Consider the following 57,671-nt stretch of genomic DNA (forward strand, 5'->3'; position numbering starts at 1 on the left):
CTTGCGAGATATATCACTCATATCGCTCAAAAGTCCTCTTTCGATATTGAAAAATATCTTTCATATCTTTCTTTTTCAAAAGATTTTTTGATAATATGAAGTAATATGGTCTGATTTTGGGTAAGCTTCGCCATTCCGCTATTGCTGACGCCAATACCAGACTGTTTTTGATAATAAACCACCATCTATCTCAAAGACAATTTTTTTATCAGAATATCTCTATTCTGATTTTTTACTCTTCTCTCTGGGATAGTCCTGTGTATATCCAATGTGACAACCAGATCATTGAAACGCGACAAAGCGACGATTTCAATAAATTCCAGTATTTTTCTTTTGTTTGAATCTTTTGATCCTGTTTGATTGATTCATTTTGCATGCCGGAAAATACATCTAAACACTTCTTAAATCTTCTTTTATGCAAAAAAAATCTGCACCGCTTTACTATCTTGTCCTTTGAAACGTTGCAGATCGTGTGGCTGTCGCACTCTCCTTCTGAGAGTCGCCAGTTATCTGAATATGAGACCATCAGAATTGCTTCTTTCGGTGCTGTTTGAACCAGATAATCTGCGATTTTACGCCCGTCCATGATGTCTTTGCCACATTTTTCCGTTTGTTTCTTGCAGATAATGGAAAATAGTAAGTAAACTCATTTCAATAAGAAAATTCTCTGAAATTAGTGCCTACGGTCGTGTATAGTATATATCCCTGTTTGAGGAAAAGCAAGTATTTTTTGAGATTATGGATTTCTTTTGTTTTTATTAAACCAAGATTGTCCAGAAAATAGGGATAAAAAAATCATTGTGCATAAAGTGCATAAGGCAGAAGGGGAATTGTTTCTCCTTCTGCCTTATGAAATGGTTAGAATTACATAATGATGAATAATTGTCTTTATTTCTTGATTTTACTCGATTCCCGTTACGGTGTAATCTTTGTCTTCTACGGTCTTCTTGAGCACGTCATCGCTCACCTCTGCGGTCAGAGTAACCACTGCGGTTCCCTTCTCATGGCTAACTTCTGCGCTTGCTACCTCCGGCAGTGCCTCGAGTGCCTTCTTGACCGTTGCCTCGCAGTGTCCGCACATCATACCCTCAATCTTGATTGTCTTTGTCATGTTCGACTCCTCCTTGTTTGTTTTAGCAGTTGCAGTTCCGTTACCGGACTTGCCTGCCATTTTGTTTTCCATTTCGGATTTCTCCGTCTGGAATTTATGATTCTCCTGCCCGGACACTCCATCCGCACCGGCTGCGACATGCTTACCTGTCGTCTTCCGTTTTTTGTCCCGGCTGGCATCATACATCTTAAACAGGTTCAGTCTCAGCGCATTTGTGACCACGCAGAAACTGGACAGACTCATTGCTGCTGCTCCGAACATCGGATTCAGCTTTATGTGGAACAGCGGATACCAGACACCCGCTGCCAACGGAATGCCGATCACGTTGTAGAAGAATGCCCAGAACAGGTTCTCGTGAATGTTCCGCAGTGTCGCACGGCTCAGACGAATCGCTGCCGGTACATCGCTTAAACGGCTCTTCATCAGCACGACATCGGCTGCGTCGATCGCGATGTCCGTACCTGCTCCGATCGCGATACCGATATCGGCTCTCGTGAGTGCCGGTGCATCGTTGATGCCATCTCCGACCATTGCCACCTTGCCCTGTTCTTTCAGGGAACGGATCACGGCTTCTTTTCCTTCCGGAAGCACGCCTGCGATTACCTGATCCACACCTGCCTGTGCGCCGATCGCCTTTGCGGTGCGCTCATTGTCGCCGGTCAGCATGACAACGCGGATTCCCATATTCTGAAGCTCCTTGACTGCCCGCGGGCTATCTTCCTTGATCACATCTGCAACGGCGATGATACCTGCAAGTTTCTTGTCCTGGCTGAAGAACAGCGGGGTCTTTCCCTGCTCGGAAAGGCGTTCTGCCTGTGCTCTCACGCTCTCAGAAACTTCTACCTGTGTCTCAATAAATTTCAGATTTCCTCCGCAAAGAATGCTTCCATCCTCCGCGATTGCGGTCAGACCATTTCCCGGAAGTGCCTGGAAATCCATCGTCTCACCGGCTTCGATTCCATTTTCCTCTGCCCGTGCAAGAACAGCTTTTGCCAGCGGATGCTCACTCTTCTTCTCAAGCGCACACGCAAGTTTTAAAAGCTCGTTCTCCGACTCTGCGTCGACCGGAATCATATCGGTAACCTTCGGCTCTCCACTTGTGATCGTTCCGGTTTTATCGAGGGCAACGATATCCATCTTGCCGGTCTCTTCCAGAGAGACAGCGGTCTTAAACATGATACCATTCTTTGCGCCCATTCCGTTTCCGACCATGATCGCAACCGGCGTCGCAAGTCCAAGTGCACATGGACAGCTGATAACGAGAACGGAAATTCCTCTCGCAAGTGCAAATCCAAAGCTCTCTCCTGCGAGGATCCATACGATCGTTGTCACAATCGCGATTGTGATAACCGTCGGAACAAAGACTCCGGAAACCTTATCAGCAATCTTTGCAATCGGCGCCTTCGTCGCTGCCGCGTCGCTGACCATCTGAATGATCTGGGAGAGCGTTGTGTCCTCTCCGACGCGCGTCGCCTGACAGCGGATGAAGCCGGACTGGTTGACGGTTGCTGCCGAAACCTTGTCTCCAACGGTCTTATCGACCGGAATACTCTCACCGGTCAGAGCTGACTCGTTGACTGCACTGTTTCCCTCAAGCACAATTCCATCGACCGGAATATTCTCGCCCGGACGAACAACAAATACATCGCCCTTCTGTACCTGATCGATCGACACGCTGACTTCTGCACCATCTCTGACAACAGTCGCCGTCTTCGGTGCGAGCTTCATCAGGCTCTTCAAGGCATCGGTCGTCTTTCCCTTTGAGCGGGCCTCAAGCATCTTTCCAACCGTGATCAGCGTCAGAATCATTGCCGCCGACTCAAAGTAGAACTCATCCATGTACATCATCACGCGGTCCATATCGTTTTTGACCTGAGCATCTGTCATTGCAAACAGTGCGTAGGTGCTGTACACGAAAGCGGCGGTTGAGCCGAGAGCAACCAGCGTATCCATATTCGGAGCGCGGTGTGCAAGACTCTTATATCCACTGATAAAGAACTTCTGGTTGATTACCATGATCGCGATCGCTAAAAGCATCTGGATCAGTCCCATCGCCACATGGTTGCCATTTAAGAAGGATGGAAGTGGCCATCCCCACATCATATGTCCCATTGAGAAATACATCAGGACAACCAAAAATCCAACGGAGTAACACAGACGACGTTTCAGAATTGGAGTCTCATGATCTTTGAGCATCTCCTCTCCCTCAGATGCGCTCATTGCACCTCCACTCTTTTCCCCGCTCTTTGCGCCTTTCTCCGAAGCGCCGTATCCGGCTTCGACAACCGCCGAGATAATCGCAGAACTGTCAGCAGTTCCCTCGACACCCATCGAATTCGTCAACAGGCTGACCGAACAGGAAGTCACTCCCGGCACTTTGGAGACTGCCTTTTCGACTCTCGCACTGCATGCGGCACAGCTCATTCCCGTCACTGTATATTGTTTCACAATCTCTTCGCTCCCTTCCAAAACAGGTCAAATACAAGAATGCAGGGCTTCTGTCTACTTAAATCCACCTGAATTGATCTGAATCGATCTACATCAATCTGCATCCATCTGTATCTGTCTGTTCTCTTACTTGATCTACTTCATCAGCTTTTGGAGAACATGAACGAGCTCATCGATTGTCTCCTCATGTCCCTCCCGGATATCGTCCGCCACACAGGTGCGGATATGGTTTGCAAGAAGAACCTTATTGAAACTGTTCAGCGCCGCATTTGCCGCTGCAACTTGAACAAGAATATCCGGGCAGTACGCATCCTTCTCCACCATTCCCTTAATCCCCCGAATCTGGCCTTCAATCCGGTTTAAGCGATGAATCAAATCCTTGTACTCCTTCTCCGAACGCTCCTTGGTCTTGTGATGGCAACAGCACTTTTTTTCACAAGTTTCTTTGGTCTCTTTCTTTTCTTCCATGTGATACTCCCATTTATCTGATTTCCCACGCAAGCGAGTTATTTCAAGTCAACGCTCGTGGAGCGTATAATTCAGAATGGAAGAGAGTCCTCCTTTCCAATCATATACCCCCTGTGGGTATATTTAATATAGCGCGATCTTCTGATTCTGTCAAGTACCCATTTTCTCAAATAAATCCTAATATTTCTCAATAATTCCCTGTAACGCAGTTTCCCATTCCGTTCAACCCAATGCTTGCAACAACTTATCACGTAATTCTGAGTTATACGAAAAAACTGCCGGAAATCCGACGATGCAGACTGCACGTCTTCTCTCCAGCAGTTTCAGTTTTCCCAAAAAGGAATAAAAGAACTCTCTCTAAACACTACGCCGTAAAATCAAACAACGAGAGCTGGTTGCTCTCCGGCAGATCGCCGAGAAGCCCCATATCCGCCATCAGATCGCAGAGCGTCTTGCTGACCTTCGAGCGGTTTCTGAAATCCTCACGCGACAGGAATGGTCCCTCTGCCGCAGCTTCCACGACACCCTCGGCTGCCTTATCTCCCATTCCGTCGATACTTGCAAGCGACGGCATCAATTTTCCATCAATAATCTGGAAACGGTCTGCCTGCGCACGATAAATGTCAATCGGCATGAATTCAAATCCGCGCGCATACATCTCCTGCACAATTCTCATGTCGCGCAGGGTATCCTGCTCTTTCTTCGAGAGCGAGTCCTGACGCTTGCGGTAGTCAGCGAGGTGGAACTCGAGTTTTTCACGTCCCTGACACATCAGCTCATACGAAAATCCGCTCGCACGGATACTGAAGAATGCCGCATAGTACGCGAGCGGGTAGAACACCTTACAGTACGCCACTCGCCATGCCATCATAACGTAAGCCGCTGCATGCGCCTTAGGGAACATGTATTTGATCTTCAAACACGAATCAATGTACCACTGCGGGACATCGTGGGCGAGCATCGCCTCAATCCACTCACTCTTTAGTCCCTTACCTTTTCGGACAGACTCCATGATCGTGAACGAAAGTCCCTCCTCCATGCCTTTCTGAATCAGGTAGACCATGATATCGTCTCGACAACAGATCGCAGTCTGAATCGTCGCCTGACCGCTCAAAATCAGGTCTTTTGCATTTCCGAGCCATACATCGGTTCCGTGTGCCAGACCTGCGATACGCACCAGATCCGAGAAATACTTCGGCTGGGCATCAATCAACATCTGCATTGCAAAGTCGGTTCCAAACTCCGGAATTCCGAGTGCGCCGAGCTTACATCCACCGAGATCCTCGGGCTTGACACCGAGCGCCGACGTATTCTGAAACAACGACATGACCTCCGGGCTGTCGAGCGGAATGTCGGCAACCGGGTCAAGTCCAGTCAGATCCTGAAGCATACGAATCATCGTCGGATCATCGTGTCCGAGAATATCAAGTTTTAAGAGGTTGTGGTCAATCGAGTGGTAATCGAAGTGTGTCGTCACAGTCTTCGTCGTCATATCGTTTGCCGGTCGCTGTACCGGAGTAAAGGAGTAGATCTCCTCACCGATCGGCAGAACGACAATACCGCCCGGGTGCTGACCGGTCGTCCGTCGAACGCCGACACAGCCCTCAACGATTCGCTCAATCTCACAGTTTCTCTTGTGAACACCACGCTCCTCAAAGTATTTCTTTACGAAGCCGAATGCGGTCTTATCTGCGAGTGTACCGATTGTTCCCGCGCGGAAGGTCTGACCTTTTCCGAAAATAACCTCGGTGTAGTCGTGCGCCTTACTCTGGTACTCACCCGAGAAGTTCAGATCGATATCCGGCTCCTTGTCGCCCTTGAATCCAAGGAAGGTCTCGAACGGAATGTCAAATCCCGCTTTCGTCAGCTGTTTTCCACAGACCGGACAGACGCGGTCGGGCATATCACACCCCGCCATACCCGAGAATTTCTTTACCTCTTCTGAATCAAAATCATAATAATGGCAGTGCATGCAGACGTAATGCGGACTCAGCGAATTTACCTCGGTGATTCCTGCCATCGCTGCGACAAACGATGAGCCAACTGAACCTCGAGAACCTACGAGGTAACCGTCCTCAACGGATTTCCACACAAGTTTCTGCGCGATGATGTACATCACGGCAAATCCATTTGAGATGATCGAGTTTAACTCACGCTCAAGTCGCTCGACAACGATCGTCGGCAGTTCTTCCCCATAAATCTCATGTGCGCGGTCATAGCAGATCTTACGCAGAGTCTCATCGGAATCTGCAATGACCGGCGGACACTTATCCGGGCGCACCGGCGAGATCCGCTCACACATATCCGCGATCATCCGCGTGTTTGTGATCACAACCTCCTCGGCCTTGTCCGGTCCGAGATACTCGAATTCCTTAAGCATCTCCTCGGTCGTCCGCAAGAACAGCGGTGCCTGATCATCGGCATCATTAAATCCCTGACCTGCCATCAGGATTCGGCGGTAAATCTCATCCTCCGGATTCAAAAAATGCACGTCGCAGGTCGCGCAGACCGGCTTGCCAAGTTCCTCGCCCATCTGCACAATTCTCTTATTCAAATCCTCGAGATCCTGCCAGGTTTTCACCGAGCTCTTCTCATCGCGGAGCATGAACGCGTTGTTTCCGAGTGGCTGAATCTCAAGAAAATCATAGAAATCCGCGATTTTCATCAGCTCCGCCTCGGGAAGTCCGCGAAGAAGTGCCTGATAGAGTTCGCCCGCCTCACATGCCGAACCGATGATCAGTCCCTCACGGTACTCGTTGAGCACGCTCTTCGGGATACGCGGTCGCTTCGCAAAGTAATCGATGTGTGACCACGATACAAGGCGGTAGAGATTGATGCGTCCAACCTCATTTTTTGCAATGATGATCACATGGTGAGTCGGCAGTTTTTTGATCATGTCTGCACTCAGCTCACTCATCTCGTTGAGCTGGTTAAGATTCTCGACTCCGCGCGCGCGAAGCATCTCGACAAACTTGACAAAGATCTCCGCAGTTGCCCCGGCATCGTCGACCGCGCGGTGATGATTCTCAAGCGAAACGCCAAGTGCCTTTGCAACCGTATCGAGTTTGAATCGGTTCAGATTTGGCAGAAGGTGGCGCGCCATTGCGACCGTGTCGAGCACCGTCGGATCAAAGGGAAGCCCCTGCTCTTTTGCATTGTGGGCAATGAAGCTCACATCGAACGAGGCATTGTGGGCAACAAGCGCACAGCCCTCACAGAATTTCAGGAAATCCGGCAGAACAACATCGATCTTCGGCGCCGGAAGCACCATCTCATCGTTGATGCTTGTCAACTTCTCGATCTCAAACGGAATCGGCACATCGGGATTGACAAAGGTGCTGAATTTCTCGGTGATCCTGCCGTCCACGACCTTGACTGCGCCGATCTCGATGATCTTGTTCTTTTCCGGTGAAAATCCGGTCGTCTCGATGTCGAAGACAACGTAAGAGCCGAGCAGATTCTGTCCTTTGGAGTTCTCAACGAGCTGTTTCATATCGTCGACGAGATACCCCTCCACCCCATACAGGATCTTGAAATCATCGCCTTTGTCAAGCGCATGGTTCGCCTCGGTGAATGCCTGCACACATCCGTGGTCTGTCACAGCGATCGCCGGCATTCCCCACGATTTTGCGCGCTTTACGATGTCCTTGACATCGCTGACTCCATCCATATCGCTCATCTTCGTGTGGCAGTGAAGCTCCACGCGCTTTAACGGACTGTGATCCATGCGCTTGCTTGTGAAATCCTCGCCCTTCTTGATTCCGCGCACGGAGCCGATTGTGAGTTCTCCGTCGAATTTATCGATTGTCGTCATTCCGCGCAGACGGATAAACGATTTCTCAGCCGTCGCCTTGTTAATCTCCTCGAGCGAATCCGGATCTGCAAAGAGTTTGACTGTGATCGTATCGGTGAAATCGGTCACCTGGAACATCACGATCGTCTTTCCGCTCTTGAGCAGTCGGCTGTCTTTCTTTAAGATTTTTCCGCGAATCGTGACCTCACCGACTTCTCCCTCAATCTTCTCGATCTCGACAAAGTCATCCTCAAAATCACGCCCGTATAGCACGTCCGGATTGTCGGATTTCTTTCGGTAACCGCCTGAACTCCAGTCGCTCTTCTTGAAATTCTCGCGCTTTCCACCGCGCAGATTGCCCGGATGCGCCCCGGCTCCGCCGGACACGGTTCCGTTATCAGAACCAGCAGATGCACTCTTTGCCACACCCTTTGCCAGACTCTCTCCACCAGAAATTCCACCGCCTGCGTTTGCAGTACCTGCCTGCTTCGTGTTACCTGCATTTCCTGTTGTTCCCGCACCAGAAGAATTTGCACCGGAGGACTTTCTTGTCCCGGCTTCTTCTACTCCGGCTCCATCTGTTCCGGTCGCAGATGCGCCATTTGATTCATCCTGACCGTCGCCCGTTCGCGCGCGCAGATTCAACACATCTGCAACCGCCCTCGTCATCCGCAGTGCTTCCTGCTCTGCGAGAAGTTCTCTCTCGATCGAGGCCTTCGCGCGCGTCGCCGGGACATACTCAAACTCAATCTCGACCGGAACCGAGCAACGCTCGTAGAAAACCTTTTCGAGGATTCGCTTGAGTTCTCCTGCCTTATCACGGTTGATCATCGTGTCCTCAACCGTCATATGCAGAAGATCCGGCTCTGGAAATGAGAACTGCGCCTTTCTGAAAATCGAGTACTCCACGATGCTGTAATGCTTGAGTTCGAGAAGCAGGCTGTCGCGGTACGCAGACAGCAGTTTTTCCGGCGTGTACTGCTCAGACAGATGGTATTTCTCAAAAATCCTGATCTGAATCTGCTTGCCGTAAAAGAGCTGGTCTGCAATCCCGCGCTCCAAATCCATGATATTTTTTCGATGGATCAGACGCGGACTCTCGATGTACACGCGAATCAGACGACGGTCTCTCGTCATGGAGACACGGTCTACCTTCACCATCCCCATCAGTTCCTTCATCTGATCCGTCATATGTAATCCGGGAAATACTTCCAGAAATTCTTTCATTGTGCGTCTCATCCATCCTTTCAATCATGTAATCATGTGTTTATTTTGCTTCTTTTGCGTTCTTTGCCTTCTGCTCCTCAGATGCCTTCACAAGCTCTGCGCGCAGTGCCTGCAACAGATCACTTTCCGGAAGCTTCTTCACAACCTCTCCGTGCTTGATCAGCAGACCTTCCTTGATTCCGCCTGCAACGCCGAAATCTGCCTCTCTCGCCTCTCCCGGTCCGTTTACGACACAGCCCATGACGGCAACCTTGAGATTCAAATGATCGAACTCGGTCACCATGTTCTCGACCTTGTTTGCAAGACCGATCAGATCGATCTGAGTGCGTCCGCAGGTCGGGCAGGAGACAACCTCGATTCCGCCCTTGCGCAGTCCGAGTGTCTTTAAAATTCTCTTTGCAGACTTGATCTCCTCAAGCGGGTCTCCGGTCAGAGAAACGCGGATCGTGTCTCCGATTCCCTGGTAGAGAATGATTCCGAGTCCGACTGCGGACTTGATATTTCCGGAGGAGAGCGTTCCCGCCTCGGTGATGCCGACATGGAGCGGATAATGCGTCTTCTTGCTGATCAGCTCATGCGCGCGCACGCACATCATAACATCAGAGGACTTGATGCTGATAACGAGATTGTCGTATCCGAGGCGCTCAATCATTGCAACCTTGTCAAGTGCGCTCTCAACGATTCCCTCTGCGGTCACTCCGCCGTACTTCTCAATCAAATTTTTCTCGAGGGAACCGCTGTTGACACCGACACGGATCGGAACTCCGTACTTTTTCGCGGTGTCCACAACTGCCTTCACGCGCTCCTCCGAGCCGATATTGCCCGGATTGATGCGGATCTTGTCTGCCCCGCTCTCAATCGCTGCAATCGCAAGGCGATAATCAAAATGAATGTCTGCGACAAGCGGAATGTGAATCTGTTTCTTGATCCTGCTGATCGCTCCCGCTGCCTCCATTGTCGGAACTGCGACACGAATGATGTCGCATCCCGCCTTCTCAAGTGCGAGAATCTGAGCGACCGTCGCCTCAACATCCTCGGTCTTCGTGTTGCACATCGACTGGATCAGAATCGGATTGTCTCCGCCGATCACGCGATTTCCAATATGAATTTCTTTTGTCTTCATTCGCTCTGCCATCGTCTGTTTTTACCTCCCCGTTTTTCTTTTCCATGTTTTCTCTTTAACATTTTTTCAACATTTACTTTTAACGTTTTTTCGTCACTGTTCAGTACCTTCACAGTTACGTTTTTTCTAAGTATTTTCGTCACTGCAATGACTCGTTTCTCCCAGTCATCCTTTTACTTATCCTGCAAGATAAAAACACTTATCGGATAATCAGCTTGCTGATATCGTTGAAGAGCACGAGTACCATCAGTGCCATCAGAACCATCATTCCTGCCATATGAACCGCATTCTCAATCTTTGGGTCGGTCGGCTTTCTGCGCACAAGTTCAATCAGCAAAAACAACAGTCTTCCGCCATCAAGCGCCGGAATCGGAAGCAGGTTCATGATTCCAAGGCTCGAGCTCAAGAAAAGCACCCAGTTCGAGAGCACGAGAATCACTGCCTTTGTTCCGACCTCGCGTCCTTCCTGCACGGTCTCACCGACCATCCCGACAATACCGACCGGTCCACTGATCGCCTCATCAACCTTGACCTGACGGTGCACAAGCATCCGAATGCTGTCAAATGTCGAGACAACGCAGTATCTCACCTCATACACACTGTCGCTGATCAGCTCTCCGATTCCATGCACCTTCTCATACCCGCGAAACTGCACGCCGATCAGATAAGTCTGGTACTCCTGACTGTAAGCCGGAGTCAGCGTCACACTGCGCTTTTCAAATGCGCCCTTTGTCTCCCAGGTTCCATCTGCCGGTCGCTCATAGTGAATCACCATCTGCTCGCCCGGGTGCGAAAACGTATAAAGCTGTACATCACGGTACGCATAGATTTTTCTGCCGTTGATCTTTGTGATCCGGTCGCCTGCCTGAATCCCTGCCTCCTGAGCCGGAGAACCCTCAGTGACTCCATAAAGAACCGGCGCATCATGACCGACTGCCCCGACAATCACGATCGCAAACAGAAATGCGAGAATGAAGTTAAAAACCGGTCCCGCTGCAATCACGAGAATCCGCGCAAATACCGGCTTATTTCCAAATGCATTCGGGTCCGGATGCTCGACATCGCTGTCTTCCCCGACCATCATGCACGAACCACCAAACGGAAGCAGTTTCAGCGAATACACGGTCGTCTCCGATTCCGGCGCAAGCGCATCCGCCTCGGGGCGCGCAAGCAATTTTACCTTGTACGTTCCATTTGTTTTTACCAGACTGACAAGACGGGGACCCATGCCGATGGAAAATTCCACGACACCGATCCCGTTGAGTTTTGCCAGCAGGAAATGACCGAATTCATGTACCAGTACGATAAAGCCAAAAAGCAATATCGCCGCCACAATATTCAGCAATTTACCACCTGCTTTCTAAATATTTATTCTATTTTTCTAAATCATTTTTCTAAAAATATATTCCAGTTACATATTAAACTGCATCATCTGCAAGAATTCATACGTCTCGCGCTCTGCCTCAAGAATCTGCTCGACATCCGGGTTCTCTATCGTGTGATGATGCTCCATCGCCGACTCGATCATCTCAACGATCGCAAGATACGGAATCTCTCTCTTCAAGAACTTGCCAACTGCATACTCATTTGCCGCATTGTAGACCGTCGGCAGGGAACCACTGCGACGTCCTGCCTCATACGCGAGCTTCAGACCGCAAAACACTTCCATGTCCGGTGCCTCAAAGGTAATTTTACCCATTTTTGCAAAATCCAGACGATCTCCCGGAAGAAATCTTCTCTGCGGATAGTAGAGTGCATACTGGATCGGGAGCTTCATATCCGGTGTGCCAAGCTGGGCAATCACTGCTCCATCCTCGTACTCCACCATCGAGTGAATCACGCTCTGAGGCTGTACGACAACCTGCACCTGATCCATCTCGACATCAAAGAGCCAGTGTGCCTCCATGACCTCAAGTCCCTTGTTGACCATCGTCGACGAATCGATTGTGATCTTTCGTCCCATTGTCCAGTTCGGATGCTTGAGCGCATCCTCAACCTGAACGCCTGCAAGCTGATCCTTCGTCCATCCGCGGAACGGACCGCCGGAAGCCGTCAGCAGAATCTTGTGGATCTTATTTCCTTTTTCACCGTTTAAGCTCTGGAAAATTGCGCTGTGTTCACTGTCAACCGGAAGAATCTTCACACCAAGCTCCTTTGCGAGTGGCATGATCAGATGACCTGCGGTCACAAGCGTCTCCTTGTTTGCAAGCGCAATATCCTTTCCTGCCTTCATAGCAGCGATTGTCGGACGAATTCCGATCATACCGACAACAGCGGTCACCACGATCTCGGCATCCGGCTGGGTCGCCGTCTCCATCAGTCCATCCATTCCGGAGACAATCTTCACATCAAGATCTGCAACTGCGGTGCGCAGTTCCCTTGCCTTCTGCTCATCCCAGACACAGGCAAGCACCGGATGAAATTTCCGGATCTGCTTTTCGAGAAGCACAATGTTGCTTCCCGCTGCAAGTGCCGTCACCTCAATATCTCCGTTCTGCTCCACTACTTCCAGGGTCTGCGTACCGATCGAACCGGTCGAGCCCAGAATTGCAATCTTCTTCATGGTTCTTCTCCTTTTTCCGTTTCTTCCGTTACCTTTGTTACTTTCGTTACTTTCTTTGATTGTTACTTTTATTCTTGTCCTGTTATTTTTGTCCTGTTACTTTAAAAACGTCAGCGCAAAGTAAATTGCCGGTGCGGTGAACAGCATACTGTCAAAGCGATCCAGAATGCCACCGTGACCTGGAATCAGGTTGCCGTAATCTTTAATGTTGTGGTTGCGCTTGATTGCCGACGCCGCAAGATCTCCGATCTGGGAAATCATTCCCGCAATCGCACATGCAATCGCACATGTGATCTGAGGATTTGCGAGCTCCTGCATATGTGTTCCAAAAATGCTTCCGTAAATAAATCCGAGAAGTCCAGCTCCGACAATTCCGCCGATTCCGCCCTCAATCGTCTTCTTCGGACTCAGCACCGGCGTCATCTTATGTTTTCCGATCAGCATGCCGACGCAGTAAGCGCTCGTATCGCATCCCCATGAGCTGAAAAAGACAAGCCAGACGAGGTAGGCACCATCCGGCATCACACGCACCAGATAGAGATAGGACAGCATCACCGGCACATAAAACAGTCCAAAGAATGCCACCGTGATCTCCTCTGTCTTATACTTCGGAAATGTGAATACATAAATGCTCATCAGCACCATCAGCGTGATAATCGCAAGCAAGGTCACATACTGCTGACCGTTTTCCAGCCAGACCATCCCATAATATGCCAGAGCAGAGACAAATCCGACTGCTCCGAGCACATTTTTCTCGATCTTCATCACCCGATACAGCTCAAACAGACCGATCAGGGAGATCAGCGCCGTCGTCGCGTACAAAAGGATTCCTCCCTGTCCGACGATCAGAATTGCAAGAATGACAAGAACAATACCGCTTATCAGTCTCTTCGTAAACATCGTAAAATTTCCTCCGTTTATGTCCTGTTATGTCCTGTCTGCGCGTGCCTTACGCCTGCTTGACTCCGCCAAATCTGCGGTCACGCTTATTATATGCCTCAATCGCCTTCACAAGCTCTGCGCGGTCAAAATCCGGCCACAGACAGTCTGTGATATAGATCTCGGAGTAGGCAAGTTGCCAGAGCAGATAGTTGGACAGACGCAGTTCTCCGCTCGTGCGGATTAAGAGATCCGGGTCCGGCATACCTGCAGTATCGAGATAAGACGCAACCGTGCTCTCCGTGATCGTCTGCGGGTCGAGATTTCCAAGTCTGCAAGCCTCTCCCATTCGTCTCACTGCGCGGGTGATCTCATCGCGTCCGCCGTAGTTGACGGCAATGACAAACGTCAGACCGGTGTTGTCCTTCGTCTCCTCCTCAAGGCGGTTGATTCCGTCGATGATATCCTGTGCGAAACGACTGCGCTCTCCGATCATCCTGACACGTACATTGTTTGCCTTTGCGGTCTTTAAAAGGCGCACCATGTAGAAGCGGAACAACTGCATCAGAGCTCCGACTTCCTCGCTCGAGCGCTTCCAGTTCTCAGTCGAGAATCCATACACTGTCAGATACTCAACACCCATGCGCGCTGCGATCTCAACGGTCTTCTCAACCGTCACACAGCCTTCCTTGTGTCCCATCGAACGCGGAAGTCCTCTCTTCTTTGCCCAACGTCCATTTCCATCCAGAATGATCGCGATATGTTTTGGAACAACGAGTCCCTGCAAATCATTTTCCATAATCTTTTATCCTCCCTAATCAGACATCCCAACGGTCAAAACTTATCCTCATTGAGATTTTCATATGCTTTTTTATATATGCTTTTTCATATATGTTTTCACATACATTTTATATCCTTATATACGACTTATATACGATTGTAAAAATACAGGACAGGAATTTCCCCCTGTCCTGCTAGAATACATATGGATCTGTCTTTGCAAAATACGCAATTTAATAATCAGTCTTTTGCATTAAACAGTCATGATCTCCTTGGTCTTTGCATCGATTGCTGCATCGATCTTCACGATCATCTTGTCGGTCATCTTCTGGATCTTTTCTTCTGCGGTCTTCTGCTCGTCCTCAGAGATCTCTCCAGCCTTCTCCATCTTCTTGAATGCCTCGTTTGCATCACGGCGGATGTTACGAACTGCTACCTTTGTCGCATCGCCCTTCTTCTTGACATCCTTTGCAAGATCTTTACGGCGCTCCTCAGTCAGCTCCGGGAATACCAGACGGATCACCTGACCATCGTTCGTCGGGTTGATACCCAGATCAGAGGTCAGAATTGCCTTCTCGATTGCCTTTAACAGGGACTTCTCCCACGGCTGAATCACGATCATACGAGCTTCCGGAACGCTTAAGTTACCAACCTGCTGAATCGGGGTCGGAGTTCCGTAATAATCCACCTTAATCTTGTCTAAAACATGCGGGTTCGCACGGCCTGCACGGATAGATGAATACTCCTCCTGAAGTACCTCCAGGGACTTTTCCATCTTTCCCTCGTAAATCTTTAACTGATCCTGCATAACATCCTCCTGTTAGTTAGTCTACGGTCACAATCGTACCGTTAATTTTTCCCTGCATCGCATTTGCAATGCTGTCTTTCTCATTCAAATCAAATACTGCCATCGGCATCCTGTGCTCCATGCACATGATGGATGCGGTCAGATCCACAACTGCAAGTTTCTGATCGATCACATCCTGAATGCGGATGGTGTCATAACGCTTTGCATTCGGGTTTACAGCCGGATCGCTGTCATATACGCCATCGATCGACTTTGCAAGAAGAATGCAATCTGCATCCATCTCAACCGCACGCAGAGTGATTCCGGTATCGGTAGAGAAATACGGATGTCCCGTACCGCCTGCAAAGAATACAACACGTCCTTCCTCAAAGAACTGGTTTGCTAAATCCTTTGAGAACTGCTTCGTCATCGTTCCGCAGACAAACGGAGTCAGAATCTCGGTCTTCATTCCGGTATTGCGGAAAATCTCAGACACATAGATGCAGTTCATGATCGTGGCAAGCATACCGATCTGATCTGCATGCGTGCGCTCGATTGCATCGCTCGTGCGTCCTCTCCAGAAGTTTCCACCTCCGATCACGATGCCGACCTGAACACCCGCCTCAACAGAAATCTTAACCTGTCTTGCAACTTCCTTTACCGTATCTTCATCAAACCCGGTTTTCTTCGGGCCTGCAAGCGCTTCACCGCTCAATTTCAAAAATACACGTTTCATATCCATGAAAAATTCTCTCCTTCCGGCCACCCATATTCGTAGTGATTATATCACATCCGACAGATTTTGAAAAGAGAAAAAAACGTCCCTGTCTTCGGATGAAAGACAGACCGAAGCACACGCCCCCCTGCCGGAAATTTTCTCCATTTTTTCTTCGATCCATTCGGAAAAATCATAGAGCGCGCAATTCTCATGTTCTCCACTCCGCCGTACACGCCCGACCGTACATTCCGGACATTTTCTGCTCTCTATCGATGTTTTCTCAGTCTGAGTATCACTTTCCCACATCTCCTGTATATTCTTTTGAAACGGGAGCTGCGCCTCTCTTCTCTGCGGAAGCAGAATGCGAAACGAGTCGAGCGGAATCGTCAATCCCGTCCCCGTCATCTTCACATAGCTCTCCTTCATGGTCCAGAACCGTGTAAACATCCGGTCTCTCTGCACTCCCTCCGGACACGAAAAGATCTCCTGACATTCCTCCTCACAAAAAAAGCGTCTTGAAACCCCGGCGACCGCTTTGCGAACTTCCTCGACATCACAGCCACACGGTCGGTCAGAAGTAACTGCCATCACCAGATTGATCGAATGCGAGAGATTAAAAAAAAGCTCCGGGCACGACAAAAGCACCGGTTTTCCATGTTCAGAAACACCAATTTCTTCCGTCTTCTCCCTCCGCCCAAATCGCATAAGCGCATGATCAAGCAACAGCCCCGCACAGAGCGAACGCTCCTGATCTTCCATTCTGCGAAAACGATTTGCCTTCTCAATTCGCTGTCCCGACAGCCGTCCCTCTATCCTGGCAAACATCTCCATCTTTTCCTGCTCGTCTTCCGGAAAATCCAACCTCATCAAATCTACATATGTGCTCATGATCCCGCCTTTTTCCCGATACCTGAAAATTAATAAAATATCGTATAACTTCAGAAGGGATTGTCTCCACTCCTGAAAAAGTTTGTGATAATCCTACCTATCGAGGAGGGTGGGACATTCACTCTGAGTTATACCTTGATGGAACTCCGAAAGGCGAGAAAGTGACTGCAAACCCGTGTGAAGCGTCAGTGCTTAGACCGTGTATTTTACGGTCTTATGCACTGCTACGCTGAACCCGGAGCGAGAGCGCGTTTGCAGGACTTTACTCGCCGTCGGAGTTCTCCACAACCGCAAAAATGCCCTCATCCGGCATTTTCGCCAAATGAGAGCATCTTGCAAATATTTCTACCGGTTTACCCACTTCTGCTTTGCTTTTGCAACTTCCAGAATCATGTCAACCGCACCATCCACTCCAAGTGCCGTACTGCTCAGGCAGAGATCATAGCTCTTCGCATCGCCCCAGCGCTTGCTCGAATAGTAATTATAGTAACTTGAACGCTTCTTATCCGTCTTCACCATGATGTCCTTTGCTTTGGCATCATCCACCTTATACAGATCCTTCAGACGGGCAATTCTCTCCTCATCCGATGCCGTGATAAAGACAGACAGCGTATTCGGATAATCTGCAAGTGCATAATCCGCACACCGTCCAACAATAACGCAGGACTCCTGATCTGCAAGCTTCTTGATCGTATCAAACTGAGCAAGAAAGATCTTGTGATTTAAAGGCATATCCATATATGCAGAAGAATTATATCCCATCGAATAGGTATCCATCACAAGCGAATACAGAAAGCTACTCGTCGGCTTCTCATCATGAGACTCGAACAATTCCTGGCAAAGTCCGCTGTTCTTCGCTGCCTGTGCCAACAATTCCTTATCGTAGCACTTGACCCCCATCTTTTCTGCCAGTTTCATTCCGATATCCTTACCACCGCTTCCGCACTGTCTGCCTATTGTGATAACAAGATTTCCCTTCATAATGTTTCGCTCCTTTCTGTCTTCGTGCGCGTCCGCCGATCACAGAAATGAATGTTGAGACACGCCTAAATCTTTCTAACCCTATTATAACTCAAAATTTCAGAAAAGTACATAAACATTATTCAAAAAAAAGTATATTTTAGAAACTATTGTTACAATTCTCAATCCTGTTCCAATTTTTTCAAAAGTGTCTCAAAATATTCCGGGAGAGGAGCCTGAAATTCCATATATTCCCCGGTTGTCGGATGAATGATCCCAAGCACACCGGCATGAAGCGTCTGCCCCTGTAAACCAGAAAACGGACATTTTGCCGGTCCGTACACATGATCTCCGAGGAGCGGATGTCCGATGCTTGCCATATGCACGCGGATCTGGTGCGTCCGCCCGGTCTCAAGCTGACACTCAATGTAAGTAAAACGGCGGAAACGGCGCAGAACCCGGTAATGCGTGACCGCATCTTTTCCATTCTTCTCATTGATGCTCATCTTTTTGCGGTCTGTCGGATGGCGACCGATCGGAGCATGAACCGTCCCCTCATCCTCTTTCACAACACCGTGAACAATCGCATAGTACTTCCTCGTGATCGAGTGCACTTTGAGCTGTTCGGCAATCGCGTTGTGCGCCTGATCGTTTTTACAGACAATCAAAACTCCAGTCGTGTCCATATCGATGCGGTGAACGATTCCCGGTCGCATAACTCCGTTGATTCCCGAGAGATCTCCCCGACAGTGCGCCATCAGTCCGTTGACAAGGGTCCCTGTCGCATGCCCCGCTGCCGGATGCACAACCATGCCCTTCGGTTTGTTGATCAGAATGATGTCCTTATCCTCATAGAGAATGTCAAGATCCATCTCCTCCGGAACAATCTCCGGCTCAACCGCCTCCGGAATATCAAGCTGAATCTTGTCACCCTCTGCGACCTTGTAACTGCTCTTGACAGGGCGATCATTGACCGTCACGCCCCCGTCCTTTAAGAGTTTCTGGAGATGAGCGCGCGACATTTCCGCAACCTGCTCGCTTAAATAGCGGTCAATTCGGGATCCTGCTCCCTCTTCCACACAAAATTCCCGAATCAATGCTTCGCCTCCTTCTTTTTCAGAGAGAAGACCTCGAGATCGCTGTCCTTATAATAAAATCCAAACAAGACAAGAAGAAATGCCGTAGCAGTCGTCACATAGATGTCTGCGACATTGAAAATCGGGAAATCAATCAGGCTGAAATACAGAAAATCTACAACGTATCCGAGGGAAATTCGATCTGCCATATTTCCGATTGCACCTGCCGTGATAAAGATCAGACAGATTTTGAGCGCATGGTAGCGCGCATTCTTCCAACTCGGCATCCGATACATCATAAATCCCGCCGTCATTAAAACTGCGAGTGCAATCACAAAGAAAAATCCCTGACGCCCCTGCAAAATTCCAAATGCAGCGCCCCGGTTTTCCGAGTAGAGAAGCTCAAAGACTCCGTCCACGAGTACGCGCGGAGCCTTTCCCTTCAGTGAAATCGTTGCAGCCAGCTTCGTGTACTGGTCAAACCAGAGAAGAAGGATCGATCCGATTCCCCAGACTGCCAGATTGCCAAACCTATCTTTCATGCGTTCCTCCTGCAAGCCATTCCAGTGCCTCTTCCATCTCTGCCTCGGTCACGGTGCGGTCGATATACGCCTCACCGACCTGACGCAGAAGAACAAACTTGATGGCACCGGCTTCCATCTTTTTATCATTTTTTGTTGCCTGAATCACTTCTTTCGGATCCAGACCATAGCCGGAAGTCGAAACCGGCAGATCAAAGGTTGCAAATGCCTTTCTCATCTGATCCACCTCAGCATCCGTAATCATTCCGCGCTTTGCAGAGATATGGGCAGCGGCAAGACAGCCGAGGGCAACGCACTGACCATGAGCCAGCTTGAAGTTCATCAGTTTCTCAATCGCATGACCGAGCGTGTGACCAAAGTTCAAGAGTGCTCTCTCGCCCTGCTCCGTCGGGTCTTTCTCCACGACATCTCTCTTGATTTGACAGCTGACAAGAATCAACTGTTCACAGACTTTCAGATCCCGCTCTCTGATTGCATCTGCATGCTCACAGATCCACTGATAGTAGTCGCGGTTCTTGATCAGACCGTGCTTGACAATCTCACCCATTCCCGACGCAAACTGCTCTGCGGACAGCGTCAGGAGGCTTGAGGTGCTTGCATAGACAAGCGACGGCATATGGAACGCGCCGACCATGTTCTTGTAGCTGTCAAAATCAACTCCTGTCTTTCCTCCGATGCTTGAATCCACCTGAGACAGAAGGGTCGTCGGAACCTGGATGAAACGGATTCCGCGCAGATAAGTTGCCCCTGCAAATCCGCAGAGATCACCGACGACACCACCGCCAAGTGCGACGAGAACATCCTTTCTGTCGAAATGCTTCTGAATCAGGAACTCGTACAGAGTGCGAACCGTGTCCAGATTTTTATTTTTCTCTCCTGCCGGAAAGATAAATGTCTCCACTTTCTTACAGCACTTAGAAATCTGCTCCTTTACCTCCTCAAGGTAGAGCGGTGCCACATTACTGTCCGTCACAATACAGATTTTCCGTTTTCCGGTATCCAGAGCCGGAATTTCCTCATCCAGTCTCTCATAGGAGGACTCCACCACAATATCATAAATCCAATTGCCATCTCTGCGCACATTCAATCTTTCTGCCATCGTATGTTCTCCTTTTCCTGTTTTTTCGTTTCTCCTGCTTCCTGTTTCCAAGCCCGTTTTCTGCCCTGCCATAATTGCTCTCAACTCTCAAAATTCAAGAATTCAAGAATCTTTGCAGTTAAACCCTGTTAAAAGAAAAGCAAACAATCTTCCGAAAAATCGCTGGAAAATTGTCTGCTCTATGTATCTTTTCTTCCCAGAACGATGTCCGTTCCGTATTGATTTTTTCCACAGATTTTTCTGCGGATTTCCTGTTGACCTGCTATTGATTTACAGATGAATATTCATGCCGGAAACTTCCAGACCGCCATTGTTGAGCATCTCCTGAAAATCACCGGAAAGTTCTACGGTCTCCGGTGTTGCAATGAAGATATAGCTGGAGATCTTCTGAAGATTTCCATTCATGGAGTAAGTGGAACCAGAGATGAAATCGATAATTCTCTGTGCGGTTTCTGTGTGGATTCCCTCCATATTCAGAACAACTGCCTTACCAGCAAGCAGATAGTCACAAGTCTCACGCGCATCATCAAAAGAAGTTGGCTTGATTAACGATACTTCCATCGTCTTCTGCTTCATCGGAACAACCTTCGGGGAGCGGGAGAACAGGCTTCTGCGTCCCTCCTCGATATCGTCATCGTCATCATCTCGCTGTGAAAAACGGCTCTTTCTTGAGGAACGATCTCTATCCTCCACCTCATAATCGTCTTCCGTGTCGAACAGGTCCGTATCGTCTATATCTCCATCGTTCATCCGGAAGGTATCCATTACCTTACTCAAAATACTCATAATTCTCTCTCCAATCCTCATCATCTGGCACCAAAGATTCCCGTACCGACTCTAATCATGGTTGCACCCTCCTCAACGGCAACCTCATAGTCACCGGTCATTCCCATGGAAAGTACACTCATGCTAACATTATCAACGTTTTTCTTTTTAATGTCAACAGATAATTCATATAATTTTTTAAAAACAGGGCGATTTTCTTCCGGATGTTCCACATTTGGCGCTATTGTCATCAGACCGCAAATTTTTAAGTGCTTCATCTGGCTGATTGCAAGGACAGCTTCCTCCACTTCTTCCGGCGCAAATCCGAACTTGCTCTCCTCTTTTGCGACATTGACCTCAAGCAGAATCTTCACCTCGCGTTCTTCCTTCTGCGCCTCTTTCTCGATATACTCTGCCAGACGCACGGAGTCAACCGAATGAATCATCTCAATGTGCGGGAGAACCTGACGGATTTTATTGTGCTGAAGATGACCGATCATGTGGAAACGGGTATCCTCTGGCATCTGTGGTGCTTTCTGTACAATCTCCTGTACCTTATTCTCTCCAAAATCACGGGCTCCTGCCTCATACGCCTCGTGAAGATCCTCGATCGGCTTCGTCTTGCTCACTGCAATCAGCGTCACATTCTTCGGATCTCTGCCACTGCGCGCACAGGCAAGATCGATTTTTTCTCTGACTTTTCTGTACTGTTCCTGAATCATCTTTTTTCCTCCTGTATCTTCTGTATTTCCTATATTTCCTGTATTCACATAATCTCTTATGATCTCTCAAAACCTCTCAGATCGATTCTCCATACGAGCAACGATGCATTTACTGATAAATCAGCTCTCCCTCATAGACAGAATTTGCATCAAGTACAATGTGATCAAACACGGCGAGTCCGTAATTGGTTCCCTTCTTCACCGTATAATACTCATCATTTGATTTTAAAATCTCAATCTGCTTGAAGACTGCATATCCCTTGTTGATGTTATAGACGCCCTGAAGAGATGCCGTCTGACCGATCTGGTATCGCTCCTGAGAATTCGGCTTGTCGATATAATCGCCTCCCTTGAGCGGGGCCTTGTCCCCCATCTCAATATAATCATATTCACCATCCGAATAATATATGGTAACAGGAACAAATTCCAATGAAGTTCCTGACTCCGAGTACACTTCTCTCATAAAGCCAATATCTCCATTGTCTCCACCCTTTGCCAGATAATCCTCCGGAACGAGATAGAAATTCTTCTCGGTGACTGCGGTCACAGGAATCTTGAGTCCGTCCATTCTCTCGGTATCCACTTCAAAGTCCACATATCGCTCTCCGACGAACTGCACCATATACTGATGGAAATCCAGTTTTCCGTACTGTGCGCCGTCCGTTCCGGTGAACATCGAAAAATCACCGTCTGTGTCGAGATCATACGTCGGAAATGTCACATGAAGACTTGTCTTGTCGCTGTACTCGGCAACTGCATCTTCCTTCAGCGGAAAGATCAGACTCCAGTCGTCCGAAGTCACCAGCTTGTAAACCGGTGTGGACTGCTCAATCAGATCACCCGATTTCGGAATGGATTTTGTATACTTCGTGCGGTCAAACGAATCTGCACTCACCTGATCCGCCGTGAGTCCCTCCATCCCGTCGATCGCATACGATACCACACCGGACAGCGGTGCTCTCACCTGCTGGAACGTGATTCCGGTCTGCTCCAACATCGCATCAAGATTTCCGAGTGCATTGAAATTCACATACTCGAGGACGGATGCCTCCAAGGTGTAGCGCAGATCATAGACATCCGAAAATCTCTGGTCGCTGTATCCGATAGAAAACGAGGATAACTGACGCTTGATGTCAGAGAGATTCTCGCTCGTGAGCGTCACATTTGCATCCGGGTTCTCCTCCATAAACTTTGCAAGACTTCCGGTCTCATCGATCGAGTAGATTCTCGTTCCCACACCGGCACGTTTTCCCTCGCGAATGTAATAGTTGATGTATCCGCTTCGATCCGTCGACTCGACCTGCTCATTTCGCAAAATCAATCCTGTATACTGGGTATCATTGACGATATTTCCCTCAACGACCTCATAAAACTGAATCTTGTCTTTTCTTACATACTTGTAAACACTGAATATCAGATAAATGAAGATAATTGCAAAAATAATCATTCCCACATTAAAATTAATCGGGCGATGATACCTCACAATTTTCGAATTTTTTGATTTTTTCTTTTTTGCCAAAACGATTTCCTCCTGCGCCTGATTCGGCTCCAATTCATTATAAGAGTTTCCTATAAAAAGTTCAAGCCGTTTTTCCATCTCGTCGTTATGGCCTTATTTCTTCTCATCCAACAACACCTTAATAAGCCAGAAAAACACCATCGTCATCGTTTATTGATTGAACGTCAGCAAACCGGATTAAACTCCCTACACATTTGTCAAACACTCTGAGTTGTAACGATAAAGCCCTCCACCATGAGTTTCTACTCACAGTGAAGGGCTTTCTAAACCGGTCTTTGTAACCGCTCAAATCAAATTACTTAAACTTTATGTATTACAGTGAGATGATGACATCTTTCTGTGCGCTCTCCGGCATATCAGCTGCGTCCATCGATACGCTGAGAACAAAGTTTACCGCATACTTATCACTGATTGTTTCCAAGGTTGTGATGGTGTCAGCGATGTCCTCTCCCTCAAGAGATGCCAGCTTTAAGAAGCTGTCAAGGAACATCGTCTCAATGTCATGATCCTGAGAAATGATTCCGCACAGGAAACCGATGAATCCCTGACTACCACTCAGCGGATACTCATTCACATTGATCAGACGGATCTTGTTGCTTAATTCGTACATATGCTTGGAGCTCTTGTCCAGATAAACGATCGAACCGGTTGCTTCCTTTACTCCCTGATTCGCCATGTCTAACAGATGCTTGGTCTTTCCTTTTCCCTTTTTACCTGCGATAATCTGCACCATAGTAATCTCCTCCTTGAGCTTATTGAATTTGTATAAAATTCTTTTTATATTGACTCAATTATAGTACAAATCACAAAATTTTTCAACGGCTATTTAACAATTTTCTGAATAATATTTGTCATATTTCCATATAGTTCCGGTCTGTTTGATGCTTTCATGACAACAGAGATATAATCCTGATTCTGATCATCCTCACAGCCGAGAATCAGACAATAACCTGCCGCCTGCGTCGTACCGGTCTTTCCGCCGAGCACCGTCACTCCATCCGGAGTCTCACGCTTTCCGGTCAGATACTGGTTACTGCTCTCCCATTTCTGACTCTTTGCGACTCCGTTCGCGTCCTTATACTCCGCAGTATACTCCGTCGTCCCGATAATCTTGCGAAATTCCGGGTACTTGAGACACTCATTGAAGATCAGATACAGATCGTAAGCCGTCGTATAATGCTCCGGATCTGTCAGTCCATGAGGATTGACAAAGTGAGTATCCGTTGCACCGAGCTTCCACGCTGTCTCATTCATCTTATCTGCAAACGCCTCAACACTGCCTGCTTCATAGACCGCAATCGCACTTGCCGCATCGTTTCCAGATGGAAGCATCAGACCGTACAGAAGCTGTTCGAGCGTCAACGTCTCCCCCGGATTGATGTGACAGAGCGAAGCTCCCGCCTCCGTGATCACGGTCTCCTTTCCGACGGTGATCTCCTTTTGCAGATCCCCGTCCTGAAGCGCAATCAGCGCTGTCATAATCTTTGTAATGCTTGCCGGATTCATGCGCTCAAACGGATTTTTCTGAAAAAGCACCTGCTTGTCCTTCACAGAAAACAGCGTTGCCGCCTCTGCATTGACCCCGGAATCCGAAGAAGGTTCCGATCCCGTGACCACGCAGAGATCACTGGCAAACGCAGATGCGCGTTCTCCGGAGGAAGAAGACTCTTCCAGAAAACTCTCCATGCGCCCATTTTCATATAAAGTCTCTGTCTGCCCGCCCTTTCCACATGCAACCAGCGTCAGGCACATGCAGGACAGAGCTGTCGACAGAAACACTCTCCTCTTTTTCAAACCAGTCACCTCTAGCCTCTAGCGGTAAATCTCACGCCATTCCAGATCACCACGATCAAGCGCCTTTACTAAAAGCTCTGCGGTCGCCAGATTCGTTGCAAGCGGAATGTTGTAAATATCGCACAGACGGACAACATCGTTCACATCCGGCTCGTGAGACTTCGGAGTCAGCGGATCTCTCAGATAGATCATCATATCCATCTCATTGTGCTCAATCTGGGCAGCAAGCTGCTGCTGTCCGCCGAGATGACCTGCCAGATACTTGTGAACGTTGAGATTCGTCACTTCTTCCACCAGACGACCGGTTGTTCCCGTCGCATACAATTCATGTTTGCTTAAAATTCCCCGATAGGCAATGCAGAAATTCTGCATCAGTTTCTTTTTTGAGTCATGTGCAATCAGACCGATATTCATAAGAACATACCTCCTTTAATACCTCTCATAATTATTATTTCGTCTTTGCAGTCCCACATTCATCACAATGCCGACTCCAAAATACAGACTCAGCAGAGAGCTGACTCCCGAACTGATGAATGGAAGTGGTAAACCGGTATTCGGAAGAATTCCGGTTGCCACTGCAATGTTGGCAAAACTCTGAAATGCAAACAACGTCGCAAGTCCAACACAGACAAGCCTTCCGGCTAAATCTTTCGCCCGCGCCGCCATCATCAGACACTCATAAACAATCAATGCCATCAGGATGATCACAACAACGGAACCGATAAATCCAAGTTCCTCTCCCACAACCGCAAAGATGAAATCCGTCTCCTCCTCAGAGAGGAAGTTTCCGTTCTTTACCGAAGAGAGCGTCGTCGTATTCAAACCCTTTCCCCAAAACATGCCGGAGCCGATCGCCATGATCGAGTTGTTCTGCTGGAGATTCGCTTCCGCATATCCGGATTTATCAAAGAATGCCAGAATTCGGCGCACCTGATAATCCGCCAGAAATGGTACAGCTCCCAGCTTCAACAAGTAGACAAACAGACCTCCGCACGGCAGAACAACTGCCAGTGCCCCGAAAATCCATTTGAAACTCAGCCCCGCCACAAACAACATGCTCAGGAAAATCACCAATGTCACGAGTGACGTACTAAGATTAGGCTGACTGAAAATCAGGAAGAAAGCAACAAAGAAAAGCCCTCCCCCGATCAACAGTGTAACAAACTGATTGATTTTGTCCTGATACTTGTCAAAGTACCAGGCAAAAAATACAATCAGACCAATCTTTACAAACTCAGCCGGCTGGATCTGACCGATCAGTGGTACGCGAATCCATCTGGTCGCAATACCCTTGCTGACACCAAATACCAGCACGGCACCCAGCATCAGAACACAACCTCCATATACAACAGGCGCCGTGGAAAGGACCCGGTGATAATCCACCAGCGACAGCCCGATCACAACGGCAAACCCAATGACAATTCCCATCACCTGCTTTCCTACCACAGCCATATCCTGGTTGGAAGCACTTCTGAGAACAAAGACACCAATAATATTAAGAAGTAATACATAAAGGAATAAACGAAAATTGTAATTCCTAAAATGATAGTCCAGTAACATTCTTTAATTCCTCTTGTCTGTAAACTTGCGGATCGGAAATGAGGTAAATAACACTTCTTCTTCCTTTTCTCTTTTCAGCCGAATCTCCACCCGGCTGCCGTCAATCTCCGCATATCGAGAAAGCACATCCTCCATATCCTCCCGGATCTGATCAAGAAGACCAAGGCTTAGACCCGCCTGATCCGAAACCAAAAGAAGTTTCAAACGGCTTCTGGCAATCTCACCAGAATTGCTCCTGCCCCAAAAACAGAATCCCTGTCTCATCCTCGGTTTCCCTCCTTTACGCATTCTGTCATGCCCGTTTCAGAAAACCGGAAATCCGAACCAGAATTCCCTTATGAGGATCAAGATCCATTAACGGAATCGTTTCCCCCGTGATCCGTTTGCAGATATTTAGGTAGGCTTGACCCGCCAGAGACGTAGTATCCACAAGGGGTTCTCCCTGGTTTGCCGACACCACAACATCCTCATCATCCGGCACCGCACCGATAACCGGCACCGCAAGAATATCCGATACATCCTCAACCGACATCATATCCCCTCTGCGCACCATGTCCATCCGGATTCGATTGACAATCAGATCCGTCCGACGCATCTGTGCGACCTCGAGAAGACCGATGATCCGGTCTGCATCACGGATTGCGGAAACCTCAGGTGTCGTGACGACAAGCGCCCGATCTGCCCCTGCGATTGCATTCTGAAATCCCTGTTCGATCCCCGCCGGACAATCAAGAAGAATATAGTCAAACTCTCCTTTCAAGTCCTCCACGAGCTTTTTCATCTGCCCGGGATTCACGGAAGTCTTGTCCCTCGTCTGTGCCGATGGCAACAGATAGAGATTGGGATATCTTTTGTCTCTTATCAGGGCCTGTTTCATTCGGCAGTTGCCTTCCACCACATCGACCAGATTGTAGATAATCCGGTTTTCAAGTCCCATCACCACATCAAGGTTTCTCAGACCGATATCGGTATCGATCAGAACTACGCTGTAACCAAGAAGTGCCAGACCTGTTCCGATGTTTGCTGTGGTCGTCGTCTTGCCGACCCCGCCTTTTCCAGAAGTAATCACCATGACTTCACTCATAGAAATGCCTCCTGAAAAATATATTCGCCATTATTTATTTTACATTAAAAGTGAAAATTTTTCCAGTATCTATTTCAAATTTAGCAGACTTAATCCCGATTTTTTTATTGGTTTCGTACAAATACTACAATTTTCCACAAATGCCAGCATTGGACCGCGACCGATTTTTCTGCCCCGATCTCCGTAATGGCAGGAAACCTCCCCGATTTTGAGCTGGAGAGGCGCCATCTCCATCGCGACAATCATCGCATTCTCATTCCCGGAAACACCGGCACAGACACTTCCCCGAAGCTGTCCGAGCACGACAACGTTTCCTTTTGCGGACACCCGCGCACCATGGCGGACATCCCCGATGATCACAATGCTCGCCTCGGACTCAAGCGATTCCCCTCGATTCAAATCTCCGCGGTAGAACTGCCCCGTCTGGGAGGACAGCTCCATCAGCTTCTCATTGAGCGCCTTCTCGCATCTTGCCATCCGCTCGGCATCCTGGTCGAGCAGGCAGAGCACCTCAACCCCGGAGTGCTCTGTGATCGCATTGACAATCCGAAGCTCCTCCGAGGCACTCAGTGTCCTTCCCTGCAAAATCAGGGCAATCTGAATATTGCCCCAGAAGCGGGCACTCTTCTCGAATTTTTCTGCGACAGCTCTCTCCAGCTCCGAAAATGAACAGTCCGGATCGAGATTTACCACCATTCCAGCCTTACTGCTCTTGATGACAACTCTGTTTTTCACAACCTGCTCCCCCGCTTTCTTTTCGATTTTCCGAAAAATACTCGCTCTCTTCTCTTTTTTTTAATCTCTGGTTTCTAGTCTTTCATTTCTAATCTTTAGTCTCCGATCTTGACGTTCGAGACCGCAAGAGCACCGGTGTTGAGGATCTGGTCAAGCGTCGTATATCCATAGTAGAATTTGTAGACATTCTTTGCAACGCTCGCCGCATTCGATGAGGAATATCCATATGGGATATTGACGGTCACTGCAATCTCCGGATTCGTGTACGGTCCGTAAGAGATAAAGAATGCATGGTTTCCTCGGGAGTGTGTCTCCTGCGCGGTACCGGTCTTTCCGGCGATCTCCACCGGAAGATCACGGAAGATCTGCTTTGCGGAACCGTCGGAAACCACGGCACGCATTCCCTGCTGAACCGCATTCCAGGTGCTGTCTGCGACCTCAACATGACCGGTCACCTTTGGCTCATACGTCTTCGTCGTATTTCCCTCATAGTCGGTCACATGGTCAAGAAGCGTCAGATCAAAGACGGTTCCGCGGTTCGCAATCGCAGTCACATAGCGCGACAGCTGAACATTTGTGTAGGAATTCGTGCCCTGTCCCATCGCAGAACGCTCCGGGTCTTCGGTCGTAAGCTCCGGCTGTGCCTCAGAAATCTCAATTCCGGACGGTCGGTCAAGACCAAACATCGTTGCATACTTGCGGAGCGTATTCAGACCGCGCTCAGTCGAGTAATTCCCACTTGCATCGGTCGAGAGGCGATGCGCAACCTCAGCAAAAAAGTAGTTACAGGAATTCTGGATTCCTCCGACAACGTTGAGCGGACCATGTCCGCCTCCACCGACCCAGCACTTGATCGGCGGGGAAACCTCACCGTACTCGCCCGTGCAGACAATCGTGTCATAGAGATTAATCACTCCCTCCTCAAGTCCTGCAACTGCGGTGATCGGCTTAAACGTCGAACCCGGCGCCTTCTTCGCCTGTGTCGCATTGTTGTAGAGCGGAAGCGAGAGATCCTCATTCAACTGGTTAAAGTACGCCGCATCCACGCTTCCGGAAAGACGGTTGTTGTCGTAGCTCGGGTAGGTCACAAGTGCACGCACCTGACCGGTCTTGATGTCGGTAATCACGACACCACCCGTACATGGGTCAAGCGCAAGCTGTGCCGGTGTCAGCTGAATGTTTCGGATCTTCTCGCGGATGAATGTGTAGGTGTATCCGCTTCCATTTGCCTGAAGAAGCTGAACCTGCTGAGCATCATACGGCAGAACACCCTGATCATAGAGTGCGATGCAGAGCTGTTTGCCCGTGATCACATCCCCATTGATCAGATAACGGAAAATCTGCTTGGCAAACTTCGTGTCATCCTGAAGCTGATTCATCACATAATCGACAAGGACAGAATAAATGTCGTCCGCACTCGAGTACTTGCTCTTCACATCAAGACGCGTCGTGTCGATCCAGTTATCTGAGATTCCCGCATAGATGTAATCGCGAAGGCTGATCGTATCATCCTTCCATCCGAGATACGCCGCACTGTTCTGATCGATCTTGTTTTTCTGGATGATTCCGACCGTCGATCCGGACAGATAGTTGTAAATGTAGACCATGTACGCCATCATGTCCTTCGGCAGATCCTTCATCGCCGTCGGGTGATCGCTCATCAGCTCGTAACGGATGCGCTCAAGCACCTGCTGTCTCGATACCATGAATGTGTTGTAAATCTGTTTCTCCGTCACCGATGCATCGTCCTGCGCCATATGGCTTAACGACAACACATTGTTGTTGATCAGCTGATAGTAGGCATCCTTGACCGGAATCTGGATCTTCGACGAGTCGGTCTTCTCAGTGATCTCCACATCGTGATCGACGAGACGGTCGGCAACGATTCCCGCAAGCTGTTTCTCGATAAGATGATAGATACCGATCTGAAGATCACGGTCGATCGTCAGATAAACGTCATTTCCGGTCGTCGGCTGAGTCTCAGAGACAACCTGCATGATGTTTCCCATGTTGTTGACGATGAGGTTTCGGCTTCCCTTTTTTCCCTGAAGTTCAGACTCCATCGAAGCCTCAATGCCGGTTCGTCCGACGACATCGCTCGCCTCGTAATCCGGATTCTCCTTCTGAAGCTGGTCAAGCTGATCCTCCTGCACCTTTCCGGTGTATCCGATGATCGGCGCAAAGTAAATGCTGTCGTTGTAACGGCGGATCGTCGACTCCTCGATTCCGACTCCCTGAAGCTCATCCTCATGCTCCATGATGTCCGCGACGGTCTTGTCATCGACGTATGCCGTGATCGTACTCGGCTCATAGCGCTTGTAGAACACAAGAGCCATCGTATAGCGGATGTTGACGATCTGAAGTTTCTCCCAGTCATTCAAGACAAGTGGATTGCCATTCTCATCCTTCATCTCATTGAGCTTGTAGGCTTCTGCCTTTCGCTCAACTGCTTCCCTCGCCGTGATCGCAGACGGATACTTGCCGGAGGAATCCGTCAGATCGTTGACTGACTTCACACCGTAGTAATCTCTAAGGAAGCGCAGTCTCGCCGACTCCGAGTTCGTCGTGTAGGTGAACTCTCCGTCCGCATCCATGCCGATCTCCAGCTTTCCCTGCACATTACAGCCGTGCTTCTCAAGAATCTTCACCAATCGATAGAGCATTGCATTCATCGAAGCGCTGTCCTTATACACACCCGTGTTCTGGATCGTCACGGAGTACGCCGCCTCATTGTAGGCAAGCAGATTGCCGTTTCGATCGTAGATATTTCCTCGCGTTCCCGGTGTCTTCACCGTTCGCTCTGTAAGCTGAACATAATCATCCAGAAATTCCTGCCCCCGCACAATCTGAAGGTCAAACAGCTTGACAATCAGAGTCACAAACATCACCGTAAAGACCACTGCCAGGGCAAACACCCTCGAAGTCAGAATCTTTTTGGCGGTCTCCCGTATTACTTCCAAAAAATCCTTCAGCACGTTTTATCCGTCTCTCCTATTCCTATTCCGATCTTCCATCTCGCGCAGACGCCTGTCTGTAAACAGGAAGAACCGGTAAATCAAAAGCGTGGTCACCACCGTAAAAATCATCTCGGGGATCACAATTTCCTTTACATAGTACAGAATGTCAAGCCGGTTTCGGATCAGAAACCGCAGGACATAGATATAGAGATTATAGACGACCTCGTTGACCAGACTCAAAATCAGCGGGAGCGTGATATAATCCTCATAATAGTATTTCGTACAGATTCCGTTAAAGTAGCCGATGTTCACAAACAGCAAGGTGTAAAATCCGAACGGACCACTGTAAAACAGATCCAGAAGGATTCCTGCGACGAGTCCGTAATACATGCCCGCTGACTTTCCGTGAACAAAGCCAAACGAGAACGTCAGAATCAGTAGCAGATTCGGAGTCGCAGAGAGAAACGGAATCAGCGGAAACACGCAGTTCTGAATCGTGAATGCCACCACCAAGAGCAGTACATTAATCAGAATTCTTCTCATTCTTCCTCTTCTTCCTCTCTATTCTTCCCCGCTCTGCGAAGTCTGGGGCTCTGTCGAAGTCTCCAATCCAGCTCCTGCTTCTGCCCCGTTTTCCGTTTCAGTTTCGGCTCCGGTTCCCATCTGCGATCCAGTTTCCGATCCAGCACTGGTTTCCGATCCAGATTCTAATCCGGTTTCAGCTCCGGTCGTGGAATCCGGATTGCCCGGAATGTCAGATGCTCCTGCACCTCCCTGCTCTGTCTGATCTGCCTTGAGCGTCGTGATCACGAGAACTTCCTGAAGGCTGTCAAAATGAGCCACCGGAACGAGGTATCCCGACTTTGTGAGACGCGTCGGATCGGTTGTGATGTCGGTCGCATAGCCGATCAGAATGCCCGGAAGATATTTGGAACTGATGTTTGAGGTTACAATCCGGTCTCCGTCCTTGACATCCCCATCTTTGCTGATGTTTGTGATCCGAAGACGTCCCTCACCAAACAGCGTCAGATCGCCGGACACGATACAGGTATCGCCCGACTGCTGTGCCATTCCGCTGACACGGCTCACATCATCGATGATTGAGCGAACTGTCGCATAGTGAGCGCCAACATCGGTGACGATTCCGACAAGACCGCCTCCCGCCATGACGTTTGCATCCACTTGAACGCCGTCTGCCGAGCCCTTGTTGATTCGAAATACCTGGAACCAGTCTCCCGAATCCTTCGCGATCACGCGCGCGCCAATCTTCTGGTACTGCATATAATCCTGATCGAGCTGATAGAGCTGGCGCAGACGATTTAACTCAAACTGCTCCGACTGTAAGCGACTGTTCTCCTCCACCAGAGTGTCAATCTGCTCCTGCATCGCCTGCTTCTCCTCCATCGCACCCGCAAGGCTTGCATAGTTGCTGATCCCGTTATAGAGGGAGGTTCCCGCCCGGTTGACTCCTGACTGAATCGGACTTAAAAAATATCCGATTCCATTTCGCAGAGGATTTAAAAATCCATCTTTAAATGACGTAATTCCGATCAGAAGCATACAGAATACTGACAATCCAATTAAAATGTACTTGCTTCGTTTTGATTCCATTTACAAAAATCCCCGTTCTTTTAAACTGATGTAGGTACTGTCCCCGATGATGATGTGATCCTGAAGACGAATCCCGATAAGCTCTGAGGCTTCGCGCATCCGCTGTGTCAACTGTATGTCCTCTTTGCTCGGCTGTGGATCTCCGCTCGGGTGATTGTGCACAAGAATCAGGCTGACGGCCTGAAATCGAAGTGCCTCAATCAGAACTTCCCTCGGCGTCGCAAGAGAGGCATTGACCGTTCCACGGCTGATCGTTACATCTCCAGTGAGCACCTGTTTCGTGTTAAACATCAGCACACGAAACTCCTCCCGTTCAAGATGACGCATATCCTCCTGACAGTACTGTGCGACAAGATTAGGCGCATCAAGTCTGAGTGGTTCTTCTGCAATCTTCCTATTCCAGATCCGCCTTGAGAATTCTCCGATACACAGAAGCTGAATCCCCTTGACCTGTCCAATTCCCTTGATCGACATCAACTCTGCCAGAGAAAGGTGCAAAAGCCCTAAAATACCCTCCTTCGGGTAATTTAAGGCCAGTACCTTTTGAGCCAGCTCGAGAGAACTCTCGTTTCTCGAACCGGTTCGGATAATAATCGACAGAAGCTGTGCATCACTCAAACAGGCGGGACCCTCTCTTAAACAGCGCTCATAGGGCTGTGCATCCCGTGGCAGTTCCTTCATCTTTACGTGACTCATCTTTCCTCCTCACATGACTCTCCAGGTACGAAGTTTGGAAATGATGATTCTCTATTATCATAATACGCAGGCAATACGGTGTCAATTTACAAAATTCGTAACTGTTCCGTATCTTCACAGTCACGAGCAAAAATCCATTGAAAATTCTTACTTCAGACTTGCAAGACCTGCCTCGACAACCTTCTGTAAGGATTTCATGATACCGAATTTTGCGTGATACCAGGTCAGACCACCCTGGAAGTATACCGCATACGGAGGTTTGATCGGACCATCTGCGGAGAGCTCAATCGAAGCGCCCTGTACAAACGCACCCGCTGCCATGATGACCGGTGCATCGTATCCCGGCATATCCCACGGCTCCGGAGATACAAAGCTGTCAACCGGCGCTGCGGCCTGAATTCCCTGACAGAACGCAATGACTCCCTCCGGAGTTCCAAACGTCACTGCCTGAATGATGTCGTGACGGGACTCCGTGCCATTCGGCACAACCGGGAATCCGAGCTTCTCATATACATTTGCCGCAAAGATCGCACCCTTAAGCGCACCTGCGACAACTGTCGGTGCAAGGAAAAGACCCTGATAGAATGACTGATTCAGTCCAAGACTTGCTCCAACCTCTTTTCCAAGTCCCGGTGCAGACAGACGATAGGAAGCGCGATCGACGCAGTCCTTGCGTCCCACAATGTAACCGCCGATCGGCGCAAGTCCGCCACCCGGATTCTTGATCAGGGAACCAACGATCATATCCGCTCCGACATCGGTCGGCTCGATCCGCTCCACAAACTCACCATAGCAGTTGTCGACCATGCAGATCACATCCGGCTTAATCTTCTTTACAAACGCAATCAGCTCGCCGATCTTTGCAACGGAGAGCGTCGGACGAGTCTGGTATCCCTTAGATCTCTGAATCGTCACGAGCTTTGTCTTCTCGTTAATTGCCTTCTCGATTGCCGGATAGTCAAAAGAGCCATCCTCAAGCAGATCTACCTGACGGTAAACAACACCATACTCCTTGAGGGAGCCGACGGACTCACGGATTCCGATTACCTCCTCAAGCGTATCGTATGGCTTTCCAACCGGAGAAAGGAGCTCATCGCCCGGACGCAGGTTTCCGGACAGTGCCACATGAAGCGCATGGGTTCCGCTGATCAACTGCGGGCGCACAAGAGCACTCTCTCCGTGAAACGCCTTTGCGTACACTTCCTCAAGCGTGTCACGTCCGAGGTCATTGTATCCATATCCGGTCGTTGCAGCAAAGTGAATATCGCTCACACGCGCATCCTGCATCGCCTTCAGCACCTTCATCTGATTGTACTCTGCGGTCTCATCGATCTCCTCAAAACGTTCCTTTAAATCCTTCTCAATCTTCTCTCCAAAAGCAATGACTTCCGGGCTCAGTCCCATCTGAGCGTACATTTCTTCCAGTTTCATCGTTTCTCCTTCTTCTTTATCCAAATTTTATCCATTTTTATACATAGCAAAGACACCCTCCACGAAATGATGGACCTCGGGTGTCTATTGCGGATAGTATACCGCATCTCAAAAAAATTTGCAAGGATAATAAAAAGAACCCGTGTTTTGCGCGGATTCTTTTCCTGATTTTTTACTCTCAATTTTCCCTTCGTAATGGCGAAACTATAAAAAACTATGATGGTTATGATTCTGTCCAGCTCTGACTTCTTCCAGGATGTGATTCAAAACTTTCTCGCGGTCCATGCCAAACTCCTCAAGATTCAGCCATCTCACATCCCGCTCCCGCTTAAACCACGTCAGCTGACGCTTCGCAAAATGGCGGGTTTCTCGCTTGATGATATAAATTGCCTCCTCAAGCGTCGTCTTTCCATCAAGATAGTCAAGAATCTCTTTATAGCCGAGTCCCTGCATCGCGACCATATTTCGCGTACATCCCATGTTTTTGAGTTTCTGCACTTCCTCGACAAGTCCCTGCTCAACCATCTGATCAACGCGCAGGTCAATTCTCTCATAGAGAAGTTTGCGGTCGCAGTTGAGCACATAGTAATAAAAATCGTATGGAGAGGACTTCTCCCGCTCTCTCTGATTATGCTCGGAGATCGGCTCACCGGTCTGGCGGTAATACTCGATCGCGCGAATCACACGCTTTCTGTTGTTTGCGTGAATCGCCTTGGCAGATGCCGGATCAACCTCAGCAAGCATCTGGTGGAGCACCTCATTTCCCTGCTCCTCGCCGATACACTCAAGCTCTTTTCGGATCGAATCATCGCCCTCATTCTCCGTAAAATCAATGTCATAGACGAGAGATTGAATATAAAATCCTGTTCCACCGACGACAATCGGAATATGACCGCGATCTGCGATCTCCTTCATCGCCTGCTTCGCCATGCTCTGAAACCGCGTGACATTGAATTCCTCTGACGGCTCAAGCACATCGATCAGATGATGCGTCACCCCGTCCATCTCCTCCGGCGTGACCTTTGCCGAACCGATATCCATATGGCGGTAAACCTGCATCGAATCCGCACTGATGATCTCTCCGTTCAATGCTTTTGCAAGCCGAATTGAGAGATTTGTCTTTCCAACAGCGGTCGGACCGGTCAAAATAATCAACGGCTGTTTTTTCTGCATAATCTTATCTTCCCCTCTCATCCCGATCAGTTAATTTGTTATACGATTCTCTTAAACTTCTTTTCCAGCTCATAACGACTCATCGAGATGATCGTCGGTCGGCCATGCGGGCAGGCATACGGATTCTCAAGATCTAAAAGCAGGTCAATCAGGTGATCTGCCTCAGCAAAACTCATCTGATGATTTCCCTTGACCGCTGCCTTGCACGACATCGACGCGACTTTCTCGTAAATCATATCGGCGTTCTTCTCCTCGTCGGAGTCCTCGGAAAGTCCGTCAATCATCTCCAAGAGAAGTTCTTTCTTTGCGATCGAGAACAGATTGTCCGGCACTCCACGAACTGCATACTCACGCCCACCGAAATGCTCAATCTCAAATCCAATGTCAGTGAAGTATTTCATATGCGCCTCAAGCATCAGCGCCTCCTGACTGCCAAGCGTCAAAATGATCGGCGGACTCACCATCTGGCTTGTATACTCGCGCGTTTTCAGGCTCGCCATCGTCTTCTCATAGAGCACTTTCTCATGTGCCGCATGCTGGTCGATGATGTAGAGCTGATCCTGAAACTCCACAAGCCAGTAAGTGTCAAAGAGCTGTCCAATCAGTTTGTGATGATTTCTCGATTTTGCTTCAAGAAGTTTTCCGTCAAACAACTCGATCTGCTCTGCCCGTTCATTCTGTCTACTTAAGTCTGTCTGCTCCGCTTGGGTTATGCAAATTTCAGATTTCTCGCTCTGATTCTCATTTGCCAAATCCTGAGCCGTCAAATTTTGAGCTCTGTCATCCTGCATAAATGCCCCAGACATTCTGGTTTCTTCCTGATCTCCTGCACTCAATCGTGCAGGAATCTGATCTGGCGAAATCACATTCTCAGAAATGCCCGTTCTCTCAATTGGAGAAAGCCCCGCCTCCGCTCTCAGATTGTTTTCCAGATACCAATTTTTTGCCTGCTCCGGCGATTCCCTTACAAGAATTTCCGTGAGTCGCTGATCGACGCAGATCGCCGGTTGATTTGTAGGTTGATCTGACGACTGCCCAGAATCTTCTGATTGTCCTTTGATTTCTGATCCCAGATTTTCCAGTTTCATAATTTCCGGATTCAAAGAATTTATGCGATAAGAGCCTATTTCTTCGCGAAGCTGTCCCATCTGTTCTGCTTGATCTCTCTGAGACATCTGATCTCGACCAATCGGATTCTGATCCATTTGATCCATAGGGTCTGCCTGACTGCCAAGACGGTCTCTTCGCCCCATTCGAAGCTGAGGTTTCTGGCTTCCACGGTCAAGCACAAGCTCGGTGACCGACTGCATCTTATCTGCATATGGACTATCGGATGAAGGAATCACGCGCTCGCTTTTGTCTGTCCTGTCTGACTCCCGCGCTTCTTTCACTGGCACTCCCGCCTGCATTCTCGATGAAACACCAGACGATGCTTCCCATTGCGTTTCAAATTGCGCCTTCGGCTGTTTTTCTTCTAAGATCACCTCTGGAATCAGTTCCCGGTGCATCAGCGCATCGGAGATCGCATCGCGAACTGCACGGAAAATCATCTCACCATCCTGAAAACGCAGTTCCATCTTCGTCGGATGCACATTGACATCGAGAAGCTCCGGCTCAATCGAGATGTGAAGAAGCGTGAACGGATACTTGTGTTGCATCATGAATGGGCGGTATGCCTCCTCGATCGCCTTTCCGATGATGTTGCTCTTGATATAGCGCCCGTTGATAAAGTAATTCTCAAAATTTCGGTTGCTCCGCGCAATCACAGGTTTTCCGGCAAATCCTTTGATCGAAATCACATCCCGTGAGCTTTCAATCTCAAGCAGATTTGAGGTAATCTCCCTGCCGTAAATCGTGTAAATAATGTCCTTGAGGTTATGGTTTCCTGATGTGTGCAGCCTGTTCTGATGGTTCTGGATCAGGCGAATCGAGATCTCAGGATGAGAAAGTGCAATCTTCTCGACGAGATCCACGATATGCGCGCCCTCCGTCGCCGGAGTCTTCAAAAATTTCCGGCGCACGGGTGTGTTGTAGAACAGATTTCGTACAAGAAACGTCGTTCCGTCGGGCGCGCCGACTTCCTGAACCTCTCCGCCTTCCCCGCCAGCGATCTCATACCGGCTCGCACTCATGCTTCCCTGCGTCTTCGTGACGATCTCGACCTGAGCGACCGCTGCAATGCTCGAGAGCGCCTCTCCGCGAAATCCCAAAGAACCGATCGTAAACAGATCTTCGACTGACTGAATCTTGCTTGTAGAATGGCGCAAAAATGCCGTTGGAATCTGCTCTTTCGGAATTCCGCATCCATTGTCCGTAACGCGGATAAACGAGATTCCTCCATCGCGGATCTCCACGGTAACCGCACTCGCTTTCGCGTCAATCGCATTTTCAAGAAGTTCCTTCACGACCGAGGCCGGGCGCTCAATCACCTCTCCTGCGGCAATCTGATTGATCGTGCTCTGATCAAGCACATGAATCTCCGGCATTCCTGCTTCTCCTTTCTGTTCGGTATATCTCACTTATAAACTACTTTCCGGCGCTGTCACCGCTCCAGCGGTTCTTAAGCCGTGTCTGAAGTCGATAAAGCGTGTTGAGCGCGTCGATCGGCGTCATCATACCAAGATCCATCGTCTTGAGTTCTTCGATGATATCATCCTCTCTGACTGTGTCAAACAGCGTCAGCTGGCTCATCTCCACATCGTCCGGCTTTGGAACCGGCTTGTGAGAGGAGGAAGTCGCACTGTTCTGTGCAATCTCCTTCGCACGCGTCGCAAGGTCGGCATTGCTGAGCTCCTCGACGAGCTCTTTTGCGCGGTTGAGCACGGAATCCGGCACGCCCGCAAGTTTTGCAACCTGAATTCCGTAGCTCTTGTCCGCTCCGCCCTTCACAATCTTTCTTAAGAAAACGATGTCATCACCCTGCTCCTTGACTGCGATGCAGTAGTTGTTGACTCCGCTCATGATGCCCTCAAGCTCAGTCAGCTCATGATAGTGCGTCGCAAACAGTGTTTTCGCTCCAAGTAACTTTGTGTTGCTGATGTGCTCAACAACTGCCCACGCGATGCTGAGTCCGTCAAATGTGCTCGTTCCGCGTCCGATTTCATCTAAAATCAGAAGACTGTTTCGCGTCGCATTTCTTAAAATATTTGCGACCTCCGTCATTTCAACCATGAACGTACTCTGTCCGCTTGCAAGGTCATCTGACGCACCGACACGCGTGAAGATTCGGTCACAGATTCCGATGTTTGCCTGATCTGCCGGCACGAAGCTTCCGATCTGCGCCATCAGCACGATCAGCGCAGTCTGGCGCATGTACGTCGATTTTCCCGCCATATTCGGTCCGGTGATAATCGAAATCCGGTTCTTTCCATTGTCCAGGCAGGTGTCATTTGCGACAAAGAGATCATCTCTCATCATCTTCTCGACAACCGGATGGCGACCGCCCTTGATCTGGATCGTTCCCCGCTCATTGATCGACGGTTTTACATAGTTGTTGCGCGTTGCGACCGTCGAGAGCGACGCATAGACATCGATCTCCGCGATTGCGCGCGCCGTCTGCTGAATCCGCACAACCTGAGCGCCAACCGCATCGCGCACCTGGCAGAACAGATCATACTCGAGCGAGAACAGCTTGTCCTCCGCACCGAGGATCACACTCTCGAGATCCTTGAGCTTATCTGTCGTGTAGCGCTCTGCATTTGTCAGTGTCTGCTTGCGGATAAAGTAATCTGGCACGAGATCTTTAAATGAGTTTGTCACCTCAAAATAATAGCCGAACACGCGGTTGTACTTGACTTTTAAGCTCTTGATTCCGGTATTCTCACGCTCCTGCGCCTCAAGCTCGGCAAGCCACGTCTTGCCCTCGGTCTTTGCCTGACGCAGACGGTCTGCCTCCTCGGAAAATCCCTCTCGGATGATTCCACCCTCGCGCACCGTGATCGGCGGTTCCTCGACAATCGCACGGCTGATCAGATCTTTGAGATCCTCAAGACCGTCAAGCTGTCCTTCAAGTACCTTAAGATTCTCACTCGTGAACTCTTTCAAGAGTGTCTTGATATACGGTACCATCTCGATCGAACCGCAGAATGCGAGCAGATCACGCGGATTCGCACTCTTGTAACTGATTCGGGAAATCAGGCGCTCGAGATCATAGATCGGATTTAAGTACTCGCCAAGCTCCTCTCTGCTGATATAATTGAGATTGAGTTCCTCGATCGCCTGCTGACGTTTCAGAATGTCCTCTCTGTTGATCAGTGGCTGTTCAATCCAGTTTCTAAGGAGTCTAGCTCCCATCGCAGTGCGTGTCTTGTCAAGCACCCAGAGCAGGCTTCCTCTCTTCTGCTTTTCGCGCATCGTTTCGAGAAGTTCGAGATTTCGTCTCGTCGATGAGTCAAGAATCATGAAATTTCCGCTTGCGTAGGACACGATCGTCGTCAGATGATCAAGCGTATTTTTCTGCGTCTCATAGAGATACTGGAGAACAGCACCCGATGCAATCACGCCACAGTCATAATCCCCGAGTCCAAGCCCCTCCAGGCCTGCCACCTTGAAATGCTCTCTTAAAATCCTTCTGCAATTCTCATCCTGAAAGAAATGTGCATCAAGCGTCGAAACCGTGAAGTGATAGCGATTTTTCATGTCGTCGAGGCTGATCCCGGACATCACGAATGCGTCGTTGCAGATGATCTCCGCCGGAGCAAACTTGTGAATCTCGTCAAAAAGGGAGCGCTCCGAGGATACCTCTGTCACCAGAAAATCTCCGGTCGTGATATCCGCGACGGACACTCCCATCTTGTCATCGAGATAGACGATTCCCATCAGGTAATTGTTCTTCGTCTCATCGAGCGCCTGCGCGCTGGTGATCGTTCCGGGCGTTACCACCCGGATGACCTCACGCTTCACAAGTCCTTTCGCCAGCTTCGGATCTTCCATCTGCTCCGCGATTGCGACCTTATATCCCTTCTGGACCAGTCTGCTCAGATAAGAATCCACTGCATGATACGGAACTCCGCACATCGGTGCCCGCTCTTCAAGTCCACATTCCTTTCCCGTCAGAGTGATCTCGAGCTCCCTTGATGCGGTCAGCGCATCGTCAAAAAACATCTCATAGAAATCACCCAACCGATAAAACAGGATGCAGTCCGGATACTGTTTCTTCGTCTCCATATAGTGCTGCATCATTGGTGATAAACCAGCCATGTCTCAAAAACTCCTTATCTTATCTCATCGTTCCCATGTAGTAAAAACCCTTCGACTCTTCCAGATAAACGTCCACAATCTTACCGATCAGACTCTCATCTCCCGGGAAATGTACCACGGTATTGTTTGAAAGACGTCCGGTCACATAGCCCTCCTGATGGTCATCCATGACCTCAGCAAGCACTTTCTGAACCGTGTGAACATCGCGACCGCAGACCTCAGCGGAAATCGCCTGTACTTCCTTTAAGAGACGGTCAAAACGGACTTTTACCACGTCCTCCGGAACCTGCTCCATCGCTGCGGCCGGGGTTCCACGGCGCACGGAATAGATGAATGTAAACGCACTGTCAAAACGCACACGACGCACAACGTCAAGCGTCTCCTCGAAATCCTCCTCGGTCTCGCCCGGGAAGCCGACAATAATATCAGTCGTTAAGGAGATCTGTGGCATTGCCTCACGGATTCTCTCGACCAGACTTAAATAGTCTTCCTTCGTGTAACGGCGGTTCATCGCCTTTAAGATGCGACTGCTTCCGGACTGAAGCGGAAGGTGAAGATGCGCACAGACCTTATCGCACTCCTTCATCGCCTGAATCAGCTCATCGGACAGATCCTTCGGATGAGAAGTCATAAAGCGGATGCGCTCAAGTCCCTCGATCTCATTGACACGGCGAAGAAGCTCGGCAAACGTCACCGGATTTTTCAGGTTCTTTCCGTAGGAGTTGACGTTCTGACCGAGAAGCATGACCTCGACAACGCCATCTGCAACGAGACGGCGGATCTCTGCGAGAATCTCCTCCGGCTCACGGCTTCTCTCACGTCCACGCACATACGGAACGATGCAGTAACTGCAAAAGTTGTTACAGCCAAACATGATGTTGACTCCGGACTTGAACGGATATTTGCGCTCCACCGGAAGATCCTCGACGATCTCCTCCGCTTCCTTCTGAATGTCAACGACCATCTTTTTTCCGGTCAGACGATTGTACATGGTCTCTGCGAGTTTATAGATGTTGTGAGTTCCAAAAATGAGATCCACGAATGGATAGCTCTTCTTGATCTTCTCGACAACCGCAGACTCCTGCATCATACAGCCACACAGACCGATCAGCATCGACGGATTCTTTTTCTTGATTGAGCCGAGCTGTCCAAGACGACCATAAACTTTCTGGTTTGCATTGTCGCGAACCGTGCAGGTGTTGTAAAGCACCAGATCGGACTTCTCGCTGTCGGACTCTTCAAATCCCATCTTCTCCAAAATTCCGAGAAGTTTCTCAGAATCTCTCGCATTCATCTGGCATCCAAACGTATTGATGCAACAGGTCAGCGGGCGACCGAGAGATTTGGAACGTTCACTGACAAGCTCTGCACATTTCTCGGTGAAATACTGCTGTCTTGCCGGCTCCTTCTCCGGAATTTCCAAAACTTCCTGTGATCTATTCAAATGATCCATTCTCATTACTCCATTTTTCTCTTAATTTCTCTTTTCTTAAACTTATCTGAGTTTTACAGGCATCAGGAAAATATTATAGCACAACTAAAAAATTATTTACAACTAAAACTTTCTCAAATCCCGAAAATTGCTTTGATAATAGAGAAAAAAGCAGGACAGATTTCTCTGCCCTGCTAATCTTGCTTGCTATAACGCTAAGTCTTGTTAGATCTCTTAGATGCTAAATCTTTTTCGACCGTTATCAGTTCTAACTATTCCGATTAGATATTCAGAAGATCGCTGAATTCCTTGAGTGCTCCGTCGGTCTCGTGAGCGAGTACGCGCTTTGCAAGTACCTTTCCAAGCTGTACACCCTCCTGATCGAAGCTGTTGATATTCCATAAGAAGCCCTGGAACATGATCTTGTTCTCAAAGTGTGCGAGGAGTGCACCGATTGTTCTCGGGGTTACCTCATCGCCGATGATGATGCTGGACGGACGTGCGCCCTCAAAATTCTTGTTGCGGTTCTCATCAGACTTACCGCAGGCAAATGCCACGATCTGAGCTGCAACGTTCGCGCAGAGCTTCTGCTGGCTCGTGCTTCCCTGAATCACAACATCGTTCTTCAGCTGGCTGTTCTTGAAGCCGACAAACTGAAGCGGAACGATGTCAGTTCCCTGATGCAGAAGCTGGTAGAAGGAGTGCTGACCGTTCGTTCCAGGCTCACCAAAGATGATCGGTCCGGTCGGGTAGCTCACGCGCTCACCAAAACGGTTGACGCACTTACCGTTGGACTCCATATCCAACTGCTGAAGATGTGCCGGGAAACGGCTTAAAGCCTGAGAATACGGCAGAACTGCGGTGCACGGATAGCCCAGTACGTTGCGCTCGTAAACGCCGATCATTGCATCGAGCATCTCCGGGTTCTCTCGCAGGTTCTTCTTTGCGGAGAGCTTGTCCTCCTCTGCTGCGCCCTCAAGGAACTGTGCAAATACCTCCGGACCGAATGCCAGAGACAGGACAGCGCCACCTACTGCGGAGCTTGAAGAATAACGACCACCGATGTAGTCATCCATGAAGAAGGCTGCGAGATAGTCATCGCTCTTTGCCAGAGGAGAAGTCTCACTCGTAACTGCGATCATATGCTTGGATGCATCAAGACCTGCGTTCTTTAAAGCATCCTTTACGAAGGACTCGTTTGTCAGAGTCTCAAGCGTTGTGCCGGACTTGGAAACAAGAACAAACAGGGAGTGTGCGACATCGATCGAATTCAGCACTGCGGATGCATCATCCGGATCTACATTGCTGATGAACTTTGCCTCCATCTTGAATGCGCCGTTCTTCTTTGCCCAGTTCTCTAAAGCCAGATAGATTGCGCGCGGGCCAAGGTCACTTCCGCCAATACCGATCTGTACAACTGTCGTGAATTTCTCTCCGTCTGCGTTCACGATCTCACCTGCATGGACTTTATTTGCGAACTCTGCAATGCGGTTCTGCTGTTCTACATAGAACTTGCGCTTGTCCACTCCGTCTGCAACAACCGGATCTCCGAGCTGTCCGCGGGTCAGCTGGTGAAGAACGAGACGCTTCTCACCGGTATTGACTACCTCGCCGTTGTAGAGAGCCTCAAACTTCTCTGCAAGCTGTGCCTCCTCGGCCAGCTTCTCCATTGCAGTCAGAACCTCTTCATCAACCTGCTTTGCCGCATAATTGTAAACAAATCCCTCTGCCATCGGAACACTGTACTTCTTCACACGCTCTGCGCCATTCTCACCGGTCATCGCCTCAATCAGATTCACGCGCTCTGTCTTTGCGAGATCCTCAAAGGAAGTAAGGGTATCCAAGTTTTTCCATGCAACCATAATATACTCCTCCTGCTATTGTTCGTTTTCGCAACCACGTTGCTTTTTTGATCAATTCTGATCGTTAAAATAGCTACTATTGATTATACTATGAAATTTCAGAAAATACAAGAAAAAGGAGCAGAATCTTTCTGCGATTCTGCCCCTCTTCTTTAAATTCTCTTATGTTTCACGAAAATCTGACCATCTTGTCAAATAATCGACTTGCTTACTTCTGCTGAGCAAAGCTGTAATTTGCAGTCTCTGCCGGGCCAGCATGCTTATGCTGAGACAGCGGCATAACGTGCATGTTTCCACGCTGCTCGTTCTCTGCCCAGTAGATATCGTCTGCCATCTTTGCTTCCGGATTGAAGGTAACACCCTCGAAGATGTGCTTTACGAACTCCTTGTAGCCGACACGGTCGATCAGGTGACCACCATGCAGGTACTCCGGCTTGTAATCCAGAGCCCATGCAGAGAATTTCTGCCAGTTTGCAAACATGCCAAGGATAACATCCTCAGTTACCCAGTTTAAGAACAGCTTACCGGAACGCGGGTTCTGCTTACCGGTACGTCCACCAAGGGTAACGCGGTACAGGTGCGGTCCTCTGCTCCAAGCTCCGGTCGGGCAGGCGATAGAACACTCACCACAACCTACGCAACAGCAGGTATCCTTGTCGATCTTGCCGTTCTTGTTCAGGCTCAGAACGCCGGTTGCATGATGCTGACAAGCCTCTACACAAGCGCCGCAGCCGATACAACGATCGATGTCGTAGATCTGCTTGTTGATACCCATGATACCGAAATCGTTGAAGTTTGCCTTTACACAGTCGTTCGGGCATCCTGCAACTGCAACTTTGATGTGGTAGTGAGACGGGAAGATCAGCTTCTCGATCTTTCTTGCCAGCTCTGCGGTGTTTGCATTACCCTTGATGCAGTGTGCATTACCAACACATGCCATGATGTTTCTTGCACCGATGGTCGGATAACCGCTCTCAACATCATACTCAGCCGGCTGACCAGCGATCGTATTCATGTCTACGCCACAGCTCTCCACATCAATATCATGAATGTAACCCTTGATATACTTGTTTACTGCCTCGATATTCTCGTACTTGATTCCCGGAATATCAAAGGTCTGTCTGGTTCCGAAATGGAAGGTTCCATTTCCCCATTTCTCACAAATCTCCTGTACCATTGTCAGATGCTTTGCAGCAAGAGCAGCACCCGGAACACGCAGCTGAAGCATGAACTCACCCGGTACTTTAGACTGACGGAAACAGTTGAGACGCACTTTCTTAATATCAATATCCTGATTCATAATCCTTGCCCCTTTCCTTAGTCAATCAGATTCTTAGCCTGTGTATAGTTGAATACCGGGCCATCCAGGCAGACATACACTTCGTCGATACGGCAGTGTCCGCACTTACCTACTGCGCAGGACATCTTTCTCTCGAAGGATACCCAGATCTTCTCTTCCTTAGCACCACACTTTACAGCCTCCAGACCGGTGAACTTCATCATTGGCGGCGGTCCTACGATTACCATCTCGTAATCCTCTCCAAACTCCTTTAACGGAACCTTGGAAACGAACTCGGTAACGAAACCGGTGTTCCAGCCATCCTTGTGGTCACGATCCAGCGTGTAGTAAGTCGTGAAGCGCTCTTTCCATCTCTCAAGATCCTCTTTGAAGATGATGCCTTCCTCGTTCTTAAATCCGCTGATTAAGGTTACGCTCTTCACGTAATCCGGGTTCTCATAAAACATGTTCAGCATGCTCTTTACCGGAGCCAGACCGGTACCACCGGTGATGACTACGACATGCTTGCCCTTATACTGCTCAATCGGCCATCCGTGTCCGTACGGTCCACGCAGGAACAGATGATCTCCTGGCTGCATCTCAAAAATCTCATCCGTTACTTTACCTACAGAACGAATGGTAAACTCCATCCAGCCCTCACCATAGGAGCTGACAGAAATCGGAGCCTCACCTACCTTCGGGATGGAAAGCTGTAAAAACTGTCCCGGATTCGGTTTGATATCCGTAGCAACACGGAAGGTATACTCATGAACGCTCTCACGCTTAATGCTGATGATTTCACATGCTACCGGCTTGATAATGTTATTCATTCTTCTCCACCTCTCTCTCACGCCTTGTCAGACTCAGCTACGATCTCATCGATCGCCTTGCTCATCTTGTTGACAGTTGCTACGATGGAGATCAGTTCCGGACAACGCTCCATGCATCGACCGCAACCTACGCACATATCATAATCTTTGAAACGTGCCTTGTAGTCGTGGAATTTGTGGAGTACTTTGTAACGCATACGATCACCGGCAGTGTTGCGGAAGCTCATGCCACCAGCCATATCGGTAAAGCCCTTGATCTGGCAGGAAGCAGAAGTACGCTTTCTCTCACCAACACGACCATTCTCGTTGTAGATGATATCCGTTGTGGTAAAGCAGGTACAGGTGCTACATGCAATCGTACAAGCTCCGCAGGAGATACAACGCTTGTTATACTCGTTCCACATCGGATGCTGTTTTAACTTGGTCAGGACATCCTTGTTCGGGATCTCCGGAACGGTTACTTTCAGAACATTCTCTTTTACATAATCCGGCGTAAAGTCTGCCTTCTCGTCATTCTCGAAGCATCCTGCAAAATCCTGATCCTTCACGTCAACCAGAAGTCCATCCTCACCGAAGCGAACTGCCAGGGAGTAGTCCTCTGCCTTGTTGGTTCCCATGCTTACGCAGAAGCAGGTATCCCAGCTCTCAGCACACTCCATCATGACAATCTTAACCTTCTCGTTCATGCGCTTGTAGTACATGTCCTCGAAGTTACCGTTGCTTAAATAGATGCGCTCCTGATGATGCTGTGCGTGAATATCACACGGACGCATGAAGATCAGCAGTTTCTTATTGGTTGCCTTGCTCTCGATGAACTCGTCCTCAGTGAAGTAGAACAGAGACTCGGTGATCGGGGTCAGAACCTCTTTTGCCGGGAAGTCAGATTTCTTCTTGTACTCAACTTCCTCAATCGTGTTGATCTTAGCATACTTTACCAGATCGGTGTCAGAATATCTGCCCTTGCCTACGAATCGCTTCGGTGCCCAGATTTCATACTCGTTCTGAAGCTCTGCCAGGATCTTGTTGGCTTCTTCAAAGCTCACTTTGTATCCCATGAAAACAACTCCTCCTTTGTTTTATGCATCCCCGGATTTCCACCGGAAACGCATGAGTTTGCGCCTTTATATGGTTTCCGCCTGCCTCACAATTTCGCCCTGCTGAGAACAGGCAGAAACCTTTTCCGCAATATTGGCTAGCTATATAATTATACTACATTTAAAAGGTAATTTCTACACCTGTATCATATTTTTTATCATCTACGGTGACAGTTACCTTATAAGTGCCCTCAATTCCCTCTGCGCTGATCGGAACCTCAACAGCTCTCGGATCATGCTCAAGAAAGGTTCCTACGCACATTGCAAGGAACGGTCTCTTCGTCGTCGGAACGAAGTAATGACGATTCGGAGCGCCATTCTCGCCCTCAAGGTTGAGCATAACAAGCATGCCCTTCTCAAAACTTGCCTTAAATACAAGACGATCCTCTTCCTTTGCGATCTTTGTCTTGTACTGATCCGGAATCATGCCGGACGGCTCTGCCGGAGCTTCGGTTAAGAACTCCTCGGTCACACCGAGAGTACCAAGGATCTCGCCCTCGCCAAAGCTAACCCGATCCATCTCATCGTAGAGTTTGAGCTTCTCTGCGCGATAGTAGTTTGCCGGCAGATGCATCTCGTACATAACCTCATCATCCTTGATCTCAACAGTGATCGAGCTGAGCTCTACGGTTCCATTGTCGATGCCCTCCGTCTTTGCAGCACCCGGAACGTTCATCCACTCGCCATTCTCCTTGCCGATACCGCCAGAATGAACCATGTAGTGCCCCGGCTCGTAGTACTCGCAGTTGCAGATGTAGGTGGAGAAGAACTCTGCGCCTCTCTCCTTACCATACTGCCATACCTGCTCGATTGTCATATTCTCAGTATCGATGTGGTAGATGACACCGCGTGAGAAGTTGTCCTTCGCTGCGCGGTAGTTTTCTTTTTCTTTCGATCTCCAGTGACCGTTATCAAAGCACATCACATCGCCGTTTGGCAGAATCATGCAGGCATGCTGTTCATACTGCCAGTCGAAGTCTCCGTCTCCGATCGGCTTGAAGAAGTACTTCTGCATCTCCTCCGGCCAGCCGGTCGGATCACCGATGATCCAGTTGAGCTTTCCGGTCTCGAAATCGCGGTTGATGATGATATCCTGGTGACGACCGGAGAACGTCAGAGAATTCGTCTTCTTGTCGTACCAAACTGCATTGTTATGGAACCAGTCGTGACCGTCCTGGCTTCCGGAACCGCCAACCGGATATACCGGAAGAACGTCCTGATGATCCCATTTCTTTAAGATCTCACCCGTCTTTCTGTCTACAAGAACGCAGACATCCTCAACGGTACCGCGCGGAAGATCCTGAGTCAGAATCAGCAGATCGCCGTTCTCCATCTCCCACTCGTCATGGTGATAACCACCCGGAACACGGTACTCCTTGTAGATCTTACCGATCATGCCCATCTCATACACACCTGTCGTATGGTATGGCGGAGCAACCAGGCGATCGGTACCAACGAAGAGACGACCATTTTTTGCACGCTTTAAGTCAAATGCAAGGTTCAGCGTGTTGTACCAACGGGCATCTCCTGCATAGTCATAAGCTGCGGTGCATGCCGGGGAGGTCGGGCTTACGAACACCACATTGTCCTCCATGTACTCCGGCGTTGTCTTAATATAGGTTGGCTTCCAGACTTTCTTCGGTGCCGGCTCGGTCTGAATCTTGATCTCTGCCTTCTCGCCGGTGCTTAACTCAATGATCACGGTATTCTCATAATCTGCATACAGACCGTACACCGGAATTACCATCTTCTTGGAATCGGATGCCGGACGATACATCATATCGCCTGCGCTCTCCTTTCCCTTTACGGTTACCTTTGCAAATGCCGGCTTCTCGTTCTCAAACATCACAAGTGCAGTCAGCGGAGCGATCAGATACGGGTTTAACTTCACATACGGATTCGCAATCGTGTGCTTCTCCTGTGCATACTCGTTTAAGAACTCCTGCTCTGCCTTGTACTGACGCTTGATGATATGTTCTACATTTCTAAAATCGACTCCCATAAGTTTCTCCTATATGACTGTCAAGTTTTGCACCCGGGCTTGACAGTCTGCCTATCCGGGCCTTTCTTCTCCTAAAATTCAAACCCTGAAGCTTATGAATCGTTTATGAATCTTAGCAATGAATCTTGATGCCGGTCTCATACTTCTGATCGTCGATGATGATGCGCAGATCGTAATCGCCCTCTAAGCCTGCCTTGTTGATGTTCGTTCTCGTGTTACGATCATCGGAATCAAGGAAGGTTCCACAGCACATTGCAAGGAACGGAACTGCGGTTGTTGAGATGAAGTAACGATGGATCTCCTCGCCCTTCTCAAGCTGAAGGATAACGAGCTGTCCCTTCTCGAAACGGGAGAAGAAGGTGAAACGATCGATCTCGTCTTCTACTCTTGCGCTGCAGGACTCCGGAAGCATTGCACCCTGGCTGTCTGCCGGAACTTCAGTATCCATCTCAAGGGTAACACCCATCTGACCGAGGATCTGACCCTTGCCAAGCTCAAGATTAATGCCATTGCTGTAAAGTTTCAGCTTCTCACCGCGGTAATAGTTGCCCGGAACATGAAGCTCAAGCATCTTCTTGTTGTCGCAGATCTCAACGGTGATCGACTCAAGATGTCCGCCCTGGCTCGAAGCGAATGCGCCGAGTGCCTCAGACGGGTTGCCATCCTTATCGTAAGCGATACCACCGGAATGAACCATGTAGTGTCCCTCGTTGTAGTACTCTACGTTACAGATGTACGGGGAGAAGAACTCTGCTCCGCGATCCTTACCGTACTGCCATACCTGCTCGATCGTCATATCCTTCGTGTTGATGCGATAACGAACACCTCTGGAGTAGCTGTTGTCTGCACTCAGGAACTGCTCTCTCTCAACTGCCTTGTGACCATAGTGATGGTTATCGAAGCACATCACATCGCCGTTCGGAGTAATCACGTTAGCGTGCTGTTCATACTGCCACTCAAAGTTGTTGCCGATCGGCTTGAAGAAGTACTTGTCCACCATCTCCTGCGGCCAGCCTGCCGGATCACCGATGATCCAGTTCAAATCGCCGGTCTCAAAATCGATGTTGACCATTGCGTCAACATGACGACCGGAGAAGGTCAGGGAGTTCGTATTCTTGTCATACCAAACAGCGTTGTTGTGGAACCAGTCATGATCAGACCAGCTTCCGGAATGGCTCACGGTCTCCGGATTCAGGAACTTCTTGTAATCCCAGGTCTTTAAGATTGCACCGGTGTTGCGATCTACGAGAACGCACATATCCTCAACAGTGTTTCTTCTCAGATCATCGGTCAGAACTAAGAGGTTGCCATCTTCCATCTCGAACTCATCGTGATGATAGCCGCCCGGCAGACGGAACTCCTTGTAGATCTTACCACACGGGCTGATCTCGTACAGACCGGACATGTAGTACGGCATCTGAATAACGCGGTTCGTACCCATGATCAGATTGCCATTTTTCAGTCTCTTTACGTCGAATACGCACGGGATATTCATATGCCATCTTGCATCGCCTGCATAGTCAAAACCAACTGCCAGATCCTCACCTGCCGGAGATACCAGAATAATGTTGTCCTGTAAATACTCCGGAGTCGTATCCATCGAGAAAATAACTTTCTTGCCGTCAAATACATCCGGAACATCAATCGTGACAACGTTCGTCTCTCCGCGGTATGCACGGATCTCAACCTTGTTCTGATACTCAGAGTACAGACCAACAACCGGAAGCACATGCTTCTTTGCCTTCGGGAAGGTGTGGCTGATGTTTCCCTGTACCGTCTTTCCGAGAACGGTCAGAGTCACTGCGGTCTCCTCCTCAGTCTCAAAGCAGATGACTGCGGAAAGCGGGTTTACGAGGTAAGCGTTGTAGACAACAAGCGGATTGGCGATTGTATAATTGCCCTCCTCAAATCTCTTAAGCATCTGTGCCTCTGCCTCTGCCTGGCGGTTGATCAGGTGATCCTGAAAGGAATAATTTACTGACATAAGTTTCTCCTCCTGTCGGGACAGATCCATAACCCCTTAGGATCTGCCCCTTCTTTCTGTTTTGTTTTTTGCTTTTTTATGTTTTATAATCTGTTTTATAATCCATTCAGATTATAATATAATAACTACAAATTACTTGCTGATTACTGATGATCCTTCACGAGCTTGATGATAACCGGCTTCTGCTGAAGACCCTGTAAACGTCCAACCTCTGCGCCATCTTTTAACAGAACGAGAGTCGGATAGCCGGTTACCCCATACTCAGCAGTCAGATCCTTGTTCTGGTCAAAATCCACTTTCAGGATGGTCAGATCATCGCCAAACTCCTTCTCAACATCCTTCAGTACGAAAGAGAGCATCTTGCACGGTCCGCAGGTGGTAGAAAAGAAATCTGCCAGTACCAGACCCTGTCCTGCTAACTCTTTAAATTCTGCGCTGTTTACTTCTTTAATCATTGGTTGATTCCTCCGTATTCGTTGTACTTATTATTCGTTTGTTTGATTGCGGATCTGTGTGAGCAATTACTTTCTCAAGTTCTGCACATAATGAGCAGCTTCCTGTGCGGCAATTGCACCGTCGGAACATGCGGTGATTACCTGACGAAGGTTCTTCGTCACGCAGTCTCCTGCACCGAAGATTCCCTCTACCGGGGTATGCATGCGATCATCAACGGTCACATAACCCATCTGGTTCAGAACACCGAGATCCTTTGCAAACTCTGTCGTCGGAGTCAAACCGATGTACTCAAACACACCGTCACATGCAACCGTGTTCTCCTCGCCGGTCTTTGTGGACTTGAAATGAACACCGGTCAGCTTCGTATCTCCGGTAAACTCAAGAATATCCTGATACGGATAAATCTTTACATTTTCCATTGCACGGAGCTTGTCACATGCGATCGGATCTGCGGTCAGATCAAACATCGTCACGATTGTCAGGCTCTTTACGATACCTGCAAGGAAGATCGACTCCTCAACTGCGGAGTTTCCACCACCAATTACAACAACGTCGCGATCGCGGTACTGAGCGCCATCACAGATTGCGCACCAGCTGATGCCATTTCCGCGGAAATTGTCCTCCCCCTGGACATGGAGACATCTCGGACGTGTTCCGGTTGCAAGAATGATCGTGCTTCCGGTGAACTCTTTGCCGTCCTCCTCGCAGATTACCTTCTTCTCTGCGCCGTCGTTCTGAATTTCCTTGACAGTCGCATAATCGAAAGTGATTGACGGGAACTCCTGAGTCTGCTCAAACATCTTGTATGCCAGCTCTGCTCCGTTGATAAAACCGGTTCCCGGATAGTTCTGAATCTCATTTGTATTGATAATCTGACCACCCGGTGCCAGCTTGTCAAGCAGAAGCACGGTCATGTCTGCTCTCGCTGCATAGATTGCAGCAGTCATTCCAGCAGGACCTGCTCCCACGATAATCACATCATACTGTGCCATAATTCCTTCTCCTTAACTAACTTCTGTTCATTCTTACTAATTCTGATAATTCCAATTCTTATCTTACAAGCAATTAGAATAAAATCTCTCAACTCTTTAAATTACTTATACCTATTACCTATCCCCTGTCATTCCAATGTTTTATGATTTTCACAGACAGATGAGTGTCACTTTTTGGAGTTGTTGTCTCTGCGTCTTTGCCATCGTTTTTATCTACACATATCTACACGTTTTCACACATTACATTCTGTATATTCTGTATCATACATATCCTGTGTCATGTCTCTGCTTTGCGGTATCGCCTCCCGCTTGGCAGTGGAATTACATCAGCATGCTTGCTAACGGAACACCAACGACCATCACAAGGATGAACTCGATCAGAACGATCGGCAGAGTGTACTGATATACATACTTCGTCTCAATCCATTCCTTGTTACTGTGCAGGATTGCTGCAAACGGAGATGCTGCCGGAGTAACTGCTGCGGACATCAATACAAACAGAATCAGCAGGGTTACGATCGGTCTCGGATCTGCTCCGGACTGTGCACAGTAGGTTACGAGAACCGGCTGAAGGATCATACCGATTACAAGGCTGTTACACAGGTTTGTCAGAACTCCTGCAACCAAAAGGATCAGGATTGTAAATATGGTTGAAGACATTCCGTTGAAGATCGGGGAGAGCACATAGCTTAAAAATGCGCTGACACCGGTGGACTCGTTCGTCAGAACGTTACCAAGCATGATTGCTGCAACGATGATGAAGTATGCACCCCAGTTTAAGTTGCCTGCAAGTACCTTCGGGATCTCTACTGCTGCCTTGCCGTCAATACGGATTGCTGCCAGAACTGCTACAACAAAGAGCGCAAGTCCGTAGCTGTTGCTGGACAAAAACTTCATGCCCGGCAGAGACGGAAGCAGGGACGGAAGCATCATACCAAGAACGAGAAGAACGAATGCTGTGGACAGAACTTTCTGACGCAGATCCATCGGCGGAAGCGGATGCTTGTTCAGCTCTTCTACATCGTAATCTTTTAACTTCGATGCATCCGGACGAATCACAAATTTCGCATAGAGAACGGTTGCGGTGATAATCGTGATTCCAAGAACGATTGCAACGATCAGGTAAGAAGCGTTGTTTACAGAAATCGGACCACCCGGCATGCTCTCTGTGATACTCTGGAAGTTTGCTAACAGAGCAAGACCATTCTGCATGTACGGTGCCATCGGGAAACCAACGAGTGCAGAAGTAATTACGAGTGTCAGCATAACTCTCGGGAATGCATCGCCTTTCTTATAACCGATCTCATCAAAGATATCGTACAGAACCGGCCAGAACAGGAAGATTGCGGTGAAGCAGTTGATGAATCCTGCAATCAGATAAGAACCGATGCAGATGACGAATGCCATCATCCATGGCTTACCGTTTGCAAACTTTCTTGTCAGGAAGAAACGTCCGATGTAAAGAGTTACTTTGTAGTAAACAAGTGCTCCTGCTGCTACCATCAGGAAGAAACTCTGACGGGCAACCGGAGATCCGAATGCGGACTGAAGCACTGCATTCATCGGTGCATAGTCAGAAAAACCGACCATCGCAATCGCAAACAAACTGCTCCAGAGTGGATCTACAAATGTCCACAGATACAAGGTTCCAAGGAAAATGCCTACAACCTGCATACCAACTGGTGTAATCTCCGGCAGATTAAGCGGTAAATACCGGAAAAGCACCATGATTGCAACTCCAATTATGGAGTGAACAATCGTCATCGTGTCTTTGTTTTTTGAATTTGCCATGTGTCAAACCCCTCCTACACTTTTGTTAATTAATTAACACATGAGGCAAAACGCAACAACTCCTATAAAATGCGACCCTCACTTTTAGCTAATACTACCATTTTTTTCTTGTTAAAGCTATAACACACGTTATATCTGATAATATTTTTCAGTAGTTTTATTTTTAAAACTATGTTACAATTAGTTTGGAGGTATAAGAACTATGAAAGAAAATTTCAGAAAACTGCTCCGCTCAAGGGGAACCAAAATCCATCTTGACAAGCAGGTCTGTTTAAATATCAGCATGGATTCACCTGGGGCTGACTGCTGTTATTTACTTGAAGACGGAATCTGTGCACTGACAGGCGTGACAAGCAACGGGGAAGAGACCGTTTACCTGTACTTCTACCCTCCTCGCATTGTCGGATTCAATCAGCTCTTAATGACTCACGGAACTTCTCATCCCGTTGAGTTTTCGATTATTACAAAGACAAAATGTACACTTTACCGCATCAGCTTCTCTGCCTTTCAGGATCTGATGCAACACAATCCCGCATTCAACACCTTTCTGATTCAGACACTCTCTGACAATTATTATGAAGTTCTTGTTCATTTTCATCAGAGACTCGACGAGTCGGCTGTAACGGGCTTAAGCCGTCTGCTTCTCAACGTCGCAAAGGAGAAGGATGGCATCCTGACCGTTCCGAAATTCTTTACCTATGCGGAGCTGGCGCGCTATCTCGGAACGCACCCGGTGACGGTATCGCGCATCATGGCAAAGATGAAACAGCGCGGTTATCTGTCCAAGAACAGCAACGGGATTCTGATTGAAAATGTGGAAGCACTGCGCCAAATTGTCCATGGAAATGGGGAGCTTTGTCTAAATTATTAAAAACTTAACAATCGTTATGGATTTTTTTATCATTTTGTACTATAATCTGATTTAAATGGGTAGGATTACATTAATCATTTTAGAGGAGGATCTTTCTTATGATGGGACAAGCTACTAAAATTCAGGCAAAGGACAACCCAAAGGTTGCTCTGCGTGTGACAAAAGGTCATTTTTCTTCCGACCGTTTCCATATCAATTATTATATTGATATGTCTTCTCTGAAGATGCGCCAGTCTGAGGCAGAGGCTGTTGCAAAGGCAATGGTAAAGAAGTATGTAAACCGTGTTGGTCTTTCCAAATCTTTCGGAATCAGCGATGAGGTTCTTCAGTATTCGAAGGCTTTCGCCACGAAGAAGACGATCGATACGATCATCTGCATGGACGGATGTGAGGTAATCGGTGCTTACGTTGCACAGCAGCTCTCCGAGATGGGATTCAACACCACCAACATGCACAAGACCAGCTACATCATCACTCCGGAGTTCGATTCTACCGGTCAGATGGTTGTCCGTGAGAACATCATTCCGATGTTGAAGGACAAGCACGTTCTGGTTGTTCTTGCAAGTGCAATGTCTGGTCATACGATCATGAAGAGCATCCGTTGCATCGAGTCTTACGGCGGAATCATGGAGGGCATCTCCGTTATCTTCGGTGCTGTATCTGAGATCGATGGTTATCCGGTAAATGCAGTCTTTGATATGAACGATATTCCGGACTTCAAGCTGTCCGATCCGCACAACTGCCCGCAGTGTCAGGCAGGCGTAAAGCTGGATGCAATCGTAAACAGCTACGGATACACAAAGCTGTAAGGATATACATAACAATAAAACAAAGTCGCAAATAAAATGATATAAAACAAAAAAGAGAGAACACTCTAGGCTTTCCAAAAATTCTGGAGTGTTCTCTCTTTTTCATCTTTTTAATCGTAAATACCTTGTTCAATTTTTCACATTCTTACAAGTCTACTTGCGCGAAGCCTCGATCTCTCTGATCAGTTTCATCACTCTCTTCTGGCACAATTTTCCGAAATATTCCCTGCAGGAATTCACCAGCTCTGGCTCTTCCTTCACACAATCCTGATAAATTCGCATAGGCAGGTTCTTTGCAAGAATCTGAATGTTCTGTTTTACCTCTAAATCCGCAATCAGACCCTCATCGCGCATCTTATCTTCATCCACTCCTTCTCCACGCGTCGAGGCGTCACAATCTGCTCCACAATCGCCTGAGCTTTCCCAATCTCCGACCGTTTTTCAGGATCTTCGACCTGCTTTTTCTTCTTTCGGACTTCGGCAAAATTTTCACAGACTATCTTGATCACAGAGGGGTTCTCCCTGTCCTCCGCGCCTAACTTCGTCTGATTTTTCACAATA

General features: G+C 48.7%; 46 protein-coding genes and 1 pseudogene (1 of these 47 running past the window's edge). 2 read left to right on the forward strand and 45 right to left on the reverse strand.

Going from position 1 to position 57,671, the window contains the following annotated elements; translation table 11 throughout:
• Positions 1-901 precede the first annotated feature (901 nt).
• The 43 genes and pseudogenes from AC4EVX_RS05225 to AC4EVX_RS05435 all read right to left on the reverse strand — a co-directional run bounded on the left by AC4EVX_RS05225 (position 902) and on the right by AC4EVX_RS05435 (position 55,430).
• Positions 902-3,559 (reverse strand): heavy metal translocating P-type ATPase, encoded by a 2,658-nt coding sequence (locus tag AC4EVX_RS05225; RefSeq protein ID WP_490159716.1) that lies wholly within the window; start codon positions 3,557-3,559, stop codon positions 902-904.
• A gap of 135 nt (positions 3,560-3,694) precedes the next feature.
• A complete protein-coding gene (locus AC4EVX_RS05230) occupies positions 3,695-4,027 on the reverse strand; it encodes a metal-sensing transcriptional repressor (RefSeq protein ID WP_308451178.1) in 333 nt (110 codons plus the stop codon).
• Positions 4,028-4,391: 364 nt separating this feature from the next.
• Positions 4,392-9,047 (reverse strand): PolC-type DNA polymerase III, encoded by a 4,656-nt coding sequence (locus AC4EVX_RS05235; RefSeq protein WP_490159717.1) that lies wholly within the window; start codon positions 9,045-9,047, stop codon positions 4,392-4,394.
• Positions 9,048-9,087: 40 nt separating this feature from the next.
• Positions 9,088-10,182 carry a flavodoxin-dependent (E)-4-hydroxy-3-methylbut-2-enyl-diphosphate synthase gene (gene ispG / locus AC4EVX_RS05240; protein WP_308451176.1) on the reverse strand — a complete coding sequence of 365 codons (1,095 nt, stop codon included), beginning with the start codon at positions 10,180-10,182 and terminating at the stop codon, positions 9,088-9,090.
• A gap of 187 nt (positions 10,183-10,369) precedes the next feature.
• Positions 10,370-11,512, reverse strand: coding sequence for a M50 family metallopeptidase (locus AC4EVX_RS05245; protein WP_490159747.1), 1,143 nt, complete (start codon positions 11,510-11,512; stop codon positions 10,370-10,372).
• A gap of 69 nt (positions 11,513-11,581) precedes the next feature.
• A complete protein-coding gene (locus AC4EVX_RS05250; protein ID WP_490159718.1) occupies positions 11,582-12,733 on the reverse strand; it encodes a 1-deoxy-D-xylulose-5-phosphate reductoisomerase in 1,152 nt (383 codons plus the stop codon).
• A 96-nt stretch (positions 12,734-12,829) separates the two neighbouring features.
• On the reverse strand, positions 12,830-13,633 hold the full coding sequence (locus AC4EVX_RS05255) for a phosphatidate cytidylyltransferase (protein ID WP_177977113.1): 804 nt from the start codon (positions 13,631-13,633) through the stop codon (positions 12,830-12,832).
• A 49-nt stretch (positions 13,634-13,682) separates the two neighbouring features.
• The gene (gene uppS / locus AC4EVX_RS05260) at positions 13,683-14,411 is read right to left on the reverse strand and encodes an undecaprenyl pyrophosphate synthase (protein ID WP_177977114.1); all 729 of its coding nucleotides are present in this window, start codon (positions 14,409-14,411) and stop codon (positions 13,683-13,685) included.
• 234 nt (positions 14,412-14,645) lie between these two features.
• On the reverse strand, positions 14,646-15,200 hold the full coding sequence (gene frr / locus AC4EVX_RS05265) for a ribosome recycling factor (protein WP_177977115.1): 555 nt from the start codon (positions 15,198-15,200) through the stop codon (positions 14,646-14,648).
• Positions 15,201-15,216: 16 nt separating this feature from the next.
• Positions 15,217-15,921, reverse strand: a complete 705-nt coding sequence (gene pyrH / locus AC4EVX_RS05270; protein WP_177977116.1) for a UMP kinase — start codon at positions 15,919-15,921, stop codon at positions 15,217-15,219.
• A gap of 39 nt (positions 15,922-15,960) precedes the next feature.
• Positions 15,961-16,785 carry a 4'-phosphopantetheinyl transferase family protein gene (locus tag AC4EVX_RS05275; protein WP_490159719.1) on the reverse strand — a complete coding sequence of 275 codons (825 nt, stop codon included), beginning with the start codon at positions 16,783-16,785 and terminating at the stop codon, positions 15,961-15,963.
• Positions 16,786-17,130: 345 nt separating this feature from the next.
• Positions 17,131-17,766 (reverse strand): cytidylate kinase-like family protein, encoded by a 636-nt coding sequence (locus AC4EVX_RS05280; RefSeq protein WP_490159720.1) that lies wholly within the window; start codon positions 17,764-17,766, stop codon positions 17,131-17,133.
• 161 nt (positions 17,767-17,927) lie between these two features.
• Positions 17,928-18,842, reverse strand: coding sequence for an RluA family pseudouridine synthase (locus tag AC4EVX_RS05285; RefSeq protein ID WP_308451170.1), 915 nt, complete (start codon positions 18,840-18,842; stop codon positions 17,928-17,930).
• A complete protein-coding gene (gene lspA / locus AC4EVX_RS05290; protein ID WP_490159721.1) occupies positions 18,839-19,363 on the reverse strand; it encodes a signal peptidase II in 525 nt (174 codons plus the stop codon). The genes AC4EVX_RS05285 and lspA overlap by 4 nt, the downstream gene beginning before the upstream one ends.
• Positions 19,353-20,462 (reverse strand): 3-dehydroquinate synthase, encoded by a 1,110-nt coding sequence (aroB, locus tag AC4EVX_RS05295; protein WP_490159722.1) that lies wholly within the window; start codon positions 20,460-20,462, stop codon positions 19,353-19,355. The genes lspA and aroB overlap by 11 nt, the downstream gene beginning before the upstream one ends.
• A gap of 270 nt (positions 20,463-20,732) precedes the next feature.
• Positions 20,733-21,248: a cell division protein SepF gene (locus AC4EVX_RS05300; RefSeq protein ID WP_177978725.1), complete on the reverse strand. Its 516-nt coding sequence runs from the start codon at positions 21,246-21,248 to the stop codon at positions 20,733-20,735.
• A gap of 20 nt (positions 21,249-21,268) precedes the next feature.
• Positions 21,269-21,949: a YggS family pyridoxal phosphate-dependent enzyme gene (locus AC4EVX_RS05305; RefSeq protein ID WP_490159723.1), complete on the reverse strand. Its 681-nt coding sequence runs from the start codon at positions 21,947-21,949 to the stop codon at positions 21,269-21,271.
• A gap of 109 nt (positions 21,950-22,058) precedes the next feature.
• Positions 22,059-23,396, reverse strand: a complete 1,338-nt coding sequence (locus AC4EVX_RS05310; protein ID WP_308451190.1) for a biotin/lipoyl attachment domain-containing protein — start codon at positions 23,394-23,396, stop codon at positions 22,059-22,061.
• A gap of 385 nt (positions 23,397-23,781) precedes the next feature.
• The gene (locus AC4EVX_RS05315; RefSeq protein WP_308451166.1) at positions 23,782-24,201 is read right to left on the reverse strand and encodes a twitching motility protein PilT; all 420 of its coding nucleotides are present in this window, start codon (positions 24,199-24,201) and stop codon (positions 23,782-23,784) included.
• An 89-nt stretch (positions 24,202-24,290) separates the two neighbouring features.
• Positions 24,291-25,271 carry a D-alanyl-D-alanine carboxypeptidase family protein gene (locus AC4EVX_RS05320; RefSeq protein ID WP_490159724.1) on the reverse strand — a complete coding sequence of 327 codons (981 nt, stop codon included), beginning with the start codon at positions 25,269-25,271 and terminating at the stop codon, positions 24,291-24,293.
• Between the two features lie 9 nt (positions 25,272-25,280).
• Complete coding sequence (gene mgsA, locus AC4EVX_RS05325) at positions 25,281-25,676, reverse strand: methylglyoxal synthase (RefSeq protein ID WP_177978186.1); 396 nt, start codon at positions 25,674-25,676, stop codon at positions 25,281-25,283.
• A 15-nt stretch (positions 25,677-25,691) separates the two neighbouring features.
• The gene (locus tag AC4EVX_RS05330; RefSeq protein WP_177978187.1) at positions 25,692-26,822 is read right to left on the reverse strand and encodes an FtsW/RodA/SpoVE family cell cycle protein; all 1,131 of its coding nucleotides are present in this window, start codon (positions 26,820-26,822) and stop codon (positions 25,692-25,694) included.
• Between the two features lie 3 nt (positions 26,823-26,825).
• Positions 26,826-27,086, reverse strand: a complete 261-nt coding sequence (minE, locus tag AC4EVX_RS05335; RefSeq protein ID WP_177978188.1) for a cell division topological specificity factor MinE — start codon at positions 27,084-27,086, stop codon at positions 26,826-26,828.
• Positions 27,087-27,114: 28 nt separating this feature from the next.
• Positions 27,115-27,906, reverse strand: coding sequence for a septum site-determining protein MinD (minD, locus tag AC4EVX_RS05340; RefSeq protein ID WP_177978189.1), 792 nt, complete (start codon positions 27,904-27,906; stop codon positions 27,115-27,117).
• 69 nt (positions 27,907-27,975) lie between these two features.
• Complete coding sequence (locus AC4EVX_RS05345; RefSeq protein ID WP_308451165.1) at positions 27,976-28,641, reverse strand: septum site-determining protein MinC; 666 nt, start codon at positions 28,639-28,641, stop codon at positions 27,976-27,978.
• Between the two features lie 95 nt (positions 28,642-28,736).
• The gene (locus AC4EVX_RS05350; protein ID WP_490159725.1) at positions 28,737-31,616 is read right to left on the reverse strand and encodes a penicillin-binding transpeptidase domain-containing protein; all 2,880 of its coding nucleotides are present in this window, start codon (positions 31,614-31,616) and stop codon (positions 28,737-28,739) included.
• 3 nt (positions 31,617-31,619) lie between these two features.
• Positions 31,620-32,141 carry a rod shape-determining protein MreD gene (gene mreD / locus AC4EVX_RS05355; protein WP_432630527.1) on the reverse strand — a complete coding sequence of 174 codons (522 nt, stop codon included), beginning with the start codon at positions 32,139-32,141 and terminating at the stop codon, positions 31,620-31,622.
• 249 nt (positions 32,142-32,390) lie between these two features.
• Positions 32,391-33,209 (reverse strand): annotated as a pseudogene (mreC, locus tag AC4EVX_RS05360) (rod shape-determining protein MreC); the annotation flags it as partial.
• Entirely contained in the window at positions 33,210-33,905 is a 696-nt protein-coding gene (gene radC, locus AC4EVX_RS05365) for a RadC family protein (protein ID WP_308451162.1), read from the reverse strand.
• A gap of 147 nt (positions 33,906-34,052) precedes the next feature.
• Positions 34,053-35,336, reverse strand: a complete 1,284-nt coding sequence (locus tag AC4EVX_RS05370; RefSeq protein ID WP_177977315.1) for a methionine gamma-lyase family protein — start codon at positions 35,334-35,336, stop codon at positions 34,053-34,055.
• A gap of 204 nt (positions 35,337-35,540) precedes the next feature.
• Positions 35,541-36,509, reverse strand: coding sequence for a tRNA (adenosine(37)-N6)-dimethylallyltransferase MiaA (gene miaA, locus AC4EVX_RS05375; protein WP_490159726.1), 969 nt, complete (start codon positions 36,507-36,509; stop codon positions 35,541-35,543).
• 38 nt (positions 36,510-36,547) lie between these two features.
• Positions 36,548-38,995, reverse strand: a complete 2,448-nt coding sequence (gene mutL, locus AC4EVX_RS05380; protein ID WP_490159727.1) for a DNA mismatch repair endonuclease MutL — start codon at positions 38,993-38,995, stop codon at positions 36,548-36,550.
• Between the two features lie 40 nt (positions 38,996-39,035).
• Complete coding sequence (gene mutS / locus AC4EVX_RS05385; protein WP_490159728.1) at positions 39,036-41,708, reverse strand: DNA mismatch repair protein MutS; 2,673 nt, start codon at positions 41,706-41,708, stop codon at positions 39,036-39,038.
• A gap of 19 nt (positions 41,709-41,727) precedes the next feature.
• Complete coding sequence (gene miaB, locus AC4EVX_RS05390) at positions 41,728-43,161, reverse strand: tRNA (N6-isopentenyl adenosine(37)-C2)-methylthiotransferase MiaB (RefSeq protein ID WP_490159729.1); 1,434 nt, start codon at positions 43,159-43,161, stop codon at positions 41,728-41,730.
• Positions 43,162-43,421: 260 nt separating this feature from the next.
• Complete coding sequence (locus tag AC4EVX_RS05395) at positions 43,422-45,002, reverse strand: glucose-6-phosphate isomerase (RefSeq protein WP_308451156.1); 1,581 nt, start codon at positions 45,000-45,002, stop codon at positions 43,422-43,424.
• A gap of 208 nt (positions 45,003-45,210) precedes the next feature.
• Positions 45,211-46,302, reverse strand: coding sequence for a sulfite reductase subunit C (gene asrC / locus AC4EVX_RS05400; RefSeq protein ID WP_308451155.1), 1,092 nt, complete (start codon positions 46,300-46,302; stop codon positions 45,211-45,213).
• Positions 46,303-46,319: 17 nt separating this feature from the next.
• Entirely contained in the window at positions 46,320-47,111 is a 792-nt protein-coding gene (asrB, locus tag AC4EVX_RS05405; RefSeq protein WP_308451154.1) for an anaerobic sulfite reductase subunit AsrB, read from the reverse strand.
• A 17-nt stretch (positions 47,112-47,128) separates the two neighbouring features.
• Entirely contained in the window at positions 47,129-48,166 is a 1,038-nt protein-coding gene (asrA, locus tag AC4EVX_RS05410) for an anaerobic sulfite reductase subunit AsrA (RefSeq protein WP_308451153.1), read from the reverse strand.
• A 160-nt stretch (positions 48,167-48,326) separates the two neighbouring features.
• Complete coding sequence (locus AC4EVX_RS05415) at positions 48,327-50,207, reverse strand: aryl-sulfate sulfotransferase (protein ID WP_490159730.1); 1,881 nt, start codon at positions 50,205-50,207, stop codon at positions 48,327-48,329.
• Between the two features lie 112 nt (positions 50,208-50,319).
• Complete coding sequence (locus AC4EVX_RS05420; RefSeq protein ID WP_490159731.1) at positions 50,320-52,191, reverse strand: aryl-sulfate sulfotransferase; 1,872 nt, start codon at positions 52,189-52,191, stop codon at positions 50,320-50,322.
• A 143-nt stretch (positions 52,192-52,334) separates the two neighbouring features.
• A complete protein-coding gene (locus tag AC4EVX_RS05425) occupies positions 52,335-52,646 on the reverse strand; it encodes a thioredoxin family protein (RefSeq protein ID WP_308451150.1) in 312 nt (103 codons plus the stop codon).
• A 66-nt stretch (positions 52,647-52,712) separates the two neighbouring features.
• Positions 52,713-53,639 carry an NAD(P)/FAD-dependent oxidoreductase gene (locus AC4EVX_RS05430; RefSeq protein WP_490159732.1) on the reverse strand — a complete coding sequence of 309 codons (927 nt, stop codon included), beginning with the start codon at positions 53,637-53,639 and terminating at the stop codon, positions 52,713-52,715.
• A gap of 321 nt (positions 53,640-53,960) precedes the next feature.
• Positions 53,961-55,430, reverse strand: a complete 1,470-nt coding sequence (locus tag AC4EVX_RS05435) for an SLC13 family permease (protein WP_177977044.1) — start codon at positions 55,428-55,430, stop codon at positions 53,961-53,963.
• A 202-nt stretch (positions 55,431-55,632) separates the two neighbouring features.
• Between AC4EVX_RS05435 and AC4EVX_RS05440 the strand changes: the two genes are divergently transcribed.
• Positions 55,633-56,301, forward strand: coding sequence for a helix-turn-helix domain-containing protein (locus AC4EVX_RS05440; RefSeq protein WP_177977043.1), 669 nt, complete (start codon positions 55,633-55,635; stop codon positions 56,299-56,301).
• A 98-nt stretch (positions 56,302-56,399) separates the two neighbouring features.
• Positions 56,400-57,110 (forward strand): type I phosphoribosyltransferase, encoded by a 711-nt coding sequence (locus tag AC4EVX_RS05445; RefSeq protein ID WP_490159733.1) that lies wholly within the window; start codon positions 56,400-56,402, stop codon positions 57,108-57,110.
• 153 nt (positions 57,111-57,263) lie between these two features.
• Here AC4EVX_RS05445 and AC4EVX_RS05450 read toward each other — a convergent pair whose 3' ends face one another.
• Together AC4EVX_RS05450 and AC4EVX_RS05455 are read right to left on the reverse strand one after the other, a co-directional pair.
• On the reverse strand, positions 57,264-57,479 hold the full coding sequence (locus AC4EVX_RS05450) for a hypothetical protein (RefSeq protein WP_490159734.1): 216 nt from the start codon (positions 57,477-57,479) through the stop codon (positions 57,264-57,266).
• Positions 57,446-57,671 carry the end of an RNA ligase family protein gene (locus AC4EVX_RS05455; RefSeq protein WP_490159735.1) on the reverse strand. Its footprint extends 524 nt past the window's final position, so the window shows 226 of its 750 coding nt (coding positions 525-750); its start codon lies beyond the right edge, outside the window — the gene reads right to left on this strand; its stop codon occupies positions 57,446-57,448. The genes AC4EVX_RS05450 and AC4EVX_RS05455 overlap by 34 nt, the downstream gene beginning before the upstream one ends.

The organism is Brotaphodocola sp. (genome assembly GCF_983179755.1).

What these genes read in the sequence shown, in the direction of transcription:
- AC4EVX_RS05255 (WP_177977113.1), bottom strand. Translation starts at nt 13,633, where the DNA reads ATGTTTACGAAGAGACTGATAAGCGGTATTGTTCTTGTCATTCTTGCA.
- miaB (WP_490159729.1), bottom strand. Translation starts at nt 43,161, where the DNA reads ATGGATCATTTGAATAGATCACAGGAAGTTTTGGAAATTCCGGAGAAG.
- miaA (WP_490159726.1), bottom strand. Translation starts at nt 36,509, where the DNA reads ATGCAGAAAAAACAGCCGTTGATTATTTTGACCGGTCCGACCGCTGTT.
- AC4EVX_RS05440 (WP_177977043.1), top strand. Translation starts at nt 55,633, where the DNA reads ATGAAAGAAAATTTCAGAAAACTGCTCCGCTCAAGGGGAACCAAAATC.
- AC4EVX_RS05300 (WP_177978725.1), bottom strand. Translation starts at nt 21,248, where the DNA reads ATGAGTATTTTGAGTAAGGTAATGGATACCTTCCGGATGAACGATGGA.
- AC4EVX_RS05330 (WP_177978187.1), bottom strand. Translation starts at nt 26,822, where the DNA reads ATGTTACTGGACTATCATTTTAGGAATTACAATTTTCGTTTATTCCTT.
- uppS (WP_177977114.1), bottom strand. Translation starts at nt 14,411, where the DNA reads ATGGAAAATGATTTGCAGGGACTCGTTGTTCCAAAACATATCGCGATC.
- radC (WP_308451162.1), bottom strand. Translation starts at nt 33,905, where the DNA reads ATGAGTCACGTAAAGATGAAGGAACTGCCACGGGATGCACAGCCCTAT.
- AC4EVX_RS05310 (WP_308451190.1), bottom strand. Translation starts at nt 23,396, where the DNA reads ATGATTATTTTTGCAATTATCTTCATTTATCTGATATTCAGTGTTTAC.
- asrC (WP_308451155.1), bottom strand. Translation starts at nt 46,302, where the DNA reads ATGAATCAGGATATTGATATTAAGAAAGTGCGTCTCAACTGTTTCCGT.
- mreD (WP_432630527.1), bottom strand. Translation starts at nt 32,141, where the DNA reads ATGAGAAGAATTCTGATTAATGTACTGCTCTTGGTGGTGGCATTCACG.
- AC4EVX_RS05305 (WP_490159723.1), bottom strand. Translation starts at nt 21,949, where the DNA reads ATGATTCAGGAACAGTACAGAAAAGTCAGAGAAAAAATCGATCTTGCC.
- AC4EVX_RS05445 (WP_490159733.1), top strand. Translation starts at nt 56,400, where the DNA reads ATGATGGGACAAGCTACTAAAATTCAGGCAAAGGACAACCCAAAGGTT.
- AC4EVX_RS05415 (WP_490159730.1), bottom strand. Translation starts at nt 50,207, where the DNA reads ATGGGAGTCGATTTTAGAAATGTAGAACATATCATCAAGCGTCAGTAC.
- lspA (WP_490159721.1), bottom strand. Translation starts at nt 19,363, where the DNA reads ATGAAAGATAGGTTTGGCAATCTGGCAGTCTGGGGAATCGGATCGATC.
- mutL (WP_490159727.1), bottom strand. Translation starts at nt 38,995, where the DNA reads ATGCCGGAGATTCATGTGCTTGATCAGAGCACGATCAATCAGATTGCC.
- AC4EVX_RS05250 (WP_490159718.1), bottom strand. Translation starts at nt 12,733, where the DNA reads ATGAAGAAGATTGCAATTCTGGGCTCGACCGGTTCGATCGGTACGCAG.
- AC4EVX_RS05235 (WP_490159717.1), bottom strand. Translation starts at nt 9,047, where the DNA reads ATGAAAGAATTTCTGGAAGTATTTCCCGGATTACATATGACGGATCAG.
- asrA (WP_308451153.1), bottom strand. Translation starts at nt 48,166, where the DNA reads ATGGGATACAAAGTGAGCTTTGAAGAAGCCAACAAGATCCTGGCAGAG.
- AC4EVX_RS05395 (WP_308451156.1), bottom strand. Translation starts at nt 45,002, where the DNA reads ATGGTTGCATGGAAAAACTTGGATACCCTTACTTCCTTTGAGGATCTC.
- mgsA (WP_177978186.1), bottom strand. Translation starts at nt 25,676, where the DNA reads ATGAATATCGGTCTGATTGCACATGACTCAAAAAAGAAACTGATGCAG.
- AC4EVX_RS05230 (WP_308451178.1), bottom strand. Translation starts at nt 4,027, where the DNA reads ATGGAAGAAAAGAAAGAGACCAAAGAAACTTGTGAAAAAAAGTGCTGT.
- AC4EVX_RS05435 (WP_177977044.1), bottom strand. Translation starts at nt 55,430, where the DNA reads ATGGCAAATTCAAAAAACAAAGACACGATGACGATTGTTCACTCCATA.
- ispG (WP_308451176.1), bottom strand. Translation starts at nt 10,182, where the DNA reads ATGGCAGAGCGAATGAAGACAAAAGAAATTCATATTGGAAATCGCGTG.
- mutS (WP_490159728.1), bottom strand. Translation starts at nt 41,708, where the DNA reads ATGGCTGGTTTATCACCAATGATGCAGCACTATATGGAGACGAAGAAA.
- frr (WP_177977115.1), bottom strand. Translation starts at nt 15,200, where the DNA reads ATGCAGGATCAGTTAAAGATTTACGAGGGAAAGATGGAAAAGTCCCTG.
- aroB (WP_490159722.1), bottom strand. Translation starts at nt 20,462, where the DNA reads ATGGCAGAAAGATTGAATGTGCGCAGAGATGGCAATTGGATTTATGAT.
- AC4EVX_RS05315 (WP_308451166.1), bottom strand. Translation starts at nt 24,201, where the DNA reads ATGGTGCAGATTATCGCAGGTAAAAAGGGAAAAGGAAAGACCAAGCAT.
- minD (WP_177978189.1), bottom strand. Translation starts at nt 27,906, where the DNA reads ATGAGTGAAGTCATGGTGATTACTTCTGGAAAAGGCGGGGTCGGCAAG.
- AC4EVX_RS05430 (WP_490159732.1), bottom strand. Translation starts at nt 53,639, where the DNA reads ATGGCACAGTATGATGTGATTATCGTGGGAGCAGGTCCTGCTGGAATG.
- AC4EVX_RS05280 (WP_490159720.1), bottom strand. Translation starts at nt 17,766, where the DNA reads ATGAAGGGAAATCTTGTTATCACAATAGGCAGACAGTGCGGAAGCGGT.
- pyrH (WP_177977116.1), bottom strand. Translation starts at nt 15,921, where the DNA reads ATGGATATGAAACGTGTATTTTTGAAATTGAGCGGTGAAGCGCTTGCA.
- AC4EVX_RS05425 (WP_308451150.1), bottom strand. Translation starts at nt 52,646, where the DNA reads ATGATTAAAGAAGTAAACAGCGCAGAATTTAAAGAGTTAGCAGGACAG.
- asrB (WP_308451154.1), bottom strand. Translation starts at nt 47,111, where the DNA reads ATGAATAACATTATCAAGCCGGTAGCATGTGAAATCATCAGCATTAAG.
- AC4EVX_RS05420 (WP_490159731.1), bottom strand. Translation starts at nt 52,191, where the DNA reads ATGTCAGTAAATTATTCCTTTCAGGATCACCTGATCAACCGCCAGGCA.
- AC4EVX_RS05275 (WP_490159719.1), bottom strand. Translation starts at nt 16,785, where the DNA reads ATGAGCACATATGTAGATTTGATGAGGTTGGATTTTCCGGAAGACGAG.
- AC4EVX_RS05370 (WP_177977315.1), bottom strand. Translation starts at nt 35,336, where the DNA reads ATGAAACTGGAAGAAATGTACGCTCAGATGGGACTGAGCCCGGAAGTC.
- minE (WP_177978188.1), bottom strand. Translation starts at nt 27,086, where the DNA reads ATGAGACAGGGATTCTGTTTTTGGGGCAGGAGCAATTCTGGTGAGATT.